This is a genomic window from Pseudomonas sp. 18.1.10 (assembly GCF_024655625.1).
GTDB lineage: Bacteria > Pseudomonadota > Gammaproteobacteria > Pseudomonadales > Pseudomonadaceae > Aquipseudomonas.
The window spans coordinates 1-57,671 of record NZ_JANLGL010000008.1 but is presented as its reverse complement, the minus strand read 5'-3'; the positions used below and the strand labels follow the sequence as shown (position 1 = coordinate 57,671).

The window sequence follows — 57,671 nt, the reverse complement described above, 5'->3', positions numbered from 1 at the left end:
TTTCTTCATGTCGTACAACGTATGCGTACTATCCTGTGCCGCCAGCAGATTCATCTGCCCGCCGGTGTACAAATACGCTTCATTCCCCGCACTGATCTTGCTCGCCACCAGCGTCGTATCCCGCCCGGCCCGGCTCACAAAATTCGCACCGGCGGTCAACACGCTGGCCACTTGGGTGGTTTGATCGTCTTCGGTCTTGATGCGCTTCTTGCCGTGTTTCTCCCTGCCCTCAACGTTATGCACATCGCTGACCGAGCCGATGTTGATGTCGCGCCCAGCCTCAACATTCAGCTCTTTGCCGGCGGTCGCGTGGCTGCCGATGATGTTGACGTCTTGCCCGGCCTGCATCGTCAGGTTGCCCCCCGCCGTGACGCTGGCGGCGCGGTTCTTGACGTCGGTGGTGATGCTGGATTTGTGCCCGCCGTCGCTGAAGGCGTGTTTCACGCTCGTGTCGCTGACCGGCAGCAGGCTGAGGTCGCGGCCGGCGGTGAGGGTGACGTCTTTACCGCCTTCGAGAGTGCTGCGGTTGATAAGGTCGCGGCCGGCGTTCAGGGCGAGGTTGCCGGTGGCGGTGATGCTGCTCGCGCTCTTGTCAGTGAGGGTGCGCATGCCGGCGCCGTCGCGGACCTGGATCGCGGTGGCGTCGTTGGTGATGTCGCCGTTGACCGCGCGGAGGCTGACTTCGCTGGCGCGGATTTCACCGGCCATAGCGTTGCGGATGCTGTCTTGGGCCAACATGCTGAGGTTGTTGCCGGCCTCCATCAAGCCGCCGTTGTAGACGCTGGCGCTGCTGATGGCTGTGAGGTCGTTACTGGCGCGCAGGGTGCCGATGTTGAGCAGGTCGCCACCGGTGACGAGGTTGAGGTCGCGGCCCTGGATCAGGCTGCTGCCGCGCACGTTGCGTGATTCGGCCTGGGCCAGGTAGAGCACCGGGACGAGGACGCTCTGGCCGTCAACCACGCGGTTTTCCATCCACACGATGTCGTGGGTCAGCGCGCCGACTTGCTGGCGGGTCAGGGTCACGCCGACGCTCAGGCTCAGGGCGTCCTTGCTGGCAAGAGCGTTGTCCATCAGGTAGCGGAATTGGTCGGCGTCGCTGGTCAGGTTGCTGGCGAGAAAACGTTGCCCGGTTTGCGCGAGCACCGCGTCGCGGATCAGGCGGGTTTCGTATTGGCCATCGCCGAGACGGCGCCAGGCGTTGTCGGCGTTGAAGCCGAGTTTGCCGAGCATGTAATCGGAGCTGAAGAAGCCCGACAGACTGGCGAACGCGGGGTTGGTCTCGATCAGGTAATGGCTGGTCGGGTCGGGGTTCTTGACGAACAAGCCATAGTCGCCCTTGGGCACTTGGAAGTACGGCGAGGTGGTGGGATCGACCGGGGTGAAGGACGTGCCGCTATCGTCGGCGTGCCCGCTGAGGCTGATATTGATGCCGCCGACGGGGATGCCGGTCTGGTCGTTGTCGAGGGTGCCGGTCAGTTGCGCTTTCTGGTTTTCCAGCAGCGTGCCGTTCTGCACGTTGTTGGCGACCCTGGACAGGTCGACGGTGCCGCCGGCTTGCAGGGTGGCGTTGTAGGCCTGGGCATCGGTGACGGTCCAGGTGGTGACGTTGCTCGCTTCCCTGAAACGGCTATCGCTGGAGCGCGACTTGAGTACTTCAAACTGCGCCAGGTCGAAATGACCGGCGGCAACGGCTGCGTTGAATGTCGGGACTTCTATGTACTCAATACGGTCCCAATAGTGCTTATCCACTCGCCCTGGCGTGCCGACGACGATGGTGTTCTGCCCGGTGCGCGTGCCCGAACCCTGGTTGAGCAGGTTGTTCGCGGCAATGGCGAGGTTGCCGTTGGCAGCCATCAGGCTGTTGCGGTTCTCGACGCTGTCGCCCTGGATCAGCAGGTCGTTGCCGGCGACCAGGCGAGCGGGGGCCGAATCCTTGATCGCGGACTCCACCAACGTCTGGTAAATGTCGATCTCGCCGCGTTTGTATGAGTAGTCCCCATCGCAGTGCTGGCCGCAGATCCACTGCACACTGCCGGTGGTCACGGTCGACCCCAACTCGAACACGGCCTTGGCATTCTCTACAAACGCGGCGTTGATGCCGATGTTGCCTTCAGCCTCCACCGTACCGGACAGGTTGCTGAACACCGCCGCCTGCTCGCCATCACGGGCGGCAAAGGTCAGGTTGCCCTGGGTGTACACATCGCCATACAGGTTGCTGAAGCCGTTGCCACGCAGGGTCAGGTTGCCGCCGCTGAACAGCAGCGAATCCGCGCCATTGCTGATGCCGTTGACCGCCGTGAGGTTCACCGCGCCTTGGGCGCCGAGGGTGCCACGGTTGTTGATCTGCGCCGCCGCGATGTCCAGCTGCTGACGCGCCGTGAGAGCGCCCAGGCTGTCGAGGGTGCCGCGCAGGTTGAGCTGGGTGTTGGTGCCAGCCAGGCGCCCGCCGTTCTGGCTGAGGTTGTTCGCCACTACGCTGAGTTTTTGCAAGGCCGAGACGCGGCCGCTGTTGCTCATGTCGCCGCTCAGGGTGATGTTCAGGTCGCCGTCGCTGAGCAGGTCGCCGCCGTTGTCCAGGCTGGCCACATCGAGCACCAGGCCTTTGCTGCTGGCCATGCGATCACCGGCCTTGAGGGTCAGGTTGCGGGTGCTTTTGTAGGTGAGGATCTCGTTGAGTTGCAGACGACCCAGGCCGTCCACATCACCGAAGTTCCAGTCGGCGCTACCCAAGCCATTGATGTCGCCTGTGCTACCGCTGAGGCTGGCGGTGTTGATACGGAACACGCCACTGCCGGCGTGCTGCACCAGCCCGCCCCGGTTGCTCAGGTGGCCGGCGTCGAGGCTGAAGGCCTGGCTGGCGAACTCCAGCGCGCCGTCGTCGTTATTCACTTGGCCGCTGAGGTTGAGGCTAGTGGCCGCGCCGCCCAAGGCGCGCACTTGCCCGCCGGCGCTGTTGTCGAGGTTGCCACCGCCCAGGCTCAGGCCCTGCTTGGCCTCGATCAGGCCGCCACGGTTGGTCAGTGTGTTGCGTGTGGTCAGCGTCAGTTGATCGCCGACAATCTGGCCTTTGCCGCTGTTGTCGACATCATCGGCATTCACCTTAACGGCATTGGCCACGATCACGCCGTTCTGGTTCTTGAGGTTGCCCGCGTTGACGGTCAGGGCGCTGGCGACGATTTGCCCGCCGCTGTTGTTCAGCGCCGCACTGTTCAACACCAGGCTGCCACCGAGCATTTCGATACGCCCCTGGCGGTTGTCCAGGGACGCGCTGTCGAGCGCGGCCGCCTGCCCTTCACCAAAGCGAATCAAGCCGCCGAGGTTGACGATGGCCGGTGCGCTGATCGCCAGGCGTTGCTCGCCGTACAGGCGCGCGGTCGTGCCTTGGTTGGTCAGCTTGGCGGTGGTGACGCTGACGGTTTTACCCTGGATGACCGCGTCGCGGTTGGTGAGCGTGCCCGCGTTGATTGCAAGGTGTTGGCCGGCACCGAGGCTCTTGCGGTTGAGCAGCGCTTCGGCGCTGCTCAGTTCGACATTGGCGTTGGCGTAGACCGCGTCGGTCAGTTCGATCTGCTTCGCGGTGGCCTTGATGTTGCCGGTGGCCGTCGCCTGCGCCAGGCTCAAGCGACCATTGGCATCCAACTGAATATCGCCACCGCTGGCGGCCAGCGTGCCGTCGAGCTTCACACCCACACCGGCTTCGGTGCCCACCAGCTTGATCGCGCCAGCGTACATGCCGCCCAGGGCGCTGGAGTCGATGGCCAGCTCCGGCTTGGCACTGCCGTCGTCGGCGCGGGCGGTGGTGTTCAGGCTTTGCGCGTCGACGTCGTTGCGCCCGGCAACGACGGTCAATTCGCGTGCGTTGATCTGTGCGTTGATCTTGGCCGAGCGGGTGATGATCTCGAAGCGATCGACCGTGCTCGCGTTCAAGCCCTGGCCGTCGATGGTCACGGCGCCGCCATCGACCTGGTAGTGATCCAGACGGCCCACGGTGTCGATCACCGGTTTGCCGGTGGTCAGGGTCACGTTGGGCGTGTTGATAAACCCGCAGCCACTGCACGTGATACCGTAGGGGTTGGCAACGATGACCTTGGCCGACTGCCCCGCCACTTCGGTGTAGCCGCGCAACTGGCTGGGGCTACCGCCATTGACCTCGTTGAGGATGACACTGGCCGCGCCGCCCTTGAGGTTGGGGTTGCCGACGATGTAGCCGCCCAGCTGGGTATTGGTCACCGCCGTGTTGGCGTTGTTGAGGATGACGCCGTTGGGGCCGACGTTGTAGTCCTTGAACTGGTTGTGCGAGAGGCCATTGCCATTGGGCGTGGCGATATTCACCACCGGCACGCCATTGCCGGCCTGGCCGACGGTGGTGCCTGGCGCGCTCACCACGATGCCTTCGGCCTGGGCCAACAGCGGCTGCCAGAACAGCGCGTGGGCCAGGATGAGCGCCAGGCCACGCTTGGGCAGGCCGAGGAACCGCTCACGGTTGTTCAGCGCAGCAGACGGTTGACGGGCCAGGAAGGCCAAGTGGCGAAAGTCCATTTTCAAGTTCTCGATGCAGCGGGGCGTTGAATTAGAGGAAGAAATCCATGCGGAAATAGACCGGCGCTTCGCGCTCGCTCATCACCGCCGGGCGCTCCAAAGAGTGGGCAAAGGTCACGCTGGTACTGACGTGTTTGCCACGGGCAAACAGCTCCAGGGAATTGCTCGACACCCGGCCGTGCACTTCACTGTTGTAGCGACCATGGCTGATCACGCCCTGGTCATAACCGACGCTGGCGCCGTATTCGGCAAAGGCCGGACGCAGCCAGTCCAACGTCACCGGGCGCGCCCAGCGCACGTCGTTGCGCCAGTAGCCGCCGCTGTCGCCGCTCAGTTGCTGGTCCTTGAACCCGCGCACCGACGCCGAACCGCCGAGACTCATACGCTGCGGGCTGAACAGGATGTCTTCACTGCGTTGACCGGTGGCCAGGCTGGAGAAGCTGAACGATTCGCCCCACAGGCTGAACGGTTGCAGGTAACTCACAGTGGCCGTGTACTTGCGGTAGCGCGCACTCGGCTGGCGATTGCCGTACGCGTCGCGCTCTTCGTTGGCTTGGGCATCGAACAGGCCGATCCCGTTCTGCATGCCCACATCGAGGTTGACGAACGAGGTGCCGATACGACGGCCGTGGTTGAAGCCGACTTGCAGCTCGCTGAGACGGTTGCTGCTGGGTTTGGTGCGGGTATCGAGGATGTAGTTGTTGGTGCGCAGGTGCGCCATGCCAACGTTCACCGATGTCTTGCTCACGTCATCGCGGTGGATCACCCGCTCGGCGCGCAGTTGGTGGTTCTGGCTGTCGCCGTTCTGCTTGTACTTGTAGTCGTCGGTGAAGCCGTAGGTGCGGTAGTCGCTGTCGTTGTAGGTGTAACTGAAGTTCCACCAGCCCCACGGCACGTTGTAATAGAGCATGCTGTTTTTCGAGGTTTTCTGGTGATCGCTGATCGCATCATGGCCGCCACGCAGCACCAGTTGGTCGGCCAGGCCCAGGGGGCTGTCCCACTCCAGGCCTGCGCCCCATTGCTGTTCGCCCGTGCTTTTCTGCCCGTCGTTGTGGCGCGAAAGGCTGGCACGCCAGGGCTTTTGCGGTGGGTTCTTGACCAGCACCACACTGCCGCCAATCTGGCTGCCGGGGGTCAATTCCATCTGCGCCTGCTTGGATGGCAAGCGGCTCAGTTGATCCACCAGTTGCTCGACTTCCCGCAGGTTCAACGCCTCGCCGACCTTGCCGGGAAACGCCATCGCCAACTCGCGGTCGGTGATGTTGCTGCCCTGGGCGCCCTTCAAGCCTTCAAGCTTGCCTTCCACCACCAGCACTTGGAGATGGCCGCTGGACAGATCCTGTTGCGGCAAGTAGGCGCGACTGGTCACGCGGCCTTTGTCGATGTAGTGATCGGTGATGTCCTTGAGCAATTCGTTGAGCTGCGCAACACCCAGGCACTGGCCGACGTACGGCTTGAGCAGGCGCGTGCGGTCGGTGGCAGACAGGCTGTCGGCGCCTTTGAGCTCGATGTCCTTGATCGGGAAGCAACGGCTGTCCGCGGGCAGCGCAGGCGCCTGGGGTTTCGTGGCCTTGCCGGGCAGGTCCTGGAGTTCATCCAAGCGCCGCCGCTGCTCTTCGAGCAGGCGGTTTTGCCGATCGCGGATCAAGTCTTGATCCCCAGGCGTGGGGGCGGCTGTGGCGCTATTCAGGCAAAAATAAGCGAGCAGGCAAGTACACAGGAAATACCGAGTCCGTGGTAATAACAAAGACATGTTCGATCCGTCGAAAATCAAGGGGCGGCAAACTAACATCGAACTAGTGTTAACCCAAGAAACTGAGTTAGTTGCACTACCGTGCCAGCTACCAACTTAAGCACTTGATTAATAACAACAAAAAACAATCAAAATGATGAGACCCCTGTCACTGGAAATATTATTCCGACAGGCGGCAGCACTTTTGATGGCGGTTCTTCGGCAACCTTTAAATTTGCCATTATTTGGCCATCAAGTTTGTGCCGAGATAAGTTAGTACCGCGAAAGATAGAAAAGTTCGCGCACTTTTTGTGAACTAGCTCGCACTAATGGGACTGTAATCCCACACACCGCCAGCCAAAAACCGAATGAAGATCCAATGTAGGAGGGGCAAACCCCCTCCCACATTGCCTGCATTCCAAATGATCTACAGGGCGTAGATCAACTCACGCCTTTGTCGCGATCCTGCCCCGGCACCAGGGTCAATGTCGGCTTTTCCACATCACGGGAGACATGGGATTTCACTTCCTCCACCCCGCCCTCCTCGTCGTTGTGGATCACCAGCACACCCGGTCTGCGCAGTTGCTCCAGGTCACCCTCGCCAAGCTTGAAGCTTTCGCTGAGGTTCTTGTCGCTGAGGGCGTTGGCCTCGGCGCGGCGCTGGGCGAATTTGCGACCCTTGCGTTGCTGGTAGCGCGCCCACGAGACCAGGATCAGCGCGTTGAACAACGCGATCCACATATAGATCTGCAGGGTATTGAGTGCGGCGAAGATCGGCGCCTCGATGCGCGGGCCGCCGTGGGTTTCCAGCATCGCGTTGATCCCGCGTGCCAGCAGCCAGATCAACCCGGCCCAGGCCAACAGGGTCAGCACCACGTCGATGATCCACATCACCGAATTTTGGCGAGTTCTGATCAGTTTCATGATCACACGTCCTCATTGGCTGGTTTGATCCCGCGGTCCGGGCTGACCCAGCGCGCGCGCTTCTGATGCTGGTTGAACAGCACCTTGGGAAAACTGACCAGGGTGGTGAACAAGCTGACCAGCCAGAACACCATCGGGTACCACACCGTCCAGAACAGGGTTTTCCACAGGTCTTTTTCGTAGCGCCGGTCAATCAGGATGCTCACGGCAAACTGCACCAGGCACACCATCGCCAGCACCAGGCCGGTAAATGCCGGCGGCACCAGGGAATCCACGGCGATGGCTTGCGGCAACACCATGAATTTGCCCAGGCCCCAGAAGATCACCGAGAGCAGGAAGGTGAAGGCCCAACCGGTGGACAGACAGTATTCGAACAGCAGCGGCCACAGGTAGCGATGGCGCCATTGCCAGATGCCACGGATATTCTTGAACAGCACTTCGGCACCGCCCTGGGCCCAGCGCAGGCGCTGTTTCCACAGGCCGCCGACGGTTTCTGGCATGAGAATCCAGCACAGTGCACGCGGCTCGTAGAAGATCGCCCAGTGATCGAGTTGCAGCTTCCAGCTGACGTCGATGTCCTCGGTAATCATGTCGGTGCTCCAGTAGTCGATGCGGTCCAGCGCCTTTTTACGGAACGCCACCACCACACCGGACACCGTGAAGATCCGCCCGAATACCCGCTGCGTACGCTTTATCAAACCGATGATCGAGGAGAACTCGCCCACCTGCACCCGGCCGATCAAGGTCGACCGCGTGCGGATGCGCGGGTTGCCGGTCACCGCGCCGAGGCGCGGGTTGTCGAGCATCGGCGCGACCATATAGGCCGCCGCGTTACGGTCGAGCAACGCATCGCCGTCGATGCACACCAGGTACTCGCTGCGCGCGGCCACGGCGCCCATGCGCAAGGCCACGGCCTTGCCCTGGTTCTGCGCCAGGTGCAACACGCGCAGGCGCGGGTGTTCCAGGGCCAGGGCATCGAGGACCGCCGCAGTGTTGTCCTTGGAGCCGTCGTTGACGGCGATCACTTCGATGTTCGGGTACACCTGGTCCAGCGCCGCATGAATGGTCTCGGCCGCGTTATCGCCCTCGTTGTAGCAAGGGATGATGATCGAGATCAGCGGGTTGCCGGCCAGGGTTGGCGCCGGTGTGTCCTCTTCCCACGGCCAGTGGCGTTCCCAGTGCAGCCAGAAGTACAGGCCGCCGGCAATCCACAGCGCCGACATGAACAGCGGGTAGAAAAACACGAAGTCCATCAGGAACTGCCCGGTGACCAGGAAGATCAGGCCAAGAGGCACACCCAACACCAATGCCAGCACGAATAAAGCCAGGATTCTGTCGAACATGGTCAAGGGTTCCATTGGTTGGAAATGGCCGGACGTATGGTCTTCAGGTCCGGGGAGTTTTCCAGGAAGTTGTCCGGGTAGTAGCCAAAACTGGTGACACCCTGGCGCTTGAGCACGCCCATCCATTCAGCCAACTGCTCGGCGCTGATGTCCGGCGCTTCCTTGGTCCGCCAGTCTTTGGCTTGCAGTTCGAACACGGTGCGGTCGAGCGCGCCGGGACGAGCCTTGACGGTAGCCACCAGTTTTTCCAGCCAGGCGTTGGAGTTTTTCAGCGTCTGGCCTTCCATCAGCGGCATGGCCATCGGCGCGGTCCAGTCGTAGTTCTGGAGGAAGTCGTCGAGGTTCTGCGCAAACCAGGTTTCGCTCTGCGGGTTCAGCATCGGCTCGGCGAAGATATTGCGCGCGGTCATGATCTGCGGGCCACGGATCGCACGGACTTTGGCGGTCAGCTCGTTGGTAAAGTCGATCAGGTAACGGCTCTTGAAACGGGTCCAGCGCTGCATCACAGCCGGGTCGGCGCGCAAGGCTTCGATGGTGTTCGGCAGACCGTTGGCGGCATAGGCCTTGAGCGCCGCAGGGCTGGCGTCTTCAAAGTCGTTGAACGCCGCATCATCGTGATACAGCACGCCATCGAGACCACTGTTGCTGATACTCGCCAAGTCTTCGTAAATTTCGCCGATGATCTTGCGCACCTCTGGATCGAACGGCGACAGGCGCTGGTATTGATCGGGGTCGAGGCCGATCTGGCCGGTTTTCGGGTCCCAGCGGGTGACGCGTGGCAGCTTGGGATCCAGGGCAAAGCTCAGCACCGGCATCCAGGCATAGACGCTGGCATGGGCACGGGTGTGCAGCTGCCAGGCGACACGGTTGAACAGGTCGGCACGCATCGGCAGGTGACGGTTGGGGAAGTACAGCGAGTGCACCAGGCCGTCGCCCTTTGGATCGGCATAGGCTTGCAGGAACACCGTCACCGCGCCCATGTCCACCACGCGTTGAATCAGTTGGTCGAGGTTGCGCGCCTGCTGGGCCGGGTCCGGGTCGTAGACATGGTCCAGGTCTACGTGCAGCACCCGCATCGGCGCCTTGGTCTGCACGGCCACGATGCTGTTGGCGTAATGTTCGCCGTCCGGGTCGGAGGCCACCAGGAAACGCGGGCTGTTCATCAGCTTGGTGGAGTCGTCGAGGCCATCGTCCAGGGTCAGCGCCATCTTGTAGCCGTGTTCATCGACCACTGCCAGCGACGTGCCGTCGGCCGCACCGTATGGCCATACCCACACCCGTGGGGCCTTGCCGGTCACTGCACGGATCTTGTCGGAAATCGCCTTCACGTCAGCACGCATGCGCGCCTGGAACTGCGCTTCGGTTTCATAGCGCTTGGTCGCCGGGTCATAACGCCGCGTGGTGGCTGCCGGCTCCAGGTTGCCCTGGGGGTTGCCCAGGATGCCTTTGTGGTTGTTGTCGGTGTGCGCGGCAATTTCCACCAGGCCCGACTGGGACACTTCGCGGATCTGCTGCCAGGTCAGGAACTCGCCGCGTGGCCGTGGTTGGCCGGCGAAGTCCACCGGTTGGTTCATCGGCGTGTCGATCCAGTAGCCCACCGGCGCCAGCAGGGCCGGCCAGCGGTAGGCACGCAGGATCGGCATCACCCGCGTGTAGAAGCTCGAATAGCCATCGTCAAAGCTAAGCATGACGGCCTTGGGTGGCAGTTCAGGCCCACCGCTGCGGGCCGCGAGGATCTGATCGACGCTGACCGCCTGATAGCCGTTCTCCCGCAGCCAGGCCAGCTGCTCGATCAAACGCTCGGTACGCACCGCCACCACCGCCTGATCGGGGTCGCGATCCTCGACGTCGTGGTAGGCGATGCCGAGGAAATGGTTTTTCGGCCACGCCACTTCGTTGGGCGCAATCGGCCGCTCGGCGGGTGGAGTGAAAGGTGCGGGTTGCTGGGCGCAGGCGCTGGCCAGCATTACGCCCAGAATCAACAGGCAACGGCTGAGGACGGTCATGGTCAGGCTCTTCTAGAAACGGTAAGTGAGGTCGACGAGCAGGCGCAGATCGCGTTCGCGATTGCCGTCGTAAGGTCGGCTAACCAGGCTCAGGTTCGCGCCGGCTTCCAGTACGTCATTCCAGCGGTAGCGTTGGCCGTAACCCACCAAGCCGATGCCTCCGGTGGAATAATCCTGCTGGCTATAGGTACCCGCACCGACCTGGAACTGCTGACTCCACTGAGTCTCGTAGCGGTGATAGAGCACATGGTTGATGTTGATGACCGGCAACACGGTGAAGTCCGACTTCGGGTTGAAGTAGATCGTGTCTTCCTTGCTGTTGCGGCTGGCGCCGACTTCCAGGCCCAGGTCCACTTGCACTTTCGGCGAGCTGTAGAGGCCTTCGCGGCCGCTGAGCAAGGCTTCGAAGCGGTCGTTGCCGTCACTGAAATGGGACGGGCTGAGGGTCAGTTTCCACTCGCGGCTTTCGTTGGCGCGCCAGCGGATGAAACCGCTGCCGCCGTTGGCCGTGATCCCTTCATTCAACGCCCGCAGGGGGGTGGTGGACAGCAGGTAGCCGAGGCTGCCGCCGTATTGCCAGTTGTCGTTGATGTCCCGCGCAATCGACACCGCCGCGCCTTGTTTGGAGCCATCACCGTAGGAGTGGTTGGACACCTCGGCCTCAATGGTCATGTCGCGGGTGCGCCGCTCGACGCCGACCACCTGCCAGCGGTGGTGGCCGGTGCCTTCTTCAAAGTCGGCGGTGGCATAACCGGCACCGGCGAACAGGCGCCAGTCTTCGTCGATGGGCGGCGTGTAGATCCGGCTTTCAATGCCCCAGTCACGGCTGCCCGAGACGGCACCGGCGTCGCCGTTGTTGCCGCCGCCGAAGCTTTTGCCGGTGTAGGCCTCGACCTTCAGTTCGGCCATGTCATGCACATCGCGCAGGCGTTGCAGGCGCTGGACCTGGCGGTTGTCCGGGTTACGGGCGACCACATCGTCGGTGAGGATGTCGAGTTGCCGCCACTCCTGCAGGTCCAGGGCCGTGAAGCCTTGGGACATTTCCAGGCCGATGTCACGCGGGCTTTGCGCCTCCGTTTCCTTGAGGACACGCTCGGCGCGCCGTGGCCAATCGCGGGCGCGGTACATTTCCGCCTGCGCCAGGCGCAGCCCGATGCTGCCAGGGGCCTTGCCCACCAGCTCTTCCAGGGATTTCTCGCTGGACGGCAGATCAGCACCATAGGTGCCGGCCTGTGCGGCCAATTGTTGGGCGTCCATCCACTCATCGTTAGGGTTGCCGATGGGCAGGCCCTTGAGTTCAACCCGGGGTTTCTGGCTGTCGGCCAGGTTCTTGGCGACGGTGCGCGCCTCGTCCACCTGGTCGTTTTCGAGCAAGGCGTAGAACAAGGCGGTGCTGTCTTCGACACGGTCGCCGACGTCGGCATCGGGCGCCTCAATGGCCTGGCGATACAGCGGCGCGGCCTTTTCCGGCAGGCGCTGGTCGAGGTAGGACGCCGCCACCCAGCGCACGGCATAGGTGGGCAACTTCACGCCTTCGGCCTGCAGCGTTTCGTACTCGCGGATCACCTCGGCGGTACGCGCGCGGGCCTTGAGTGCGCCGAGGCGGTCGATACGCCACACCACTACGTCGTCCTTGGCGGTGGGGTCCGGGGTCCAGCGGGCGAGGAGTTTGTCGTAATCCTGCAGGGCGCGGTCGGCAATGACGTAGCGTTCCTTTTCGCTGCGCGTGGCGAACTCGGCCATGCGCACGCGTTCGGCGGCCAAGTCACCTTCCAGGCGGCGCTGGGTTACTGGGTCGATAAGGCCCGCGCGCTTGGCCGCCAGGCGCAACGCCGGCTCCGGCAAGCGCGCCTTTTGCAGGGCGACGATGTATTCGCGGGCGACTTCCGGTTTATCTCCGGCACGGATAAACGCCTGGTCGAATTCAAACAACGCGTCGTAGTTGAAGCCGGCGCGGGTCAGCGCGTAGCCCAGGGCCATGCGCCGGTTGGGGTCATTCGGGTTGGCCGCCACCAGCGCGCGGGCGCGTTGCACGGCTTCGGTGGTTTTGCCGCCGTCGGCCTGGGTCAGGGCCAGGCCCAGTTGCAGGTCGACATTGTTCGGCTCGCGCAACAGCGCCTGGCGATACACCGCTTCGGCTTGCGCCCACTGCTTCTGGTTGCGATAGGTACGCGCGACGGTGGCGAGCGCCTGGGGCGTCAGGCTGCGATTTTTGCCCTGGGTCTCGTACACCTTGAGCACTTCGGCGTCCTGCCCGGCCCAGCCGGCAATCACCAGGTGATCGCTGACCTGGCCCGGTGTCTGGCGCTCGGCAGGGAGTTGGCGCAACTGGCTCAGGGCCGGCGTGAAATTGCCGTTGCGCGCCTGAATAATCAGGGCATCGTAGGCAGGGTCGGCCACGGCGAAAGCGGGCATCAGCAACTGGCTGCACAAGGCTGCCCCGATCAGCAGTCGTAACCGGCCTGTGGCACTGAGTGGGAGGTTTCGCAGCATATCGTGAGCTTCCTTACACACGGAAAGCTGTAACGATAGGTGGTCCTGAGCAATTTGCATCAGGGTGTCGGCGTCTCGTGACCCGACCTAGCTTTCCTGTAGGAACTATCCCTTAAGAAAGTAGGGGAAAGCCTAATTCAGAACAATTGTTCAGAATTGGCAGGGAATCTGAAATACGAATGGGGGAGCGGACTTGCCCGCGATAACAGGGCCTCAATAGACCTGAGCGTCGATTGTTTGACCCTGAACACTGGCACTTCCACTCCCCCATTATTTATTTCTGGGTGAAGGCAAAATCTTTACTGCGCGCCGCTCATCGCACCGGCTTTGGCCAAGACGAAGCCAATGAATTGTTCGACGGTCATCTTCTGGCCGTTGAAGGTCACTTCATTGTTGGCGTAGTGCAGCTTGGAAACGACGTCGTTGCCCACCAGGGTCGCCAGTTGGGTGCCGACCGCCATGCCACTGACCATCTCGGCCGCCATCTGCGATTGCTGCTCGATGGCTTTCGGATCGGTCACGCCACCGGCCTGGGCTTGCAGGGCGGCAATGTCGCCGATCATGGGCTTGGACAAGGTCAGGTTGGCATCCAGCAGCGCGATGATCTGCTTGCCCAGTTCAACCGGTGGCAGCTCCATGGACGACGGTTTGGTCAGGTCCAGGACCAGGTTGAACTTGCTTTCGCCGTGGGTGGTTTTCAGCGACAGGTTTTCCAGGGCCACTTGCGGCTTGGCCGCCAGCAACTGGTTGACGTTGGCTTCGGCCAGGGTTTGCTCGGCTTCGGTCAGTTGCAGCTCCGGCACGGGTTGGCCCGCAGCGGCAGCGGCTTGCACCGGCTGCATCTTGTCCTGGTACAGCTTGGTCAGCAGCAGACCTGACGGCACGTCGATGTTCTTCACGCTCACGGCCATGGCGGCGGAGCCGACCGGTTTGCCCTGGTAGCCGATCTCGTCGATCTTGTAGTCGACGCGGCCGTCCATGGTGTTGTCTTTGACGGCGCTGGTGTCTTTCTGCTCGAAGCCCTTGAGGGTCAGCACGGTTTGTTGCGGGCCGACGGTCAGCTTGGTGTCGGTCAGCTCAACGGTGTTCTGCCCGGTGTAGAAGCCGAAGGTGGATTTTTCCAGGTTGCTGGCCACGGTCAGGCCAGCCAGGTCGGCCGCGAAGGGCGTGCCGTCGCCATCGACGGCGGTCAGCTTGAGGCTGTTCATGTAGCCGTTGACCTTGACCTTCTTGCCTTCGGCGCTGCTGTCGAAGTCCAGGTTGAGGCCGGAGAAGCTGGCCGAGGACTTGTCGTCCTTGAACTCCAGCGGCAGCAGCTCGAAATTGCCGCTGACCGAACGGTTGTAGCCGATATTGGCCACGCCTTTGAGCGGCGACACGTCTTTGGCGGCGGCGAACCATTTTTCGGTGGTCGGGTTCTTTTCCAGCGAGTAGTGACTGGTGGCCATGACCGGCAGCCACTTCAGCGACACCAGGCGCGAGAACGGCAGCGGGCCGTGCTCGATATGATCGACGAAAAGCAGTTCCGGGTTCGGGTTCTGCTCACCAAAGAACGAACCCTGGGCCTTGAGGCGATAGTGCGCGGTGCTGCTGAACAGGCCACGGTCCAGGGACACCAGCTCCAGGTCCAGGCGCCCATCGACGCCGGCCATGGAACGTTGCAGTTCCTTGTTGGCGTCCTGCACCGCCGTTTGCAGCACCGGCTCCAGTTGCTTGCCGGTGTACCAGGCACCGCCTGCACTGGCAGCGCCAACGGCGACTACAAAACCCAAAAGAACTACGGCTGGCTTATTCATGAAGTGACCTGATCAAATCCTGTGAGAAGTGGGCTGTCTTCCTTGAACCCCGAAAGGGTTGGCTCAAGCCCGCCAAAAGCGGGGGAAGATTAGCACTGGCGGCCGCGAACGGCCCAGCTTTTCAGAGGGGTCAGGTCAGCAGATGGTTCACGAGTATTCCGATTCAATCTCATCGAGCTGGTGATCGAAACTCTTCAACCGCGCCGTCCAGGTGTACACCAGCACCTCAAACTCGCGGTGGATCACCGCATTACCCGGGGTGTCGGCCTTGGGGTCGCAGAAGTCCAGTTGGTAGCGCTCGCGGGCCATTTGCGTGGCGACGTCGGACAATTCACGCGCGTTATTCAGCCAATGCCTACCGTCGGCGACTTGCTGATCCAACGCCACGCACTGTTTTTTCAAGGCTTCGAGGCTTTTTTCCAGGGGCGTGCCGGTGAGTTCGCCCATGACTTCCTGGAAGGTGCGCCCCGGCTGCCAGTAGCTGCCCCAGAAATAGCGGTCGAACACGGTTTCGACGCGGCGCAGCGCAACCTTGGTGTCCCAGATCGCCACGCGGGTCTTGCCTTGTTCGAGCAGTTTTCGCTTCACCCGTTGGTTCTGGTAGGACGCCCAGGCCACCACGCCGATGGACAAGGTGCCGATCACCAGGCAGGCGCTGTCGAGAAACACCATGGCCTTGTCGATTTGGTGAGCGAGCATGACGCCGTAGAAGTAGGCAGCCGATAACAACACCAGTGCGAAGAACACGCACCAGAAAGCGGGAGCATAAGGGTTTTTCATTATTGGAATCCCCATGAGCAAACGCGAGCAGTGTCAGGTGAATCGTCACGGCGACTCACCTGACAAAGCATAGCTATAAGCTCAGGGTTTGCTGGCCGACGCCGCTTGCGTTCGTCCGCTTTCCCAACCGCCGCCCAAGGCCAGGAACAAGTCGATCTGGCTCATGGCAACCTGGGTGTTCGCCGCCGCCAGCTGTGCGCGCACATCGGTGTAGGTGCGCGTGGCTTGCAGGTCGGCGAGGAACGACGCGCGGCCGGCCTGGAAGAAGCGGTGGGTCTGGTCCGCCGCTTCCTTGGCCGACTCGCCGGCATCGTTCAACGCATCACGCCGTTGCAGTTGCGCGGTGTATTGCGCCAGGCCGGTCTGGGTTTCGCGGATGGCGTTGAGCACCACGCCGTCAAAATGCGCCAGGGCGCCCTGGGTCGCGGCTTCGGCTTCGTGGATGCGCGCGCGTGCGCCGTTGGTCGGCACGGTCCAACTGATGAGCGGGCCAAAGCCCCAGCGGTTGGTGGGCGCGGTGCCGAGGTTGTCGAGGATACCGACGGTGCCCACCGTGGCGCCGATGCTGATGTCCGGGTACAGCGCGCCGGTGGCCACGCCGATGCGTGCGGTGGCAGCGGCCAGTTGGCGCTCGGCCTGGCGCACATCGGGGCGGCGCTTGAGCAGCGCGGCGCCGTCGCCCACCGGCAGCAACTGGGCGATATGCGGCAGCTCGGCGCAGGTGCCGGTGCCCGCAGGCAATTGGTCCAGCGGTTTGGCCAGCAGCATCGACAGGCGGAACAAGCCCGCCTGGCGCGCGGCTTCGTAGCGCGGCATGTCGGCGCGCAAGGATTTGTATTGGGTTTGCGAGCGGGTCACCTGGGTTTCATCGCCACGCCCGGCGTCACGCAGGCGTTGGGTGAGCTGGGTGCTCTGCGCTTGCAGGTCGAGGGATTCATTGGCAATCGCCAATTCTTCGTTGGCCGCGCACACCTGGGTGTAGGAGCGCACCACATCCGCCACCAGGGTGATGCGTGCAATATCGGCGGCAGCCTGGGCGGCGTCGGCGCTGGCCTGGGCGCTTTCGATGCCGCGTTGCAAGGTGCCCCACAAGTCGAACTGATACGAGGTGCTGATGCCGACGCTGCCGATGTTGGCAACCGGGACTTTATCCGCGAGCAAAAACGCCTCGCCGGATTCCTGCAAACGTTGGGCCTCGGCCTTCACGCCGGCATTCCAACCGCCAGCGGATTCGGCCTGTTGCACCTGATAACGCGAGCGTTGCAGGTTGGCGGCGGCCACGCGCAGATCGGTGTTGGAGGCCATGGCCTGGCGCACCAGTTCATCCAGGCGCGGGTCGTTGTACAGCTTCCACCAATCTGCCGGCACGGGCGCCGACACCACGTTACTGCCCTCGCCCGCGATTGGCCCTTGCAGGTCGCCGCGTTTGACCGCGGCCTCATCCGGCAGCGTGTAATCCGGGCCCACCGCCTGGCAGGCCGACAGCATCAGCCCCAACGCGGCAATGGCCAGCCGTTGCTTCATGGCTTGTCTCCAATGATCGACACGGTGGCGGTGCGCCCGGCGATCATGCGGAAGTCTGCCGGTACATCTTCAAACGCGATGCGCACGGGGATGCGCTGGGCCAGGCGTACCCAGCTGAACGCCGGGTTGACGTTGGGCAGCAGGTTGGCGCCGCTGCTGCGGTCACGGTCTTCGATACCGGCGACGATACTTTGCACACGCCCACGCAGGCGGGCGTTGTCGCCGATCACGCGGATATCCACCGCCATACCGACGTGGATGCCGTCGAGCTTGGTCTCTTCGAAGTAGCCGTCAATGTGGAAGGAATTGCTGTCCACCACCGACAACACCGGGCGCCCGGCGGTGACGAATTCCTGGCTGCGCGGCGCCCGGTCGTTGACGTAGCCGTCCACCGGGCTGCGGATCACCGAGCGGTCGAGGTTGAGCTGGGCCGAATCCACTGTCACCTGGGCTTCGGCCAGGGCCGATTGCGCACGGGCCACGCGGGACTGGCTTTCTTCCAGCTGCTCGCTCGGCACCAGGTTGCCCAGGCCACGGTTGCGTTTGTATTCGCGGCTGGCCTGGGCCAGGGTTTCCTGGCGGTCGGCCACGGCGGCCTGGGCTTGGCGCAGGGCCAGCTTGAAGCGGTCCTGGTCAACGGCAAACAGCACCTGGCCTTTGCTCACCAATTGGTTGTCGCGCACGTCCACTTGCTGGATCAGCCCGGACACGTCGGGGGCGATCTGCACGATGTCGGCACGGATGTGCCCGTCTCGGGTCCAGGGCGCAAACATGTAGTACATGACCATGCGCCACACCACCACGACCGCAAAGGTCACGATCAACAACGTGAGGACTACACGGCCGATGGTCAAAAAGGGTTTTTTCATGTCATCAGGTATCGACTGAGTGAGTCCACCGCGCCCAGCAACAGCGCGTAGAGCCCCACGTTGAACAATGCCCGGTGCCAGACCAGGCGGTAGAAGTGGAGCCGGGTCAACAACCCGTGCACCACCAGAAACAACACGTACGTAATGCCCATCAGCACCAGCAGCGTGGGCAGGAACACCCCACTGATATCCAGATCACCGATCATAAAGGCGCTCCATCGGGTAGCGGCGCTTCCTGCTCGGTGCCGCCAATGAATTCCACGCCAGGCAACAGCGCCAGGCGCAGGCCGGCCAGCGCGTGCAGCAGGTGCACGCGGGTGTCGTCTTCGTCTTGCAGGCCCTGGCCGTTGAGGGCGCGGCGCGTGCGGTCGAGGGTCATCAGCAGACCGCTCGGCGCGGGCAAGCGTTCACCGGCCTTGAGGCAGGCCTTGAAGTAACCGCCGACGCCTTCGACCACCTGGTTGAGCAGCACCCGTGGCACGCCGAGGATGCGCGGCGAGTAGGCCAGCAGGTCGAGCAGGTTCAGTGCCACCCGCAAGTCGCGCAGGGCGATGCCGGTGTCGTGGCCGATGATCGCCAGGCGCGGCAGGTGCTGCATCAGGCGGTCGAGCATTTGCGCGGCGAGGTGGCGGTGTTCGTTGAGGGTCGCCGGTTCGGTCATGCCGACGATGTCGTGCCAGCTGAAACGGGTCAGGCGCTTGGCCGCCAGTTCGGCGCCGAAGGGCCGCGCGATCAGCGTCCACACAAAGGCAAACAGCAGGCCCACGGGCCCGGCCAGGTTGACGTTGGCGAAGTTGAGGAAGTCCGCGTCGTAGGCACCCTGGATGCTGATGAATGACGAGGTGTTCACCAGCGTCAACAACATGCCCAGGTAGAAGCGCGGCTGCACGGTGAGCGTGCCGATGCAGATAAACGGCACGGCGAACGCCAGCACCAGCATCGGGAAATCGTGCAGGTTGGGCAGCACCAGAAACAGATAAAGGCTGGCGAACAGCACCGACATCGCGGTCCAGAAAAAGAACCGGTAGATCTGCGGCGCGGGGTCGTCCATCGAGGCGAAAAAACTGCAGGCCACGGCGGCGAGGATCACGGCGCTGCCGCCGTCGGTCCAACCCAGCAAAATCCACAGCACCGAGGCGACGATGATCGCGGTAACGGTGGAAAATGCCGAGTAGAACATCAGGCCACGGTCGAGGAACGGGGTCAGGCGACCGAGGCGCCAGTGGCGATAGACGGCGCGCCAAGTGACCTGGCTTTCGCAGGCGATGGCGGCTTGCAGGCTGCGGCAGTCTTGCCACAGGTCGATCCATTCGCCGAGGCGGTAGAGGGCGTTGGAGAACAGCAGCGTATGGCGTTCGTCCAGCGCTTCGCCTTGGGGTTGCAGGGCTTCGACCTGATCGCGCAGGGCGCGCCAACTGTCCATCGAGGGGTTTTCTGCGCTGCTTTGCAGCCACTGGTTGGTGGCTTCCAACAAAGGCGTGAGTTGATCGAGATACTGCGGCGCGCGCTGCTCGACGGCATACAGCGCATCGTCGAGTTCCTCCACCACCGGCAACAGGTGGATCATGCGCCCGCGCAGTTCCTTGGTGTTGCGCACCGTCTGCGGCCGCGCGCCTTCGTGGGGCAACTGGCCGATCATCAACTCCAAGGTATTGAAGGTGGCGACCATGCCGCCGCGCAAGCTGCTGACTTCTTCCGGCGTGACGTTGCGCGTCAAAAAGCGCTGGCTGTAGACCTGGGCGTCGGCAAACCACTTGCTCACCGAGCCATCGAACACCGGCATCAGGCGCCGAGGCCAGAACATCGCGCCGACCACCGCCGCCACGGCGATGCCGAGGAAGATTTCTTCGGTACGCGCTTCGGCCACGTCCCATACGGCCAGCGGGTTATCCACCACCGGCAAGGCGATCAGCGGCAAGGTGTAGCCGGCCAGCATCAGCGCGTAGTTATTCGCGGTGCGCAGGTGCATGGAGAGGAACAGCAAAATGCCCGTCCACAAGGCAATCACCACCACCAGCACATAGGGCGACTGCACAAACATCGGCACAAAAAACACCGCCGCCGCCGCGCCCATCAAGGTGCCGATGGCGCGGTACAGCGCCTTGGAACTGGTGGGGCCGACAAACGGGCTGGAGACGATGTACACGGTGGCCATCGCCCAATACGGACGCGGCATTTGCATGAGCATGGCGATGTACAGCGCGATCATCGAGGCGGCGAAGGTGCGCACGCCGTAGAACCAGTCGCGGGCCGGCGGGAAGCCGCTGAAAAAACCGTTCAAAGGCTTGCCGCCTCAAAGGCGCGCAGCACGCGCAAGGCGGCGGCCATGTCGTCGGGCGCGATGTCGGCGAGGACTTCCTTGCGCAGGCGCACCAGTTGCACTTCCACCGCTTGCACCAGCTCACGGCCACGCTCGGTGAGGCTCAACGCCTTGGCGCGGCGGTCGTGGATATCTTCGGTGCGGCACACGTAGCCGCCGTTGCACAGTTGGTCGAGCAGGCGCACCAACGACGGGCTTTCCATCCCCGACGCCTGGGCGACTTTTACCTGATGCACACCGTCGCCCAGGCGGCCGATCATCAACAACGGCACGGCGCAGGCTTCGGAAATACCGTAGCTCACCAGCGTGGTCTGGCAGATTTTGCGCCAGTTACGGGCGCCCACCACCATGCTGCTGCTGAGGTTCATCTGGAGTTGTTCGAGGGATTGAGGCACTGGATAGTTCGCATACAGTTAGTTTGCTAACTATCAATATGGTGGATGAATGGGGGGCCGTCAAGTTTTGAAACAATTTCGCGGATGAATGGAAAAATTGTGGGAGGGAGCACGTCTCCTCCCACATTTTGGATCAGTACTGGCTGTCAGGATTGTGGCTCAGGCTGGCCGGTTTTGCTCCAGCGCCGAACGCTCCAGACCTTCAGTGCCTCGGAGGTAATCACCAAAGCGACCAGCAACACCGGGTTGTAGTTGAGAACGAACTGGGCACCCACCAGCAATAACGAAACAGAAGGGACTATAAAAGCCAGTCGCAAAGGGGTTTGAACATAGACAACCCACTTCACCGTTTCACGACCGAAAAAGAACAACAGGCAAGAAATCACTAAGGAAACTTGCAACAACATGGCGAGGCCGAATAGGTAAAGCTGCACAACACTATGTTCACGCAGCAGCCATAAAGCACTCTCAATATCGCTTAAAAAGGGGACCCTTCCCCCCAAGGCACTGTTCACGGCATATCGGGCTAGAAAAATGGCATCCATGGCCCCCCAAAACCAAAAGACCTGCTTGCGTGTCATTGCCCTGCATCCTTGTATTCGTAGGCCACATCCGGCGTCACTGGCTGCCAGTGCCACGACTTACCGCCTACCTGCCAGTTGTCATCACCCTCCAGATAACGCTGTTTTATATGCCGCAGCTCCCCATACCGGCGCTCGACTGACCGGTGGATAAGTTGCTCGTCGCGACCATCAAGCCTTACCCATCGTTGGGTCATGACCCTGGTGGTGTTCGCAAAGTCTTTCCCATCCGATAAAAACAACCGCCCCTCATCGCCAGCGGAAACCAACCGATTGGCGGCAAGAATCGCAGTGTTTTTCACGCCGTCATAATCGATGCTGACCTTCTCCCATTTACCTGGCCCGACATAGAGTCGGCGGCCCATAAGATGGCCGTACTTGACGCGACACTCTCGGCTTAATGAGAGAAAAGGGCGATCCATCACAAACAACCAATCACCCTCTGCCAATTTTTCCAGAACGCGCCGCTGATCTTTTTCTGCGACAACGCACACTGGAGAAATATTGCATTCCCTCAACAGCTCGCACAGCCCAGGCAACGTATAGGGGGCACGGAAGAACGCCCTCACTTCTATTCTGGAAAAATAAGGACTTTCGATTTTTGTAAGGTCATATTTTTCAATGTCGGCACGTGGGATCAGACGCTTCATGGTGTGTCCAGAAAAGGAAGTCAGCGCCTGTTAATAGCGGGCTCCTCACTCCGACCACCATCGTCCACTTCCCCTTAGTCGATAGGAGATTTCCCAACTTCACGCAGAACCCGTCCCGCCTCCTCCTCGATAAACTCAAACACCTCCTCCGCCACGCTGTACTGAAACTGCTTCCTGCGGTGCCTGGAAACCTTGCCTTCGTTATCCAGGCACATCATCACCAGCTTCGACAAATCACTGCCACGTACGTCAAAACGCTGATTGACCGCCTTGATCACGCGGTCATAACGGTCGAGAAATTCGGTTTCTTCACGCAACTCCACTTCGAGGGCGCGGTGGGCCATTTTCAGGGTGAATTCGACGCAGCGGGTGGCGTCCCAATAGCGGTAGATCGAGGGGTGGCCGATGAAGTCGAAGGCCATTTGTTCGCCGTCCAGCCAGGTGACGTTCCAGAAGTCTCGTGTCGACAGGGAGAAGGCTTTTAGCGCCTCCAGGTAGGCTGGCTCTTCGTGTTTCATCGCCACGGAAACCGGCAACAACAAGCCATTCTCCAAGGCGCCGTAGTGGCACAGCATTTGGTGGATCAGGAAGCGCGACAGTCGCCCGTTGCCATCCATGAAGGGATGCAAAAATACAAAACCAAACGCGGTAACCGCCGCAGCGACGAGAGGATCAACCTCCCGCACAGGCTGATTGGCAAAGGCCATCAACTCTTCCATCAGCTCGTGACACAACTCAGGCGCCGGTGGTACGTAGCTGACACCCGCCGCACCGCGCAGGCCATTGTGCAGATGGTTTTGTTCGTGGCGAAACGCGAAGGCTTTGTCGAAAGGATTGGAGACGGCGCTGTTTTGCAGCTCGACCAGATAATCCTCAGTCAGCAAGCGACCTTCGTGAGCCTGGCGTAGCAACTGAACGAAGCGACGGGATTTTTCTTCGCTGGGCTGCTCTTTTTCGATGGCGAACGAGTCGCGGGTCTCGTGGAGGTAAGCCCACTGGGTCGCGCGGTCCATCATTTCGGGTGGCAGGGTGGCCATGAAGGCTTTGGCGCGGCGCAACACGTCAAGCGCCAGCAACGCATCCAGCTCGGGTGTTCGCTCCACGGTCGCGCAGTAGTGCAAGGAGCCCAGGCCATTGAAATCGATTCGCCAACGGCTGTTGCGGATGCTTGGGCCGGTCACATACCGGGCAGGATCGAATAAGGCTACGACGCGCCCCCGAACAGGCGCCGCGTAATCGAGCGTCTGCCCCGTTAAGGCTTCCCATAAAAAACAGGCTTTTCGGATAAACGCGCCATTTGGAGCGTTTGCCAGCCCCGCCAGAAGTGGCTCTGGGCCAAGTTTTTCAAACACTTGGGCGAGCACGGCAAGGTTGACGCCTTCATGCTTGAGCGCGAACAGCACATGTTCAAACAAGGCGTGTTGCGCAGGCGCAACAGCAGGAGGGACAGCAAGGCAATTGCCGATCAAGGTGATTCTGGTCACGGGTTTGATCATCGCAACCCGATTGGGTGCGATGACTTTTAAATCCAGTGCCTCACAGAGATGGGCATATCCGACTGTGGCCAAAGTGAGCGTCCCAGGAAAAAATGCACTGAACCGATTAAAGCTCAGATTTTTTTCCGCTCACCATTTTTTTTTACATTAACGCGTTTTGTCGGATATTTTTTTACACCCCGCGCCCCTTACGCAACAACACATTCAACTCATCCACCACCTCGGCCCAATCCGCATCTTCCAGAATGCCCTCACGCAAAAACTGTCGCTGACTGTCAGTCCAGAAGAACGCATCCGCCAGCTTTAAATCGGCCTTGAGCGGCGAGTGGACCGCGACAAACTGGTCAATGCTGACCGGGTCATCCGGCAGGCCAAGTTGCTTGAACAATGCAGGCAGGTCGTGCACAGGCAGTTCCATGGTGAGTTCCTAATCAATGAAAGTCAGACCGAGTCTAGCGGCAACCCTCAGGTTGCGCTGGCGCGACGTTGCACAACACAAACAAGCGCGCCCGGGCCCCGCCGCCGTCCTGGCGACTGAGTTCGCGCCAGCCCTCGGGCAGCGGGGCGAAGTCGTCCGGCGCTTCGTTGCTGCTGATAAGCCACACGCGGCGGGTCTCGGCAGGCAATGCCGACAGGCGGTCTAGGTAGATGCGTCCGCCGTCCTGGTCCACCAAGGTGCCGAAGCCATAGGCATTGGGCCGAGTGGGCGTGCCGTCAGGCTTGGGCGGCGTGTAGAGCTGTAGTTGCGCGTCGGTCTGGTCGTAATACACGTAGCTCAGGTACCACATCATGTCGCTGAGGACGATGCGGTCGTCCTCCTGGTAATTGCGATTGACGAATTCCACGGGCACGTTGAACTGGTCATGCTCATCCACGGTGAAGTTGTTCTTCAGCCCCACCAGTTCCACCCCGACAAACAGCACGAACAATGCCGCCCCCAGCCAGGCCAGGCGCGAGGGCAAGCGGTCGATGGCCAACGCGACGAGGATCGGCAAGCCCAAGGCATACACCGTGAGGTAACGCTCGATAAACACCGGGGAAACAAACGACACGCCGTACACCAGCAGCAGCGGCAGCAGCAAAAACAGCGCCAGCAGACTGGCCGGCCGATAGCGCTCGCGGTCGCGCCAGACGGTGACGCCGACGATGCCCGCCAACAGCAACGGGAAGGCCCAGAACAGTGGCGCCCAGAAGCCAGTGCCCTCATCCTGCAGCACGAACTGCCAGAGCATCGACGGCAGGGACAGCAGGCTGACCGGGTCTTCCCAGCCAATGTCGCCGCCCACCTTGAGTTGCTCGACGTGTTGCACCAGGTCCAGCAGGTTGGGCAGCCAAGGCAGGTACAACAATACGATCACGCCGTTGGTCAGCCACCAGGCTGGACGCGCCAGCAGGCGTTCGCCACGCGGCTGGGTACGCCATAGCACGCCCAGGTAGGCCCAATGCACCAGCACACACAGCGCGGTGAAGTAGTGGGTATAGAAACCGGCGCTCATCAACAGCCCATACACCGCCAGGTAACGCGTGCGCTCGGGCTGTCGCACCCAGTACACCAACGCCAGCGTCGCACCCAGCAGCCACACGCCAAGCAGCGAGTACATGCGCACTTCCTGGCTGTAGCGCACCGCCGTCGGCAGCAGCGCCAACAACACCCCGGCCAGCACCGCAGCACGCCGGGTGGACAGTTGCCGCGTCAGCCAGATGCCCAGGCCCACGGCAACCACGCCGGGGATCGCACTCATGCTGCGAATGGAGCCGATGCTGTCGCCAAACAGCTCGATCCAGCCGCGCAGGATCAAGAAATACAGGGGCGGATGCACATCGTGGGCCGCGTGAAACCACAGGTCGCCTATCGCGTACTCACTGAGCAACAGGCTGGAACCTTCGTCGCCCCAGATCGCTGCCGCCGTCAGTTGATAAAACCGCACGGCCATGGCCAACGCCACGATCGGCACCCACCACAGGCGACTGATCCAGCCGGCGCCCTCCCACGCGAGGCGGCTGTAGGCGGGCAACGCCCCGACCTTTTCGTTTTGCTCTACCACAGACCGACGCACCTCGATTCCCCTGCCACTGCGCAAACACCGCCACTCTAGGACAAAAGCCTGCAACCTGCTGCTGGTATCGGACAAATCGGTGATTTGCGTAGGCCTTCACCGAAGCTTTTGTGAGATCAGGCTATGATTGCCTCCCTCCAAGGACTCAGGATCAAGGACACGTCATGCGCATCGGTTTTCTGTCACCCCTGGCACTGGCCCTGTTGGCCAGCACTTCCCTGCCGGCACTGGCCAGCTCCGACGACTCGTGCTACCCCGACTGGCGGGTCTCCCGTGACAGCCTCGACACGTGCAACAACCTGCCCTTCCTGAGCCCGGGCAACGACAGCCGCGTCAACCTGCGCCTGTTGCTGGCCGACAAGAAAACCATGGCGCTGACGCCCAACGCCTTGAACGACGATGACCTGGCCCAGGGTTTTGGCCCGGTGCCGTTTGCGGTGTATCGCCTGACCCCGGTCGGCAGCGGCGAGACGCAACCCGACTCCGACGACTCCCCCACCGCCGAACTCGACACCCTGCTGGAACCCCTGGGCATCAAGCGCGAGGAGTACAAAACCGCCGGCGAAGCCTTCCTCAACGGCGAAGGCAGCCGCTGCCGCAGCAACGACGATGACAGCGCCACCGCGTTTATCCGCCAAGTGGTCAAGGCCGACATGCCGGCGGCCGAGCGTACGCTGCTGGCCACCTCGCGCCTGCAACTGCTGGGCACCTGCGATTGGAATGGCCCGGTCATCGCCGACCCGCAGCAGATCCAGTCCAGCGACGGCCAACTGTTTCGCACGTACCTGCAAGCCGCCGCCGACTTCTACAGCGGCCGCTTTACCGAGGCCGAGCGTGGCTTCTCGGCACTCGCCAGTGCCAACTCGCCATGGCTGAAGGAAACCGCGCTGTACATGACCGCCCGCACCGCGCTGAACCAGGCCCAGGCCAACACCTACGATGAATACGGCGTGCCCAACCTTGAGCGTGTGGATAAGTCGGCGCTGGCCGCTGCCGAGCAGGGTTTCGGCAACTACGTGAACACTTATCCACAAGGCGCCTACACCGCTTCTGCCCGTGGCCTGCTGCGTCGCGTGTATTGGCTGGCGGACGACAACGTCAAACTCGCCGACGCCTACGCCTGGGGGCTGACCCAAGCCACCGAGGCGCAGCGCAATGTGTCGGTGGATGAACTGGTGGAAGAAGCCGACGTGAAGCTGCTGTCGGTGAGCGGCGGGCCGATCGACACGCCGATGATTCAACTGGTCAGCGACCTGATGAGGATGCGTGCCCACACCCCGCCGACATTGACCCGCGACGACCTCGCCCAGCGCAAAGCCGTGTTTGCCAAGGAGCCGGCGCTGTACGACTACCTGCTCGCGGCCTATGCGCTGTACGTCGAACATCAACCCGACAGCGCCTTGCAGCACTTGCCCAAGGAGGTGCCGTCGAGCCTGGATTACTTCGCCTTCAGCCAGCAAACCCTGCGCGCACTGGCGCTGGAAGATAAAAAGGACTGGAAAGCCGCCGAGGCCCTATGGCTGCAACTGCTGCCGCTGGCCAAACAGCCGCTGCAACGCGACCAGTTGGAGCTGGCCCTGGCCCTGCATTACGAGCGCAGTGGCCAGTTGGCCAAGGTGTTTGCCGCCGACTCGCCGATCAGCGCCAGGCAGGTGCGCTATATCTTGCTGCGCAACGTCGCCGGGCCTGACTTGCTGCGTCAACAACTTGCCCAGGCCAGCGACCCGCTGGAGCGTGAGACGGCGCAATTCGTGCTGCTCTACAAAAACCTGCTGCGCGGCCAGTTCGCCAGCTTCGCCGAAGACCTCAAGCAACTGCCGACGCCGGCTCCCGAGGACAAGCTCGGCACCAGCCTGGGCTACGTCTACAGCGCCAGCCAGACCTTGCGCCTGTTCCAGTGGAATGGCGACAAAGCCGAATCCGGCTATGCCTGCCCGAGCATCGCGCAAACTGCCGCAACCCTGCAGGCCGACGCCAAGAACCCACAAGGCCTGAACTGCCTCGGTGAATTCATCCTGCGCAACAACCTCGACGGCATGCCGCTGGAACAGGCCCGCGCCGCCGGCAGCCTGGGCAGCAGCGCGTCGGACTTCAAGGGTGAAACCTTCTCGCGCCTGGACGGCTACAAACAGGTAATCGGCGACGCCAAGGCACCGAAGAACGACAAAGCCTACGCGCTGTTCCGCGCGGTCAACTGCTACGCACCGGCCGGCTACAACAGCTGCGGCGGCCAGGACGTGACGCCGGCGGTGCGCAAAGCCTGGTTCCGCCAGCTCAAGAGCGGTTTCGCCGACACCCAGTGGGGCAAATCGGCGCAGTATTACTGGTGAAGCACCTGTGGCTCGGCTTGCTGCTCCTGGCAAGCCCGGTGTTCGGCGCGGTGGATGCCCGCGACTACGACGCCTTCTGGCTGTGGAGCGGCGTCGCCCCCCAGCCGGTACTCAAACAGGCCAGCACCCTGTACATCCTCCAGGGCCAGATCAACTCCACCCGCCGCGCACCCCAGCGCGGTGTGCAACTCATCGCCCAGGGCATCGGCGTGCCGCGCCTGAGCCACGGCGAGATCTGGGTGGTCTACCGCGCCCACACCCTGCACTGGCCCGAGCCGGTCTACGCCCAAGTGCTCGGCCAAGTGCAACGCTGGCGTGATGCCGGCAACCCCGTGGCCGGCATCCAGATCGACTTCGATGCGCGCACCCAATACCTGCACGAATACGCCGATTTCCTGCGCGACCTGCGCCAACGCCTGCCGGCCGACCTGCGCCTGAGCATCACCGGCCTGATGGACTGGAGCAGCAACGCCGACCCGGCCGCCATCGCCCAGCTCAAGGGCGTGGTGGATGAGGTGGTGGTGCAGACCTATCAAGGGCGGCACAGCATTGCGGATTACGCGGCGTATTTGCCGCGGATGAACCGCATGGGGCTGCCGTTCAAGGTGGGATTGATTCAGGGTGGGGTGTGGGAGGAACCGGGGTATTTGAAGGAGAGTGAGTGGTTTCGGGGGTATGTGGTGTTTTTGCAGAATCGTTGACAGCGATGCCAACTCTATGCAAGAAAGTGTCCACGGTCCATGGACAGTGGACACCAGGATTCTTTACAGCATGAAAAGTCAAGACATCGTAGTGCTCTTCAAATTGATCAGCCTGGACCTGTTGGCCAAAGGCGAGCGCGTGCAAAAGCGTGAGTTCACTGTCATGCGTGACCTCGATGACGCCAGCCCTCTCATGCTAAGTGGCCGCTCGATTTCATTGGAGTCCCTTATCCAATCTCGCGACATCTTTGAGAGGATCCAACTTTCCACTGCCCAGGAATGGGAAGGATGGGACGATATCGAGGATGTCGAGACCGCGCCGAACATCGAAAGCTACTCCGTCCGCGCCCTTTCGGCGTCCCTCGCGTTGAGCAAAAGCGAAGTGTCGAACTCGATGAATCGATGCCGCGAAATTGGCCTTATCTACACCGACCTACTGAGCGGCAAACCCAACGTAAGAAGCGAGGCTCTGCTGGACTTCATAAAATACGCAATTCGATACGTATTCCCAGCCAAACCCGGCCCGATTGTTCGCGGCATTCCAACCGCTTTTGCCGCGCCAATAATGGCGGGCAAAGTCATGAGCGGCGGCGATTTCATCCCCGTCTGGCCCGACGCTTACGGAAAAAACAAAGGCCAGGCAGTCACACCTCTATACAAAACCGTCCCTGGCGCGGTGAAAAAGGATGAGCTTCTCTATCATTTCCTGGCCCTCGTTGACGCCATCCGCATCGGCGGGCCGCGTGAAGCCAAAGTCGCCGACGCAATGCTGAGGGAGTGGATCTTGTGACATCCAACAGAACCATGATGCTGCAAATGCTTGAGGCGGTTGCCGAGGCGCTGGGTGACGAGTTGCGCGAACAAGTGGCCTTTGTCGGCGGATGCACCACGGTTTTGCTTATCACTGACGAATACACGCTGGAGTCGATTCGCGGTACCGATGACGTGGACCTGGTGATTCATCTATCAGGCACCCTGGATTGGTATCGATTGGAAGAAAAGCTGAAACCCCGAGGTTTCAAAAATACCGGCCAGGATTCTGTCACCTGTCGCCTGCGACTGGGCGCTCTTAAGGTCGACTTCATGCCCACCGATGAACAGGTACTGGGGTTCTCCAACACGTGGTTCGTCGGTGGCCTGGAAAATGCCATCGACTACACCCTCCCCAACGGCACCGCAATCAAGGCATTCGCTGCGCCGTGGTTTCTCGCCGCAAAGCTGCAGGCCTATCATGGCCGAGGGCATGGCGATGTGCTGATGTCCAACGACATCGAGGACATCATCGCGTTGCTGGACGGCCGCGAAGAACTTATCGAAGAAGTGAAGCTGGCGCCTGTCGAACTACGGCGCTACGTCAGCGAACAATTTGCCGCATTGCTGAGCCTGTCGGCGTTCCAGGACGTCATCCAAAGCACCGCCCAGGACTCTGATCGTGAGGCCTTGATTCACCAGCGACTGCAAGCATTGATCGGACTCGGAGCATCCGCTTGATCTTGCACTTGAGCCTCAGCCAGCAAGGGACCGACCGAGCAGAAAACCGCGATGTCTGCGGTTCGGCACACAATGCGGGCGCTCATCTCTACGTGATCGCCGACGGCACTTCAAAACCGGGCAGTGGCGAACTGGCGCAAGCCCTGCGCGATCATCTGCTGGGTTGTTTTTCCAACGCTGCGCCTTCTATTGCAACGTGCCCTGACAGCGCGCTGGAACTGGCACTCGCTTCGCTTGGGCAGGTGCATTCAAACCTTTGCCCTGATTTCCCCTTTGCCTCGACGAGCTACCTGGCACTGCTGGTACTTGGTCAGACTGCCATCTCGATTCACGCAGGTGACTGTTGCCTGGGTTATCTGGACAACGATCAGCGCATGACCTGGCTGAACTCGCCCCACTGTGGACCCAACTGGCAAGGCGACTTGAGCCACACATTCATCGCCAGCAGCCCGGCCCGTAAACGACTGTTCAACTGCATGAGCTACCGACGGCCTCATGAACCAGCCATCCAATTCATTCAGGTCACTCCAGACACGACTTGGATTTTGGCAACCGACGGGTTCTGGGCCGAACTCACAGTCGAGAACCAACTCCAGGCCATCGCTGGGCGATCACTTGAGGGCTGCTCAACCGAAGACGACGCCACCTTCATGCTATTGCAGAGGTAGAAACCTCCCTCACCACCCACGCCAAAATCACTCCCCATCCCAACAACCCTAAACCTATGCCAACCCAATTGGCCATCGTCAAAACCGCATTCCCCTGCCCCTGTGGATCACGCTCCAGACAATTGATCGCACCTTGCAGCTGCAACGCCAGCGCCAGTTGCAGCGCCACGATCACTGCCCCCACCGCCAGCGCCACCAGCGGCGACAACAGCCACAACAACGTGAACGGCAAACACCCGCACACGAAGATCACCACCGCCAAACCGCGCGGCCACCAGCGATAGGGCGACTCGCCTTGCTCCAATTCCCGGGCGACGCTGAGGATCAGCGTGCAGAAGTAGCACACCGAAAACAGCGTGCGCACCCACGGCCAGACGCTGGCACCGGTGGCTCGCCGATAATGCGCCCACTGGCGGTACAACCAATAAAAGAAATACCCGCCAAGCGTCAGCAGCATCAGGCTCAGGAATTTACGCGGTGCGACGACGAAAAAAACGGGTTGGCGAACGGGCATCCAGCAAAGCGCTGAACGCGGTGTGGCGTAGGGGTTTTCAGCGATGGACATGGGCAAGGTCTCGGGAGGTTAGCCGGCAAAAAGGCTAACGCTCACGAGGCTTGTCTAGTTCACGCCCAGGTAAATCAGGACCTCTCCTACAAGCGATGATCTACCAGTCGTAGGTCAGGCTCGACACCGCCGTACGCCCTTCGCCGTAGTAGCAATCCAGGTCACTGGTGCACTGCGACACGTAGGTTTTGTTGGTGAGGTTCTGCACGTTCAGCGCCAGTTTCACGCCCTTGAGTTTCAGCGGCGAGCGGCTCAGGTCGTAGCTCAGGCTGGCGTCGTAGACGCTGTACGACGGCACACTGAAGGCGCCTTCGTAGTAGTCGCCCAGGCTTTGCCGCGCGTAGCGCACGCCCAGGCCTGCGCCGAGGCCGGCCAGCGGGGTGTCGCCGACCACGGTGTAATTGACCCACATCGACGCGGTGAGCGGCGAGATGCCGGCCGGGTGGCGACCTTGGCGGCCCTCTTCGTCCTTGGTGTACTTGATGTCGTTGCGCGCAGCCGAGGCGATGATGTCCCAGGCATCGCTGAGGACGGCCTTGGCTTCCAGCTCCACGCCCCGTGAGCGCATGGCGCCGCTCTGGGTGCTGAACGTGTCGTTGGGGTTGGTGGTGATCACATTTTCCTGGTCGAGCTGATAGACCGAGGCTTGCACAAAACTCTTCTGGCCCGGTGGCTGGTACTTCACGCCGACTTCATACTGCTTGCCGGTGGAGGGATCGAATGGCTTGCGATCCACATTGGTGCCCGTCAGCGGCAGGAACGACTCGGAGTAGCTGACAAACGGCGCCAAGCCGTTATCAAACAGGTACACCAAGCCCGCGCGGCCGGTGAAGGCTTCGTCCTTGCTGGCGAAGCGGGTGCCCTGCATCGGCTCCTTGTTGACCACACTGGCCCAGTCATAACGACCGCCGAGCACCAGCGCCCATTTGTCCCATTTGATCTGGTCCTGCACGTACAGGCCGGTCTGGCTCAGGGTGCGGTCCCAGCGGTATGGCTGGCGATAGTCGATACGCTGGCCGTAGACCGGCTTGAACAGGTCGATCACTGGCGCGGGGCGGTCGTACAGGCCGTGGAACAATGAGCCGGAGTGGTAGTAATCCAGGCCGAAAATCATCGTATGGGACAGCGCGCCGGTGTCGAATTCGGCCTGGGCGATGCTGTCCACGCCAAACACTTTGTTGTTCTGCGCCCAGTCCACTGCGTAGCGTTGCAGGTAGCGTTGGTCCTGCACGCCGGTGGCCGGGTTGGCGACGAAGGCGTAGCCGTGCAACGGCGCGGTGTAGCGGTCGTCGACCTCGGCGTAGCGCGCGTTTTGCTTGAGGGTCCAGGTGTCGTTGAGACGATGGGAAACCTCGTAGCCCAGCACGTACTGCTCGCGGTTGTACTGGTTGGAGTCTGGCTCGCCGATAAACAGGTCGCGCTTGATCTTGCCGTTGGGGTTGGCCCACAACGTGCCGGACGCCGGCAAGCCTTGGGCTTCGGGCACGCCTTTGTCTTTCTGGTACTGGGCGAACAAGGTCACGCTGGTGTCGTCGTTGGGCCGCCAGGTGAAGCTGGGGGCGATGAACTGGCGCTTGTTTTCGACGTAGTTGATCTCGTCCTGGCCGTCGTTGGCCAGGGCGGTCAGGCGATAGAGAAACTGCCCTTGCTCATCCAGCGGCCCACTGAGGTCGATGGCCGCGCTTTTGTGCTCGTAGGTGCCGGCTTCCAGCACCACCTGATGCACCGGGGTTTCGCTGGGGCGCTTGCTGACCATATTGACGATGCCGCCCGGCTGGTTCTGCCCGTACAGCACCGAGGCCGGGCCTTTGAGCACTTCGATGCGCTCCAGCGAGTAGGGCTCGATCTGCAGCGCGCCGCCCGTGCTGCCGCCGCCGTAGGGCAGGTGCAAACCATCGAGGTACAGCGGCGTCGGCGAGAAGCCGCGCGAGGTCGGTTCATCGAACAATTTGACCCGGTCGGCAAAGCCGCCCGCCGCCATGCCAGGCGTGTAGAGCAACGCCTGGGTCACGCTCTGCGCACCGCGCGCCTTGATCTCGGCGGCGGTGATCACGTTGATGGTCTGGGGGATTTCCACCAGCGCCGAGTCGGTCTTGCTCCCCGAGGCGCTGCGGGTGGCGACGATGCCATCCACCGGGCCCCAGGCGTTTTCCTGCGCTTGCTCGCCGCTGATCTGCGTCGCGCCCAATTGCAACGGGCCGCCACCGGAAATCGCCTGCAATGACCAGCCGCCCTGGGACTGCATCGCCACCAACCCGCTGCCCGCCAGCAAGCGTTCCAACCCGACGCCCACCGCGTAACGCCCTTGCAGGCCGGCGCTGCGCTTGCCCTCCGTGAGCGACGCGTCCACCGAGAGCAAAATCCCCGAGGCGCTGGCGAAGCGGTTCAACGCCTGGTCGAGGTTGCCCGCCGGGATGTTGTAGGCGCGCTGCGTTTCGGCGCTTTCGGCGGCGTGCACCAGGCTCGGCGCCAGGGGCACCGTCGCCAGCAGGCCGACAAACACGCCACGGCGCAGGGCGCGGGCCAAGGGTTGGATCTGGTGGTGCGGCATTGCAGGACTCCCCGTGAGATCGCTTCTTGATTGGCTTTCAAGAGGTATCCCGAGCGGGCCGCAGAAACCGACAAGTGCTTTGCAAAAAATTTTTTTCAGACCCGCGCCTTGATCGTCACCCAGTAACGCGTGACCGCCTGGACCTGCACCGGCAACGAGCGCTCCAGCGCGGCGAGGATGGCGTCCGTGTCGTCCAGCGGAAACACGCCGGTCAGCAACAGCCCGGCCACCGCCCGGTCGCAGCGCAGCAACCCGGGACGATAGCGGCTCAGTTGCGCGACGAACTCACCCAGCGGCTGGCGCTCGGCGATCAGGCGGTGCTCGGTCCAACTGCTGCGGTTGGCGTCCACCGCCGTCAGCGCCGAACTTTGGCTCGCGTTGAACCACAGGCTGTCGCCGGCCTTCATCTGCACCGCCGCGCCGTGCAGCGGGGTCACGCGCAGGCGGCCTTCGTACAGGTCGACGCGGCTGCCGTCGGCCAATTCGCGCACGGCAAAACGGGTGCCCAGCGCCTGCACATCACCGGCCGGGGTTTCGACGATCAACGGGCGTGATGGATCGTGGCCGCTGGTCAGCAAGACCTCGCCGCGGATCAGGCGGATGCGCCGCTCGCTGGCGCTGAAACGCAGGTCCACCGCGCTGTCGCTGTTGAGGTCCAGGCGCGTGCCGTCGCTGAGGGTGACGTGGCGGATTTCGCCGGTGGCAGTGCGATGCTCGGCGAACGCCGCTTGCCAGGGTTCGCTGCGCTGCACCAGGTAGCCGCTGCCACCGGCCACCAGCAGCAGGCCGAGCAGCTTGAGGGCGGCGCGGCGCTGCGTGTCCGGGGTGTCGCGCAACACCGCACGGGCGCTGTCGGCGGGCACGCCGCCGAGGGTTTGTTGCAGGTGCTGCAAGCGTTGCCAGGCGCGGCGGTGTTCCGGGTCGGCGGCTTGCCACTGGGCAAAGGCCTGGCGTTGCTCAACCCGCAGGTCGCCGCCCCATTGCAGCATCAGCCATTCGCTGGCTTGCTCGACCACGGCCGGGGCGATGGGCGCGTCGTGTCTCATTCGGCGTAGGCCACTTGGTAGCAGGCGACGATGGCGCGGGTCATGTACTTCTGCACCGAGCTGAGGCTGACGCCCAGGCGCTCGGCGATCTGCGCGTAGCTCAGGCCTTCGAATTGCGACAGCAGGAAGGCACGGCGCACGTTGTCGGGCATGCGGTCGAGCATGGCGTCGATCTGCATCAGGGTTTCGAGGATCAGCGCGCGGGTTTCCAGGGACGGCGACTCCGGTTCTGGCAGGTGCGCGATGCTGTCCAGGTAGGCGCGCTCGATGCGCAGGCGCCGCCATTGGTCGATCACCAGGTTGCGGGCGATCTGCACCAGGTAGCTGCGGCTTTCCTTGTCACCGGGAAAACGCCCCGACACCAGCAGGCGCAGGAAGGTGTCCTGGGCCACATCGGCGGCGTGCTCACGGTCGCCCAGGCGCTGGCGCAGCCAGCCTTGCAGCCAGCCGTGATGGTCGCGGTACAGGAGGTGAAGCTGTTGCTGGCCGTCAGTCGCGCTGTCCATGAAAAAGCTCAGATACACTATTGAGAGCAATTATCATTACAGCTTATTTCGCGACTGACAAAAACTCTTTGTACTTAACCCCCGGCGGTGTGCAGCGGATACACCGATTCCCAGCCGCCGCCCAACGCTTTGTAAAGGCCAACCATGGCCAGGGACACGCCGGTGGAGCTTTCCACCCACTGCTCTTGCGTGGCCAGCAGCGCGCCTTGCACGGTGAGGACGTTGACGAAGTCCACCACGCCTTCGACGTACTGGTGTTGCGCCGTGACCAGGGCGATCTGGTTCTGGCGCACCGCTTCGGCGAGGCTGTCGCGGCGCAGTTGGCTGGCGTTGTAGCGGGTGAGTTGGTCGTCGATCTCATGCCAGGCGCGCAGCACGGTCTGCTGGTACGCCAGCGCCGCTTCCTGTTGCTGGGCTTCGCGCAGGTTGAGCATGCCTTCGAGGCGCCCGCCATTGAACAACGGCAGGCTGAACTGCGGGCCAAAGGCCAGGGCGCGGGAGCCCCACGAGCCGAAATCCGCCAATTGCAGGGCCTGGGAACCCAGGCTGCCGGACAAGGTGATGCGCGGGTAGAAATCGCCCTTGGCCACGCCGATAGTCGCCGTGGCTGCGTGCAAGCGCGCTTCGGCCTGACGGATATCCGGGCGCCGTTCGGCCAGCTCCGACGGCAGGCCAATGGCGACCTGGCGCTGGGTTTGCGGCACGGCGGCGTCCTTGGACAGTTGCGCGTGCAGCGCCTGCGGCGGCTCGCCCATCAGCAGGCTCAGGGCGTTGATCAACTGATCCTGGCGCTGCTGCAAATCCGGCAGGCGCGCTTCGATGGTGGCGACTTGGGCGGCGGCTTCGGCCACGTCCAGGTCGGTCGCCACGCCGTCCGCCAAACGCAGTTGCGAGAGCTTGAGGCTGTGGCGCGCCACGTCGAGGTTTTGCTCGGTGACCGCGCGGGTGTTTTGTACGCCGCGCAGTTGGATGTAGTCCTGGGCGGTTTCGGCGAGTACCGCGAGCAGCACCGCGCGACGGTCGTTTTCGGCGACTTGCAGGGTGGCGTCGGCGGCTTCGGTTTCGCGTTTGACGCGGCCCCACAAATCCAGCTCCCAGGACGCCGAGAACCCCGCATCCCATTGGTTGAACGCCGCGCGACCGTTCTCGCCGGACGGGTCGCTCAAGCCTTTGCCGCTGTTGCGTTTGCGCTGGTAAGCGCCGCTGGCGTCGACGTTGGGATAGCGCTCGGCGGTGGTCACCTGGCGCACCGCGCGGCTTTGTTGCAGGCGGCTGCTGGCGAGTTTCAGGTCGAGGTTGTCGGTGAGCGCGCGGCGGGTCAGGGCCGACAGTTGCGCGTCGTGGAACACGTCCCACCAACGCTCCTGCAACGGATCGCTGACGGCGCGGCTGGCGGCTTGACGGCCTTGGGGTTGGTGCCATTGCGTCACTGCCGCGCTTTGCGGTGTGTGGAAATCCGGGCCGACGGTGCAGGCGCTCAGGCTGATAAGGCTCAAGGTGAGCCAGGCGACTCGTTTCATTGCTGGGCCACCTCACGCTGCTGCGCCACTGGTTGCGTATCGACGCTGGCTTCCACCGACATGCCGACGCGCAGGCGTTCGGTCAGCGCCTGGCCCGGCTCCAGCACGATCTTCACCGGAATGCGTTGCACCACCTTGGTGAAGTTGCCGGTGGCGTTGTCCGGCTTGACCGCCGCGAACGTCACCCCGGTCGCCGGCGCGAGGCTTTGCAGATGGCCGTTGAGCAGCTCGCCGTCGAGGCTATCGACACGCACCTGCACGGCTTGGCCGGCGTGCATATGGGAGAGCTGGGTTTCCTGGAAGTTGGCCACCACGTAGGCCTCGGCCAACGGCACTACGGCGAGGATCTTGCTGCCCGGCGTCACATAGGCGCCGACGCGCACCGCACGCTCGCCGACCATGCCGTCCACCGGCGCGACGATGCGCGTGTACGACAGTTGATAGCTGGCCATTTCCAGCGCGGCCTGGGCGCGTTTGAGCCCGCCTTCGGCGGCGTCGCGCTGGGCGCTGAGGATTTCCACTTGCTTGCGTTCGGCCGCGAGCACCGCCGTGGCGTTGGCCAGGCGCGCAGTGGCCTGGTCGATGCGGGTCTTGGCCTGCTGGGCGTTCTGCACGGTGCCCGCGCCGACACCGGCGAGGTGGTTGTAGCGATTCAGTTCGTGTTCGGCGAAGGCCATTTCGGCGCGGTCGGCGGCGACGGTGGCCTGGGCCTGGGCGATTACCGAGCTCTGGCGCTCCAGCGTGGCAGTAGCGTTTTTCAGTTGGGCGCGGGCGACCAGGGTGTCGGCGTCGGCGGCTTGGGCGGCGGCGCGAAAGTCGCGGTCGTCGATCAGCGCCAGCAGTTGCCCGGCCTTGACGCGCTGGTTGTCTTCCACCAGTACTTCCTTGATAAAACCGGCCACACGCGGCGCTACCAGGGTGAAGTCGGCGGCGACGAAGGCGTCGTTGGTGGTCTGGCGTTTACTGCCGAGCACACCCGGAGCGACCAGATAAACCAGCACGCCGACGGCAAATACGGCGATAACGGTGACGGCGATTTTGTCTTTGCGTTTCATGAACAGTCCTTTAATCAAGTCGGTGCGCGGGGCGGAAAGATCCGCGTGGGCATCCAGAAAATCAGCAGGATCAACGCCACCGCGACCGCGGCCATGACGTAATACAGATCCGAAGAAGTCAGCACCACGGCCTGCTCGTGCAGGCGGTGCGCCAGGCCCGGCGCGTCGCCGTCGGCCAGGGGCGAGTTGCCCAGGCGGTCCACCAACATGGTCGAGTGGAAGTGCAGGCGCTGGGTGGTCAGCGTGTCGATCACGCCGGTGGCGATCACGGCGGCGAGGCCTTTGACGGTGTTGAACCACGCCGAGGCGAACGGCCCGTCCATGGGTTGGATGCTGCCGGTGGAGAGCATCAGCAACGGCAGCACGGCCATCGGTTGCCCGAAGATTTGCAGCAGGTAGAGGCCGTAGAAATCGTCGCGAATCCACTCAGACGTGAGATGGGCGCTGCCCACGCAGCACAGCACCAACATGCCCAGGCCGATGCCCAGCACCCAGCGGCAATCGACCCAGCGCAGGTTGCACAGCGCCGCCACCAGCGGCAGCGCGATCAATTGCGGCAGGGCCATCAGCAACATCACCGGCGCGGTTTGCAGCGGGCGATAGCCTTGCACCTGGGCAAGAAAACTCGACGGGATGATGATGACCGAGGTCAGCACCATCAACACCCCGGCCAGCACGATCAGGGCAAACGCCAGGTTGCGCAGGCCGAGCATTTGCAGCTTGAAGAACGGCATCGGGTGCGACCATTCATTCATCATGAACAACACCAGCAACAGCGTGCCGCCGCTCAACAGGAAGGTAATCAGGCCCGACTCGAACCAGTCCAGGCGATTGCCTTGGAGGATGCCGATCACCAGCATGCAGATCGCCGGGAACCCCAACAGCAGGCCGCGCCAGTTGAACTGCTTGAAGCGCTCCAGGCGCAGGGGGTCTTGCGGCAGGCCGTAGGCCACGGCGGCCATCGCCAACAGACACGGCGCGACGATCTGCCAGAACGCCCATTGCCAGCCGACGTATTCGGTCCACAGCGCCGCCAACGGCGTGCCGAGGCTCGGGCCGAAGGTGGCGGTGAGCGCGTAGCCGGCCAGGCCGTACAGCTTGACGCTGGCCGGCAGGAACCGCAGCGCCACGGTCATCAGCATCGGCGGCAACGCGCCACCGGCCAGGCCTTGCACGGTGCGCAGCAGCAACAGGCTTTCGTAGTTCGGCGCGAACGGACACAGGATGCCCAGCACGGTGAACAGGCCGATCGCACACAGGGTGAAACGGCGCAGGGAAAACGTCACCGAACACCAGGGTGCAAACGCCATGGCCGCGACGGAGGTGGCGGTGTAGGCGGCGACCAGCCAGGTGCCTTCGTCAAAACCGATGTACAGCGCGCCACGGATGTCGGCAAGGGCGACCTTGGTGACCATCTCGTTGAGGCCGGACACCAGCACCGCCAGCAACACGCCGACCAGGCCGATGATGATGCGCGGGCCGAATACGGGCGGGGTGATGGCGACGGGTTTGGCTGCGGCCTGGAGTGCGGGGGCAGCGAGGGAAGTCATGGACGGGTAACTCGGAATGGGAAATACCCGAGCAGTTTAATCAGGCTAACCCATGACAAAAAGTTACATGTCGGCAGCTTATAAGTGCGCCAAACGCAAACCTCAACCCCAGATACAAAATCCTGTGGGAGCGGGCTTGTGTGGGAGCGGGCTTGCTCGCGAAAGCGGAGTGTCAGTCAGCACATGTATGACTGATCCACCGCCTTCGCGAGCAAGCCCGCTCCCACATTTAGGTGGGTTGGGCTTCTAGCCAGGTGGCGTGGCAACTTTCGCGCATGGTCTCGCGCAGCCACTTATGTGCCGGGTCTTTGTCGAAGCGCGGGTGCCAGGATTGCGCCAACACCAGCGTCGGCAGGGAGATCGGCAAGGCAAATGCGCGCAGCGGCAACTTGAGGCGGTTGGCGCTGTAGAGCGCTTCCTTGGGCACCGGCAGGATCAGGTCGGAGTCGGGCAGCATGAACATCGCACCGTGGAACCCCGGCGCGATCATCGCCACGCGGCGCTCCAGGCCTTGGGCGTTCAGCGCGGTATCAATCGGCCCACGGGCAATGCCGCGCCGCGAGATGCTGATGTGGGAGTAACTGGCAAAACGCGCGGCGGTGATGTCTTCGTCGAACAGCGGGTGGTCTTCCCGCGCCAGGCCGACAAAGGTCGTGGAAAACAGGTTCTGCACCTTCACCTCGGGGCTCGCGGGCTGGGTGTTGCTCACCCGCAGGTCCAGGCGCCCTTCGCGCAGCGCTTCGTCGTCGGTGTCGCCTTCGGGCACGAAGCACAGCTCGCACAGCGGTGCCATGCGTTCCATGGTGTCGAACAGGCGGCCGCCGTACACGCCGATAAAAAAGTCATTGGCACGCACGCTGAAACGACGGCGCAAGGTGCGCAGGTCCACCTGGTCCGCCGAACGAAACACCAGCGCCGCCTGCTCCACCACGTTGCGCACCTGGGCTTGCAGCTGCAACGCCTTGGGCGTCGGCACCAGGCCGCGACCGGCGCGCACCAGGATCGGGTCGCCCACCGCTTCGCGAATGCGCGTGAGGGTGCGGCTCATGGCCGCCGGGCTGAGGTTCATGCGGCGCGCGGCGCCGACGACGCTGCCCTCGTCGAGCAAGGCGTCGAGGGCGACCAGCAGGTTCATGTCCGGTAATTGCATGCCAAGCACTCGTGATCTGTAGGGAGTGAACTCGGCGCAATCGTAACAGGTGATTAGCGCTGCATGCCCCAACGCTTCACGGTCAGGCGCTCGAAGGTGTCAAACACCAGGTTCTCCACCAGCAGGCCGATCAGGATCACCACGGCCAGCCCGGCAAACACCTTGTCGGTGTACAGCTCATTGCGGTTCTGGAAAATGTACCAACCCAGCCCACCCTTGCCGCTCGTTGCACCAAACACCAACTCGGCGGCGATCAGCGTGCGCCAGGCAAACGCCCAGCCAATCTTCAGGCCGGCGAGGATCGACGGCAGCGCGGCCGGGATCAGGATGAACAGCACAAAGCGCATGCCCTTGAGGCCGTAATTGCGACCGGCCATGCGCAGGGTTTCGGACACGCCGAGAAACCCCGAATAGGTGTTCAGCGCCAGCGCCCACAACACCGAATGCACCAGCACGAAGATCAGGCTGTTCTGCCCCAGGCCAAACCACAGCAGGGCCAGCGGCAGCAGTGCGATTGCCGGCAGTGGGTTGAGCATCGACGTGAGGGTGCTGAGCAGGTCGCGGCCCACTTGGGTCGAGACCGCCAGGGTGGTCAGGGCAAACGCCAGCACGATGCCGATCAGGTAGCCCTTGAGCAGCACCACCAGCGAGATGCTCACCTTGCTCAGCAACTCGCCGCTGAGCAGGCCGTCGTAGAGCGCAGCAGAGGTTTGCAAGAAACTCGGCAGCAGCAGGTCGTTGTTCTGGTAGCGCGCGACGGCTTCCCAGAGGATCGCCAGCACGATCAGGATCAAGCCCTTGCGCAGCCAGCCTTGTTGCCACAGGCGTTGGCGCAGGGGCAGCTCGCGTTCCACGGGGACGCTGAGCAGGGGTTCCAAGGTGATTTCATATTCCTGGCGCATAGGTTTCCCCTTCAATACGCGATGCGGATATCGGCAAAACCCAGCTCAGGTTCCACGTCGTTGGCTTCATCGAACAGCAAGCGATGAATCCGCCGCGCCGAGTGCTGGAATTCCACACCGCCAAGGCTGTGCAGGTCGTATTGATGGCTGTGGATTTCTGCGCGCACACGCCCCGGATGGGGCGACAGCAACAGGATGCGATTGCCCACCACCAGCGCTTCTTCGATGGAGTGGGTGACGAACAGCAGGGTGAAGCGCACTTCTTCCCAGAGCAGCAGCAACTCTTCCTGCATCTTGCGTCGGGTCAGGGCGTCGAGGGCGGCGAAGGGCTCGTCCATCAGCAGGATTTTCGGCTGCATGGCCAGCGCGCGGGCAATCGCCACGCGGGCTTTCATGCCGCCGGAAAGGGTGTGCGGATAAGCATCGGCAAAGGCGCTGAGGCCGACTTTATCAAGGTAGTGCAGCGCGCGTTCTTCGGCTTCGCGACGTTTCAAGGTTTTGGACGCCAGCAGCGGGAACATCACGTTCTGCTTGACGGTTTTCCACGGCGGCAACTGGTCGAATTCCTGGAATACGACGATGCGGTCCGGGCCCGGTTGCTCGACCTTTTGCCCGAGCAGGCGGATCTCGCCTTCGCAGGGTTTGATAAACCCGGCGATGGCCTTGAGCAAGGTGGATTTGCCGCAACCCGAGGGGCCGAGCAGCACGTAGCGGTCGGCCGGGTCGATCTCGAAACTGACCTGGTGGGTGGCCCGCACCACGCGCTCGGGGGTGCGGTATTCCAGGCTGACGTTATCCACCGCCAGCAACGGGGCGGCGGTGTGCAGGTTGCTGGCCGCGTGGCCTTGCAAGGGCGCGTTCATCTCAACTTCCTTGCAGCGGCTTGGCGTCCTGGAAGAAGTAGTCCTTCCACGATTCAGGCTTGTGCTTGATGGCGCCGACGCGGTAGAGGAATTCCGCCAGCGGGTAGGTGTTTTTCGGCGTGATGCTGAATTCGAACTGCGGGTTGTCGATGATTTTCAGCAGCTCGGCGCGGTCGATCTTGGCCTTGGTCACGCGGATGTAGGTGTCGGCGGCGGCGCCTTTGTCGTTCTGCGCGAACTGCGCGGCTTCGGTGAGGGCGTCGATGAAGGCCTTGTAGGTTTTCGGGTTGTCGTTGCGGAATTTCTCGGTGGCGAACAGCACGGTCGGCGAGTTCGGGCCGAACAGGTCGTAGGTGTTCAGCACCACATGCACGTTCGGGTTGGCCAGCGCCTGGTCCTGGAACGGCGGGTTGGAGAAGTGCCCGGTCAACTCGGTGCCGCCGGCGATCAATGCCGCCGTGGCGTCGGGGTGTGGGACGGCGACGGTGTACTTGTCGAGGCGGTTGAATTCCTTGTCGCCCCACTGCTTGGCGGCGGCGTATTGCAGGAAGCGCGACTGTACGGAAACGCCTACCGCCGGCACCGCGATGCGGTCTTTTTCGGTGAAGTCGGCGATGGTCTTGACCTTGGGATTGTTGCTCACCAGGTAGTAGGGGAAGTTGCCCAAGGACGCGACCGCCTTGACGTTCTGCTTGCCGTGGGTGCGGTCCCAGATGGTCAGCAGCGGGCCGGTGCCGGCGCCGGCAATGTCGATGGAGCCGGACAGCAACGCGTCGTTGACCGCTGCGCCACCGGACAGCTGGGTCCAGTCGACCTTGATGTCGATGCCTTCCTGCTTGCCGTATTTCTCGATGAGGTGCTGGTCGCGCACCACGTTCAGCAACAGGTAGACGATGCCGAACTGCTCGGCGATGCGGATCTCGCCTTCGGCCTGCGCGGCCGCCGGTGCAACAAGGCTGCCGGCCAACAGGCTGACACCCAGGCCGACGGTCGCGGCCAGCCGTGCGAATGGAATGCTCTTGGACATGGTCATGCTCCGAATCAGAAAGGCGCGTCGCCCTGGATGGTGGTGCGAAAGAGTTTGCGGCGCAGGTGGCTGGGGCAACCGGCGGCCAGGTGGATCAGTGAACGGTTGTCCCAGAACACCAGGTCGTGGGGCTGCCACGAGTGGCGGTAGATGTTGTGCGGCAACACGCTGTGGGCGTAGAGCTGGGCCAGCAGGTCGCGGCTTTCGTCTTCCGGCAGGCCGACAATGCGGGTGGTGAAGCCTTCGCTGACGAACAGTGCCTGGCGGCCGTTTTCCGGATGGGTGCGCACGATGGGGTGCACCACTTCGGCGACCTGGGCCAGTTGCTCGGGGGTCAGCGTGGGGCGCCAGTTGCCTTCGAATTTGGTCTCGCTGTAACGCGCCGTATAGGAATGCGCGGCGCTGCGACCTTCGACGGCCTGGCGCAGGTGCTCGGGGAGTTGGTCCCAGGCTTTGTGCATGTCGGCGAACAGGGTGTCGCCGCCTTCGGACGGCAACTCCTGGGCGTGCAGCATCGAGCCCAGGCTGGGCAGTTCTTTATAGGACAGGTCCGAATGCCAGAACTTGCCCGCGTCCCCCAGGCCGATGGATTGACCGTTTTCGATGATGTTGGAGACGATCAGGATTTCCGGGTGGTTGGCCAGCAGGAACTGCTTGAGTACGTGGATCTGCAACACACCGAAACGGCGGCTGAAGGCGATCTGTTGCTCGGGGGTGATGCGTTGGTCGCGGAACACCACCACATGGTGATCCAGGTGCGCGCGGTGGATGCGCGCGAAATCCTCGTCGTTGACCGGTCGAGACAAGTCCAGGCCGATGATCTCGGCGCCGACACTGCCGGGCAGCGGGCGAATCTCAAAGCGTTGGGCGGTGGAGGTCGCTGTTGGAGCAGTAGAGGTGGCAGACATGAGGTCACTCCCGGTCAGACAGGGAACTGACTTTATAGATATAAGAACTCCATTTTAAATACCGTTAGCGAATATACATATACGGGAATGCACCGAAGCAACCCGTGCCGTACGGCGGTTAAGGAATAAACAAGGGCGACGAAGCGTTCAGTTCATAGCAATATGACGCAGCCGTGTAAGACGCTGCAAAAGCATGCTGTGGGCGCCTGAAGCCCAATGTTTAGCCGCTTACAAGCCGCAAATCTTGCCCGTTTGACAAGCCGTAGGGCAGCCTCTAGTGTTCTTTGGATCCAATTGACGCCACCCATTCTAATAAGGAGGACTGTGTAGTCGTGACGCAGAAGCCGAACCCCTTGAGCAGCATCAGAATCAGCGGGCCCATTCCCGCCCACCTTGCACGCTCCGTGATCGAAGAGACCTTGCGCAATGCGATCCTCGATGGTCGATTGCCCTGTGGCACTGCCATGCGCCAGCAAGAGCTGGCCAGCCTGTTCGGGGTCAGCCGCATGCCCGTGCGCGAGGCCTTGCGTCAGCTCGAGGCGCAATCGTTGCTGCACGTGGTGACCCATAAAGGCGCCGTCGTTGCCCCCTTGATCGAAGACAATTCGGCGGAGACCTACGCCCTGCGCATGCTGCTGGAATCCGAGGCGCTGCGCCTGTCGATTCCGTTGCTCACCGAAGCCGACATCGCCGAGGCAGATGCCTGCATCAGTGCCCTTGAGCGAGAAAAGGACTATTCCGAGATGGGCCGCCTCAACCGCCTGTTCCACATGGCGCTGTATGGCAAGGCTCCCAACCAGCGGTTGCTGACCCTGGTTGAGCACGGTTTGAACGAGGAAGAACGCTTCCTGCGTTTCAACCTTGAAGCCATGGGCCTGGGCGAGACGTCACAGGAAGATCACCGTGAATTGCTGAGCCTGGTGACGCAGAAGAAAATCGATGAAAGCGTGCTGACGCTGCGCAATCACCTGACGCGCGACATGGAGGTAATCACCACCTACCTGAACAGTCTGGATGCTGCCGACAGGAAAGATGCACGCTAGTGCACGTCGGGCATTGCGGGGTAACCGTCCAATCCAGGAAACCCCGCGCGATTATAAAACCCCTCGATTAAATAAACCTGCACACATCAGGGAAACTTCTCACTTACAACTCTACAAGTTACGCACACAGTAACTTTTCGAAAAAACATCTAATACATTCATAAGCTGATCCAAACGTTTAATCAGCTTATTATCTTTTCAATAAATCCAATACTTAAACCGACTGCGCAAGCCCGTGCATTTGCCGGCGCTGCGTGCATTCTGTTCAAGCATTATCGATCCCACTTCATCTGTAAAAGCCATCACGGCTGTCAGAGCAGTCGCCGCAACTCATAGGCATCAACCATGTATCAACTTTTGTTAGAACAAAAAAAACTACTGATGTGCACTCATCCGTTATTTACCGAAATCAATTCACTGGGCAAGTTACAAGTGTTTATGCAAAGCCATGTGTTTGCCGTCTGGGACTTCATGACCCTCACCAAACGCCTGCAACAAGACCTGACATGCACACAGCTGCCCTGGCTCCCGCCGACCAACGCCGAGGCCGCACGGCTAATCAATGAAATCGTGCTCAGCGAAGAGTCGGACGCGCACCTGGAGCGCGGTCATTACAGTCATTTCGAGCTGTACCGGGACGCCATGGCAGAAGTAGGCGCCAGCACCGTCGCAATCGATAGCTTCGTCGCACTGCAACGCCAAGGTGTGACAGCCACTGCTGCGCTGCAACAAGTCGACGTCCTGCCGGGCGTGGTGCGCTTTGTCGCCAAGACCCTGGATATCGCGCTGCACGCGCCGACGCACTGCGTGGCAGCGGCCTTCCTGCATGGTCGTGAGAGTGTTATTCCAGCCATGTTCAAGCGCTTGCTCGAGGGCTGTGAAATCATCCAGCGCCGCGCCCCCACCCTGAGCCACTACCTCAATCGCCATATCGAACTGGACAGCCAGGACCACGGGCCAGGCGCCCAACGATTGCTGCAAAACCTCACCGGCACAGACCCCGAGCGCCAACAGCAAACCGCCGACACCGCCCTCGCGGCCGTGGACAGTCGCATCGCGCTTTGGGACGACGTGCGCGCCTCTTTGCAGGAGGTGCGCCCATGAATGCCAGTGACTACCACGGCGTGGCCGAAGACTGGGAGCGCCGCGCCACCGTGCGCACACGGCCGCGCCGCTTGCTGGAAGACGACGACAAGTTGATCTACCCCCTGTCGCGCCAACCGCTGGCGCTCAGCGCGACGTTTCTCGAACAGTGCCCGCAATGGCGCGACTATGTGTTGTTGCAGAGCTTCTACAAATTCATCAACGACGTGGTGATCTTCGAGACCGAGATCGTCGACAAGACCGCGCGCAGCATTGCCAAGAACCGCTTCTCCCTGCCCTTCCCTGCCACCGTTCGTTACGCCGCGATGACGGTGGTGGTGGATGAGGACTATCACGCCCTGGTCGCGCTGGACTTCCTGCAACAGACCGTGGGCATGACTGGCATCCCGCCGCTCGACCTGCCGCATCAGATCGAACTGAGCCGCGCCCTGCCGCTCGCGCTGGCACAGGCACCAGTGCACCTGCGCGACGCCGTGGAGCTGATCGGCGTGGCCATTGCGGAAAATACCGTCACCCACGATGTGGCGGCGTTCGCCAAGGACCCCAGTGTCAAGGCATCCGTGCGCGGGTTGATGGCGGATCACCTGTGTGACGAAGGCCGCCACGCGCAGTTCTGGACACGCCTGGTGCAGCACTACTGGCAAGCGGCAAGCCCGGATGACCGCGACGCCATCGCCCATGTCCTGCCCACGTTCCTGGCGCACTACCTGACCAATGACCTGCAAAAGGACTTTGACCTGCAATTGATCGAACACCTGGACGTCGACACGGCTGTGCGTCATGCATTGAGAGATGAAATCGAGGCGCTGGTGTTCCCTATCACGCGCCAGCACCCGCTGGTCGGCAACATCATGGGCTTCCTGAACCGCAGCGGGTTGCTCCAGACACCCAGCGTGGCACAGGCGCTGGGGGATTTGCTGCCCGTCACCGGGAGTGGGTCATGAGGCGCCTGCACATTGGCTGGGTCGGTACCAGCAAAGCCCTGCAGGCCGTGCGGCAGTGGGTCGAGCAATACGGTCATGGGGCTGCGCATGAGTTGGCCGATCTGCTTATCGAAGATGCCAGCCTGCCGCTACCGGCCCACCTGGCCCAAGTCCCCAGGCTCAGCCTGCGCCTCGGGGTTGGCCCGCTGACCGAACACGGCTTGCCCGCCTTGCAACTGCGCGCTTATGACCACCAACAACGGCTGCTGGCCACCCTTGAGGCTCCTGAGGAACCGAGCGGCAACGGCCAGCGCTTGCGTCAGCAGGCGACTGACAGACTGGCGCAATGGGTGGCCCTGCACGTCAGCGGCTTCGCCCGCGACCCAGGCTATCTACCCAATAAGGCCCATCCCAACACATGGCCTGAACAGGGCTTGCTGGGCCTGGACGCCGTGGCGTTCCTGCATCGGTTCAATCGCACGGCAGACCCGCAACTGCTGCAAGCCGCCCAAGTGCCCATGATCGAACGCTTGCAGGCCAGCCTTCAAACCTTCGCCGAGCGGCCGGCGTTGAACATCGCGGGCGAGGTGCTGACTTATCGGCAATTGCACACTCGAGCATTGGCGATCCAGCAACAGCTGCGACCGCTGCTGGGCAATCTTGCGGCACCCGTCGTGGTGGGTGTGTGCCTGGAGAAGTCCGCCGCGCTGTACGCCAGCCTGCTTGCCCTGCTGGGCTGCGGCGCGGTGTACCTGCCGTTGGCGCCGGAGCATCCACCACAACGCCAGCAGGCCCAGCTGGAAAGCGCCGGGGCGCGCGTGTTGCTCGACAATGGTCGGCACCCGTTGCGCGAGCATTTTGTGGCGTTGGATGTCAGTACCCTCGATCAACCGGCCACCACGCCAGTGTTGCTGCAACATCGACCCAGCCTGGAGGCACCGTGCATGGTGCTGTTCACCTCAGGCACCACCGGCCGGCCCAAAGGCATCACGCTCAGCCAAGGCAACCTCGCGCATTTCACCGCGTGGTTCGCCCGCCACATGGCGCTGAGCGAGGACAGTCGCGTGCTGCAATTTGCCTCGCTGGGGTTCGATGCTTCGCTGATGGATATTTTCCCCAGCCTGATCGCCGGCGCGCAGTTGATCGTGCCCAGCGAGGCGCAGCGGCGCGACCCGCAGCAATTGGTCGAACTGATCCGCCAGCAGCGCGTCACCCATGGGTTTCTGCCGCCGGCGCTGCTCAGTATCCTGCCGCCGGGCCCGCCCTTGGGCCTGCAGCATTTGCTGACGGGCGGCGAAGTCTGCGAGCCCCATGTCATCGAGCGGCTGGCGGGCCAGTGCCAGCTGCACAACCTCTACGGCCCCACCGAAGCCACCGTGCTGGTCACCCATCGCCGCCTGCAACCGGGCGACAGCAATTGCAGCCTGGGCTATCCCATCGCCAACAGCCAGGTGCTGATTCTCGACGACGACCTGCAACCGGTGGACGAACAGGTGATGGGGGAGCTGTATATCGTCGGCCCAGGGGTGAGCCTGGGGTATGTGGACACCGTGCAATCGCAGGACAACCCGTTCGTGACCTTGTCACTGCCCGACGGCCAGACCTTGCAGGCGTATCGCAGTGGGGACATGGCGCAGTGGACAGGCGACGGTATCGTGTTGGGTGGCCGCCGCGACGGGCAGGTGAAGATTCGCGGATTTCGGGTTGAGCCGCAGGAAGTGGAGCAGTGCCTGCGCGACAGCCGGTTGTACTGCCAGGTGGCCGTGGTGGTGGGGCCCGAGCACAGAATCCATGCCGTGGTCGCCCAGCCGCAACCCGGCGCCACGCTGACTGCGCTCAAGCTGTATGCACGGCAGCGGCTGCCGGACTACATGCAGCCTGGCGTGTGGGCCGAGTTGCCGAGCCTGCCCTACACAAGCAGCGGCAAGGTCGATCGTCAGGCGCTGCTGGATTTGTCGGCTCGACCGACATCGAGTGCCAGCGACCAGCCGGCGCAAACACCGCTTCAAGCGCAGTTGGCAGACCTGTGGAGCGAGTTGCTGCAAGTGCCCGTGACCGAATTGTCTATCGACGACAGTTTCTTCAACCTCGGCGGGCACTCCATCCTGCTCTCGACGCTGTTGCTGCGGATCCGCGAGCGGTTTGGCCGCAGCCTTGCGTTGAACCGGTTCTTCGAAGCCCCGACGATTCGTACCCTCGCGTCACTGATGGCAGACAGCGTGCCCTCTACCGCGCCGTGCTCCCAGGCGATTCGCGATGCCGAGCGAGCGCTGCCGGTGCAGATACTGGCCGCGGACCGCGCGGGCGACCCGGGTAAGATCATCGTGACGGGCGCCAATAGTTTTATCGGTGTGCATATCGTCGAGGCGTTGCTGGCCGGTGGCGCCACGCAGGTCGCGTGCCTGGTGCGCGAATCACCCGGCCATTCGTCGCAGGAGCGCTTTGCCCAGGCATTGTGCGAGTTCCACCTGGAACACCTGGATCTGAGCAGGGTGCAGGTGTACGCCGCCGATATCAGCCAGCCCCGCTTGGGCCTGACCGACGATGTGTATGAGCACCTCGCGGAGGACTTCGGCGTGCTGGTGCACAACGCGGCGCGGGTCAACCATGTGCTGGACTATGCCACGCTGGCCAGGGACAACGTCGATCCGGTGCTGGAATGCCTGCGCCTGTGTGAAACCCGCTGCAAGAAGGTCTTCACCTTTATCTCGACGCTGTCGGCATGCAGCAGCATCGACGCCGAAGGGCACGTCCTTGAAGCACCTGCCGCAAGCAGCCTGCCGCTCTACATCAAGAACGGTTACAACCTGTCCAAATGGGTCGCTGAGCGGCTGGTCGGGCGCGCGGTGGAACAAGGCGCCTGGGTGAATATCGTGCGTCCGGGCAATATCAGCTTCAACAGCCGCAGCGGGGTCTGCCAGCCGCAGAAGAACCGCCTGATGCTGATGCTCAAGGGCTCGTTGCAATTGGGTTTGGTGCCAAACCTGGAGCTGAACCACGACCTGATGCCAGTGGATTTTTTCGCACATTTTATCGCGTTCCATGCCGGCCAGTTTGAAACCGGGCGAAACGTATTCAACCTGCACAACCCGCAGCCTTTGAGTTGGAGCGACTACCTCGATGCGTTCAGCCGGGCGGGCTACCGCTTCGAGCGAGTCAGCGTGGCCCGCTGGCAGCGCGCGCTGCAAACGGTAGGCCGCGACAACGCGTTGTTTGGCGTGCTGGGCTTTTACCTGGAAGGCCTGGGTGAAGACATCGGCGATACCGCCATGATCCATCACGACAACGCACGCCGGGGCGTGGGAAAAATGCACATGCACTACCCCGAAAAAAGTCCGGCGTTGTTACGCCAAGGCTGCGATTACCTACAGGCCATCGGCTTTATCTGAACCGCGTCAGGACATTTCCATGAAACCGCTGCAACCCGATACATTGATCCGCAACCCCGTCGCCGCGCCCGTGGTGGCTTCGGTGCTGGTCGCCTGCGACGCTGCTCGACTCTGGGACCTGGTCGGGCAGTTCGCCGGCTTTGCCGCATTCATTCCGGCCCTGTCGCATATCGAGATGACAGGCGATGGCGTAGGCGCGTTGCGTACGAAGTTTTTCCGCGATGGCCATTGCGTCGTCGAACAACTCAACAGCCGGGACGAGAGCGCCATGTGCATGACCTGGACGACCCTCTACAACACCTTGGGAATCGCCAGGCTATGGGCGTCGATGCAGGTGCAAGCCCAGGGCGGGAAATACGCCAGGGCCACCTGGACCATTGTTGCCGAGCCGGTAGAAGCGGCACAGGCGGGGTTTGAACAGTTCATGCAGGCGTTTGCCGACAGTGCCCTGGACAACGTGCAGCGGATGCTCGACTGAGCGGCAGGAGCGAGAGCACTCGCTCCTGCACACGTCGTCAGATCTTGAAGCTGTCGACCAGTTGCTTCAGGCGACTGGCCTGCTGGGACAACGCGTCGCAATCCTTCAACGTTTCGTTGAGGTTGGTCACGCCTTGCTGGTTCAGCAGGTTGATCTGGTTGATATCCACGTTGAGGGTTTCCACCACGGCGGTCTGCTCCTCGGTGGCAGCAGCGACCGATTGGTTCATGCCGTCGATCTCGACGATCCGTTGGGTCACGCTAATCAAGCGCTCACCGGCCTGGTTCGCCACTTCGACGCTTTCTTCGCTGGAGACCTGGCTGGCGTTCATGGTGGTCACTGCCTCACGCGAACCCACTTGCAGCGACGTGATCATCTTGTGGATCTCTTCGGCCGACTCCTGGGTGCGGTGCGCGAGGTTGCGCACTTCGTCGGCAACGACGGCAAACCCACGCCCGGCTTCGCCGGCACGGGCCGCTTCGATCGCGGCGTTGAGCGCGAGCAAGTTGGTCTGCTGGGAGATGCCTTTGATCACATCAAGAATGTGACCGATGTTGTCGGTGCTGGCATTCAGGGTTTCGATCTGCGTGCAGGACAGGCTGATTTTTTGCGAGAGCTCAGACATCGCCAGGATGGTTTGCTCCACCACTTTGCGCCCGTCGTCAGCCTGTTCGCTGGCACCGCTGGCGTGCTGGGAAGCATCGGCGGCGTTGCGCGCGATTTCCTGGGTGGCAGCTCCCAGTTCGTTGATCGCCGCCGCCACGCTGTTGGTGCGCGCGCTTTGTTCGTCGGAACCGATGATCGAGGCGTTGGACGAGGCCATCACGCGCTGGGACAGGTCATGCACCTGGCGCGTGGCCGACGACACTTCAGAGATGGAGGCGTGGATGCGCTCGACGAATTGGTTGAACGCACTACCCACTTCGCCAAATTCATCTTTGCTGGTCACGGCCAAGCGACGGGTCAGGTCGCCCTCGCCCTGGGCGATGTCTTGCATGGCTACGCCCATGGTGGTCAGTGGGCGCAGCAGCACTTGAATCAGCAGGCTCAAGAGCACGGCGATCGCGACCACGGCAATCAGCATGGCAATCAACGCAGAGGTGCGGAATTTACCCAGCGGTGCGTAGGCTTTGTCTTTGTCGATCGACAGACCGATGTACCAATCTGCACCCGGCAAACCGCTGATCGGGGTAAACGAGAGGATGCGGTCCTGGCCGTTGAGGACCACGTCCTGGTTGAGCTTCTCGATGCGCAGTTGGGCGCCTGGGTAGATGTCCTTGAGGTTTTTCATCACCTGGTCCTGGTCCGGGCTGACGATCACTTGACCGTCACCGCTGACCAGGAACGCATGGCCGATGCCGCCGAAGTCCACCGAGTTGATGATCTTCACCAGGGTTTGCAGGCTCAGGTCACCGCCGACCACGCCGAGCAGTTCACCGTTTTTCTTCACCGGCATGGCGATGGTCACGATCTGCCCACCCACGGCGGCCATGTACGGCGGCGTCAACATGGGTTTGCCGGCAGCCACGGCCTGCTTGTACCAGGGACGCTGACGCGGGTCATAGTCGTCGGGCATCTTGGCGTCAGGGCGCTGGGTGAATACCCCGTTGGTTTGGCCAACATAGGTGAACTGGAAGTTCTCCGTGAACGCCGGCTGATCGACCAGCCCTGGCAGGTCCGCAGCGCTGCCTTGATGCGCGACGTTTTGTGCGAGGTTCTCGAGGACCAGGATGCGCCCGCTGAGCCAGTTCTGCACACTGCTGGCAGTGAGTTCACCGGATTGCTGGATGGAGGACTCCAGGTTCTGCTTGATGGTGCTGCGCTGTAGGTAGTCGTTGTAAAGCGTGAATAACGCGAAGGCTAGAACCACGACGCCTGACGCGGCCAACAGAATTTTATGACTGAACTTGAGATTCATTTCATCGACTTCTTTTGCCAAAGGGGGGTTAGCGTGCCGAGCAGAGCTTGGAACCGACCGCTCTATTTCGGTGCACGCATGGCTCGTCAGGCTTTCGGCCAAGCTTGGGCAAAACTTAAGAAATTGTGGGATCTATCCGATTTTTACGTAGGAAACCGACCAGCGGTTGTCGTACAAGGATCAGAGTTGCAAATTTTTACAGCCTCCCAAACAATGCGACTAATTATCATTTGTGACGTTTGGCCAGGTCTGTGTGAATGCCATCTTCTGAGTACATCCCGCATGAAAGCGTTGTACAGACGCTTTACCTCACCCATCACAACTGGCTGAACACATGGCTGCGCAGCCGTCTGGGCAACGCTTGCGATGCTGCGGACTTGGCGCAAGACACCTTTGTGCGCCTGCTACAGAAGACCGAACGCTTTGAGCTCAAGGCGCCTCGCGCGTTTTTGCGCACCATCGCCCGGGGCCTGGTGATTGACCACTGGCGCCGCGAGGAAATCGAACGGGCTTACCTGGAGTCCATCGCCCACCTACCCGAAGCATTGGCGCCCAGCGCTGAATCCCGTGCGCTGGTGCTGGAGTTGCTCGAAGAAATTACCCGACTGCTTGAGGGGCTGAAGCCCAAGGTGCGTAAGGCATTTCTTTTGGCTCAGTGCGACGGGCTGACGTACAAGCAGATCGCGCAGCAGATGGGTGTATCGCTGCGCTCGGTGGAGCGTTACGTCGCCGAGGCGCTCTACCACTGTTATGTCCTGCGTTATGAGACATGACGCCCATGGATAATGCGGTTCGCTTTGGCCCCAGCCCCGAGGTGGTCAAGCAGGCTATCCACTGGGCGCTGCGCTTGCGTAACAACCGCGCCAATCTGCGCCTGCGCGCGCAATGTGAACACTGGCGAGAAGCCCACGGCGACCACGAGTTGGCCTGGCAGCGGGTGCAGGCGTTGCAGCAGGAGTTGAACAGCCAGCTGGCGACGATTCCAGGGGCGCATAGGGCGCTGGAGAACAGTGCGCAGGGCCTGGGCCGCAGGCAAGCATTGAAGATGCTGTCTGGTGTGCTGGTGGTGGGCTCGGCGGCGTGGCTCAGCCGGGATGTCACCGGTTGGCAGCGCTGGACCGCGGACCTCGCTACCGCCACTGGCGAGCGCCGCAGCGTGCAGTTGCCGGATGGCACGCGTGTGCAAATCAATACCGACAGTGCGGTGGACCTGGACTTCAACGCAGAGCAGCGAATGATTACGCTGCTGCGTGGGGAAATTCTGGTGACGTGCGGCGCTGCTTCTTCGGCGCCCTTGTTGGTGCAGACACGCCATGGTTTGTTCGAAGGGATTGGCGGGCGTTTCGCTGTGCGCCAGGCCAGTGACTGCACGCGGTTGAGTGTGGTCAGCGGCAATGTGGCCATCCACTCACCGCATCAGGTGAATGGGCTTTCGACGCAGGTTCATGCAGGAGAAAGCTATCTGGTGCGTCAGACAGGAGCCGTCCTCGCCCCGCCGCTGGATATGGACATTGGCGCTTGGGCGGACGGGTTGATCGTGACGCGGGATATGCGCCTGGCCGACTTCCTTGCGGAGGTCGGGCGTTATCGTCATGGCTACCTGGGCTGCTCGGCCGATATCGCCGAGTTGCGGTTATCGGGGGTTTTTCGCCTGGAGGACACCGACAAGTTGCTGGCGATCCTGCCACAGACACTACCGGTTCAATTGCGTTATCGCAGCCGTTGGTGGGTGAGCCTGGAGCGATCGGCCTGAGATTTTTTGGCGGTTTTTTTCCGTGAGTCCGGCTTAGACAGTAAGCCTTTAATCTGCCTTCACGGACCCTGACCATGACTGTGTGTTTTCCCTGTAACTCGTCCTACCCATTATTGAGAAAAGCCGTACGTGCGGCGCTGCTGTCGACGGCGATGGGCATTGGCGCGGTCCCGCTGGCCGGCCTGGCCGCGCAAGCGGGTGCCGAGCAGGTCCATCAACGCTACGAGATTCCTGCCGGCCCGCTGAGCGCGGTGCTCAACCAGTTTGCGCGGCAGGCGGGGATCACGCTGTCCAGCACACCGGCGTACACCCAGGGTCGGCAATCGTCCGGACTACACGGCGAATATTCCATCGCGCAGGGTTTGAATCACTTGCTCAACGGCTCGGGGTTGCAGGCCGTTTCCGCAGATGGCGTGGGCTTTGTACTGCAGAAGGCGCCAGAAGATAGCGCGCTCACCTTACCGACCACCGATATCAAAGGCTTTGCCCTGGGTAATGCCTTGGGCAGCATGGAGGGCTATAACGCGACTCACAGCCAGATTGCGACCAAGACCAGCACCGCCTTGTTGGAAACTTCGCAAACCGTCTCGGTGGTCACCCGCGAGCAGATGGACGACCAAGGCTCCCAGACCGTTGCGCAAGCCATGCGTTACACACCGGGCGTGCTGACCAACCCCTATGGCGCGACGCATCGCTATGACTATGTGGCGATGCGCGGTTTCAACGATGGTTCTGTGGATAACATTTACCTGGATGGGCTTAAGTCCATGGGGGATAGCGGCACCTACAGCACGATGCAGGTTGATCCATATTTCCTGGAGCGGGTGGATATTCTCAAGGGGCCTTCTTCGGTGCTGTATGGCCGCAGTTCGCCCGGCGGGCTGGTGGCGTTGACCAGCAAGAAGCCCTTGTTCGAGCCTTATCATCAGGTTCAGGCGACGCTGGGCAGTAACGGGCAACGGGGCATGGGCTTTGACTTCAGCGGGCCTGTAGATGACGACAAGCCTATTGCCTATCGGCTGACTGGGCTGGCTGATAAGTCCGACACCCAATTTGACCATGCCAAGGAAAAACGCTTCGCAGTGGCGCCGACCGTCAGCATCGACTTTACCGAGGACACGTCGCTGACGCTGCAAGCCTATCTGCAACATGATCCTGATGGCGGCTATCACGGCGGCATGCCGGCAGATGGCGCGCTGCATCAGCGCAATGGCCAGCGAATCTCCAGCCATTTTTTCGAGGGCGAACCTGGGGTCGATGGTTACAAGCGTGACCAGCAGTCGTTTGGTTATCAGTTCGAACATCGCTTCAATGATGTCTTCACGGCGCGGCAGAACTTTCGCTATCTGGACTCCAAGGTGCGACTGGATCAGGTGTATGCCTACGGCTGGACCAGCCCGACCAGCAGCGAGCTGAATCGCTACTACTCCGGGGGTGATGAGAAGCTGCATGCCTTCATCATCGATAACATGCTGCAAGCTGAGTTTTTTACCGGGGCGACCAAACACACGGTGCTGATGGGGGCGGACTATCAGCGGCGCAAAACAGTGGTGGACTGGACCAGTGGGTCGTTACAGCCAATCAACGCGTTCAACCCGGTGTATGGCAACTCGGCGATCAGCTATTACAACCCGACCAGCTACTTGCGACGGTTGGAGCAGACCGGCGTTTATCTGCAAGACCTGATCGAAATGGATAAGTGGCGGTTTTCCCTCGGGCTGCGTCAGGACTGGGTCGAGACGTCCGATGAGAATCGGATTGCCGAGACGAGCCGGCCAGCAGGCACCGAGATCAGTGATAAGCGCACGAAGCTGACTGGGCGCGCAGGTGCGTTGTATCTGTTTGATAACGGCTTGGCGCCCTACGTCAGCTATTCCGAATCCTTCAACCCCAACTCCTATTCGGACAGCGCAGGTAACCCGCTGGCACCTACTGATGGGACGCAATGGGAGGTGGGGTTGAAGTATCAGCCACCAGGTACTGACAACCTGTTTACCGCATCCTGGTTTCGCATCGATCAGGAAAATCTGGCGACCAAACTGCCGCAGGAAAACTTCTATCGCGCTGTAGGTGCAGTTCGCTCCCAGGGGCTTGAGCTGGAGGCGCATATGCAACTGACGGATAACCTGAAGCTTTTGGGCAGCTATACGTTTACCGATATCGCGTATTCCAAGTCGATGGTGAGTACCTTGAGCACGGCCGACAATCTGATCGAGAACAAGGGCAACTCGCCAACGCAGGCGCCTCGCCATATGGCGTCGGTATGGGCGGACTACAAATTCAATAGCGGTGCATTGGACGGTTTGCGGCTTGGAGGCGGGGTTCGGTATGTGGGCTATAGCTGGGCGGATGCGGAGAATACGATGAAAGTCCCGGCCTATACGTTGCTTGATGCTTCGGTCGGATATGACTTGGGCAAGGTTGGGTTGAAGGGAATGGATGTGCGGGTAAATGCCAACAACCTGACCAATGAGACGTATGTTGCGTCCTGTGCCAGCCTGAACTTCTGCTACCTGGGGGAGGAACGCAGTGTGAGCGCAACGGTGAGTTACCAGTTCTGATTAGCTAGCGCTCGAACCAAGCCAGCGCCTGTGATTCGGCGCTGGCTTTTTTGTGCCTGTTAAACGACAAAACCCCTGTCTGCGTTAGCAGACAGGGGTTTCGGAATTCAATCTTGACGATGACCTACTCTCACATGGGGAAACCCCACACTACCATCGGCGAT

The 57,671-nt window shown here is 62.0% G+C and carries 44 protein-coding genes (1 of these 44 running past the window's edge); 13 read left to right on the top strand and 31 right to left on the bottom strand.

From position 1 onward, the window contains the following. The 18 genes from NUV89_RS02725 to NUV89_RS02640 form a co-directional block, all read right to left on the bottom strand. On the bottom strand, positions 1-4,539 hold the 5' portion of the coding sequence (locus NUV89_RS02725) for a DUF637 domain-containing protein (protein WP_257780189.1). Its footprint begins 2,301 nt before the window's first position; the window shows 4,539 of its 6,840 coding nt (coding positions 1-4,539); it begins with the start codon at positions 4,537-4,539; its stop codon lies beyond the left edge, outside the window. Between the two features lie 31 nt (positions 4,540-4,570). Further along, a complete protein-coding gene (locus NUV89_RS02720) occupies positions 4,571-6,292 on the bottom strand; it encodes a ShlB/FhaC/HecB family hemolysin secretion/activation protein (protein ID WP_257780188.1) in 1,722 nt (573 codons plus the stop codon). A 420-nt stretch (positions 6,293-6,712) separates the two neighbouring features. Beyond that, positions 6,713-7,195, bottom strand: a complete 483-nt coding sequence (gene pgaD / locus NUV89_RS02715) for a poly-beta-1,6-N-acetyl-D-glucosamine biosynthesis protein PgaD (RefSeq protein WP_257780187.1) — start codon at positions 7,193-7,195, stop codon at positions 6,713-6,715. A gap of 2 nt (positions 7,196-7,197) precedes the next feature. Continuing rightward, the gene (pgaC, locus tag NUV89_RS02710) at positions 7,198-8,538 is read right to left on the bottom strand and encodes a poly-beta-1,6-N-acetyl-D-glucosamine synthase (protein ID WP_017739205.1); all 1,341 of its coding nucleotides are present in this window, start codon (positions 8,536-8,538) and stop codon (positions 7,198-7,200) included. 2 nt (positions 8,539-8,540) lie between these two features. Next, positions 8,541-10,544 (bottom strand): poly-beta-1,6-N-acetyl-D-glucosamine N-deacetylase PgaB, encoded by a 2,004-nt coding sequence (gene pgaB / locus NUV89_RS02705; protein ID WP_257780186.1) that lies wholly within the window; start codon positions 10,542-10,544, stop codon positions 8,541-8,543. Between the two features lie 12 nt (positions 10,545-10,556). Further along, positions 10,557-13,037: a poly-beta-1,6 N-acetyl-D-glucosamine export porin PgaA gene (gene pgaA / locus NUV89_RS02700; RefSeq protein ID WP_257780185.1), complete on the bottom strand. Its 2,481-nt coding sequence runs from the start codon at positions 13,035-13,037 to the stop codon at positions 10,557-10,559. A 299-nt stretch (positions 13,038-13,336) separates the two neighbouring features. Continuing rightward, positions 13,337-14,833 carry a YdgA family protein gene (locus NUV89_RS02695; RefSeq protein WP_257780184.1) on the bottom strand — a complete coding sequence of 499 codons (1,497 nt, stop codon included), beginning with the start codon at positions 14,831-14,833 and terminating at the stop codon, positions 13,337-13,339. A 147-nt stretch (positions 14,834-14,980) separates the two neighbouring features. After that, entirely contained in the window at positions 14,981-15,613 is a 633-nt protein-coding gene (locus tag NUV89_RS02690) for a hypothetical protein (RefSeq protein WP_026137109.1), read from the bottom strand. Positions 15,614-15,694: 81 nt separating this feature from the next. Next, on the bottom strand, positions 15,695-17,137 hold the full coding sequence (locus NUV89_RS02685; RefSeq protein WP_257780183.1) for an efflux transporter outer membrane subunit: 1,443 nt from the start codon (positions 17,135-17,137) through the stop codon (positions 15,695-15,697). After that, entirely contained in the window at positions 17,134-18,006 is an 873-nt protein-coding gene (locus NUV89_RS02680) for an efflux RND transporter periplasmic adaptor subunit (RefSeq protein WP_257780182.1), read from the bottom strand. Before NUV89_RS02680 ends, NUV89_RS02685 begins: the two co-directional genes overlap by 4 nt. After that, positions 18,003-18,212 carry a DUF1656 domain-containing protein gene (locus NUV89_RS02675; protein WP_010214247.1) on the bottom strand — a complete coding sequence of 70 codons (210 nt, stop codon included), beginning with the start codon at positions 18,210-18,212 and terminating at the stop codon, positions 18,003-18,005. Before NUV89_RS02675 ends, NUV89_RS02680 begins: the two co-directional genes overlap by 4 nt. Continuing rightward, positions 18,209-20,287, bottom strand: a complete 2,079-nt coding sequence (locus NUV89_RS02670) for an FUSC family protein (RefSeq protein ID WP_257780181.1) — start codon at positions 20,285-20,287, stop codon at positions 18,209-18,211. Before NUV89_RS02670 ends, NUV89_RS02675 begins: the two co-directional genes overlap by 4 nt. Next, positions 20,284-20,694 (bottom strand): MarR family winged helix-turn-helix transcriptional regulator, encoded by a 411-nt coding sequence (locus tag NUV89_RS02665; protein WP_017739213.1) that lies wholly within the window; start codon positions 20,692-20,694, stop codon positions 20,284-20,286. The genes NUV89_RS02670 and NUV89_RS02665 overlap by 4 nt, the downstream gene beginning before the upstream one ends. A gap of 173 nt (positions 20,695-20,867) precedes the next feature. Then, the gene (locus tag NUV89_RS02660; RefSeq protein WP_257780180.1) at positions 20,868-21,302 is read right to left on the bottom strand and encodes a hypothetical protein; all 435 of its coding nucleotides are present in this window, start codon (positions 21,300-21,302) and stop codon (positions 20,868-20,870) included. Next, complete coding sequence (locus tag NUV89_RS02655) at positions 21,299-21,952, bottom strand: hypothetical protein (protein ID WP_257780179.1); 654 nt, start codon at positions 21,950-21,952, stop codon at positions 21,299-21,301. Before NUV89_RS02655 ends, NUV89_RS02660 begins: the two co-directional genes overlap by 4 nt. A gap of 74 nt (positions 21,953-22,026) precedes the next feature. Further along, positions 22,027-23,520 carry a Fic family protein gene (locus NUV89_RS02650; RefSeq protein WP_257780178.1) on the bottom strand — a complete coding sequence of 498 codons (1,494 nt, stop codon included), beginning with the start codon at positions 23,518-23,520 and terminating at the stop codon, positions 22,027-22,029. Positions 23,521-23,620: 100 nt separating this feature from the next. After that, positions 23,621-23,866: a DUF2789 domain-containing protein gene (locus tag NUV89_RS02645; RefSeq protein WP_257780177.1), complete on the bottom strand. Its 246-nt coding sequence runs from the start codon at positions 23,864-23,866 to the stop codon at positions 23,621-23,623. Positions 23,867-23,900: 34 nt separating this feature from the next. Then, positions 23,901-25,505 (bottom strand): glycosyltransferase family 39 protein, encoded by a 1,605-nt coding sequence (locus NUV89_RS02640; RefSeq protein ID WP_257780176.1) that lies wholly within the window; start codon positions 25,503-25,505, stop codon positions 23,901-23,903. Between the two features lie 164 nt (positions 25,506-25,669). Between NUV89_RS02640 and NUV89_RS02635 the strand changes: the two genes are divergently transcribed. The 5 genes from NUV89_RS02635 to NUV89_RS02615 all read left to right on the top strand — a co-directional run bounded on the left by NUV89_RS02635 (position 25,670) and on the right by NUV89_RS02615 (position 30,695). Further along, positions 25,670-27,835, top strand: a complete 2,166-nt coding sequence (locus tag NUV89_RS02635) for an outer membrane assembly lipoprotein YfiO (RefSeq protein WP_257780175.1) — start codon at positions 25,670-25,672, stop codon at positions 27,833-27,835. After that, entirely contained in the window at positions 27,832-28,536 is a 705-nt protein-coding gene (locus NUV89_RS02630) for a DUF3142 domain-containing protein (RefSeq protein WP_257780174.1), read from the top strand. The genes NUV89_RS02635 and NUV89_RS02630 overlap by 4 nt, the downstream gene beginning before the upstream one ends. A gap of 70 nt (positions 28,537-28,606) precedes the next feature. Continuing rightward, positions 28,607-29,326, top strand: a complete 720-nt coding sequence (locus tag NUV89_RS02625; RefSeq protein ID WP_257780173.1) for a hypothetical protein — start codon at positions 28,607-28,609, stop codon at positions 29,324-29,326. Positions 29,327-29,340: 14 nt separating this feature from the next. Then, positions 29,341-30,027: a hypothetical protein gene (locus NUV89_RS02620; RefSeq protein WP_257780194.1), complete on the top strand. Its 687-nt coding sequence runs from the start codon at positions 29,341-29,343 to the stop codon at positions 30,025-30,027. Beyond that, the gene (locus tag NUV89_RS02615; protein ID WP_257780172.1) at positions 30,024-30,695 is read left to right on the top strand and encodes a protein phosphatase 2C domain-containing protein; all 672 of its coding nucleotides are present in this window, start codon (positions 30,024-30,026) and stop codon (positions 30,693-30,695) included. Before NUV89_RS02620 ends, NUV89_RS02615 begins: the two co-directional genes overlap by 4 nt. On the opposite strand, the gene NUV89_RS02610 is transcribed toward NUV89_RS02615, so the two are convergent. From NUV89_RS02610 to NUV89_RS02555, 12 genes are all read right to left on the bottom strand, one after another. Beyond that, entirely contained in the window at positions 30,676-31,260 is a 585-nt protein-coding gene (locus NUV89_RS02610) for a hypothetical protein (protein WP_257780171.1), read from the bottom strand. The genes NUV89_RS02615 and NUV89_RS02610 overlap by 20 nt on opposite strands. A 100-nt stretch (positions 31,261-31,360) precedes the next feature. Further along, a complete protein-coding gene (locus NUV89_RS02605) occupies positions 31,361-33,811 on the bottom strand; it encodes a TonB-dependent siderophore receptor (RefSeq protein WP_257780170.1) in 2,451 nt (816 codons plus the stop codon). 95 nt (positions 33,812-33,906) lie between these two features. Then, positions 33,907-34,857 (bottom strand): FecR domain-containing protein, encoded by a 951-nt coding sequence (locus tag NUV89_RS02600; protein ID WP_257780169.1) that lies wholly within the window; start codon positions 34,855-34,857, stop codon positions 33,907-33,909. Beyond that, positions 34,854-35,363, bottom strand: coding sequence for a sigma-70 family RNA polymerase sigma factor (locus NUV89_RS02595; protein ID WP_257780168.1), 510 nt, complete (start codon positions 35,361-35,363; stop codon positions 34,854-34,856). Before NUV89_RS02595 ends, NUV89_RS02600 begins: the two co-directional genes overlap by 4 nt. A 74-nt stretch (positions 35,364-35,437) precedes the next feature. After that, the gene (locus NUV89_RS02590) at positions 35,438-36,883 is read right to left on the bottom strand and encodes an efflux transporter outer membrane subunit (protein ID WP_257780167.1); all 1,446 of its coding nucleotides are present in this window, start codon (positions 36,881-36,883) and stop codon (positions 35,438-35,440) included. Then, positions 36,880-37,938, bottom strand: a complete 1,059-nt coding sequence (locus tag NUV89_RS02585) for an HlyD family secretion protein (protein ID WP_257780166.1) — start codon at positions 37,936-37,938, stop codon at positions 36,880-36,882. The genes NUV89_RS02590 and NUV89_RS02585 overlap by 4 nt, the downstream gene beginning before the upstream one ends. Before the next feature lie 14 nt (positions 37,939-37,952). Next, a complete protein-coding gene (locus NUV89_RS02580) occupies positions 37,953-39,488 on the bottom strand; it encodes an MFS transporter (protein ID WP_257780165.1) in 1,536 nt (511 codons plus the stop codon). A gap of 229 nt (positions 39,489-39,717) precedes the next feature. Beyond that, positions 39,718-40,638 (bottom strand): LysR family transcriptional regulator, encoded by a 921-nt coding sequence (locus tag NUV89_RS02575; protein ID WP_257780164.1) that lies wholly within the window; start codon positions 40,636-40,638, stop codon positions 39,718-39,720. 53 nt (positions 40,639-40,691) lie between these two features. Continuing rightward, entirely contained in the window at positions 40,692-41,540 is an 849-nt protein-coding gene (locus NUV89_RS02570) for an ABC transporter permease (protein ID WP_257780163.1), read from the bottom strand. Positions 41,541-41,551: 11 nt separating this feature from the next. Next, a complete protein-coding gene (locus NUV89_RS02565) occupies positions 41,552-42,403 on the bottom strand; it encodes an ABC transporter ATP-binding protein (protein ID WP_257780162.1) in 852 nt (283 codons plus the stop codon). 1 nt (position 42,404) lies between these two features. Then, positions 42,405-43,430, bottom strand: a complete 1,026-nt coding sequence (locus tag NUV89_RS02560; protein ID WP_257780161.1) for an ABC transporter substrate-binding protein — start codon at positions 43,428-43,430, stop codon at positions 42,405-42,407. A 14-nt stretch (positions 43,431-43,444) separates the two neighbouring features. Continuing rightward, positions 43,445-44,338, bottom strand: coding sequence for a TauD/TfdA family dioxygenase (locus tag NUV89_RS02555; RefSeq protein WP_257780160.1), 894 nt, complete (start codon positions 44,336-44,338; stop codon positions 43,445-43,447). 332 nt (positions 44,339-44,670) lie between these two features. Between NUV89_RS02555 and NUV89_RS02550 the strand changes: the two genes are divergently transcribed. The 5 genes from NUV89_RS02550 (at position 44,671) to NUV89_RS02530 (ending at position 51,275) form a co-directional block, all read left to right on the top strand. Beyond that, positions 44,671-45,381 carry a GntR family transcriptional regulator gene (locus NUV89_RS02550; RefSeq protein WP_257780159.1) on the top strand — a complete coding sequence of 237 codons (711 nt, stop codon included), beginning with the start codon at positions 44,671-44,673 and terminating at the stop codon, positions 45,379-45,381. A 345-nt stretch (positions 45,382-45,726) separates the two neighbouring features. After that, positions 45,727-46,485: a DUF3050 domain-containing protein gene (locus tag NUV89_RS02545; protein ID WP_257780158.1), complete on the top strand. Its 759-nt coding sequence runs from the start codon at positions 45,727-45,729 to the stop codon at positions 46,483-46,485. Continuing rightward, a complete protein-coding gene (locus NUV89_RS02540; RefSeq protein WP_257780157.1) occupies positions 46,482-47,429 on the top strand; it encodes a diiron oxygenase in 948 nt (315 codons plus the stop codon). Before NUV89_RS02545 ends, NUV89_RS02540 begins: the two co-directional genes overlap by 4 nt. Further along, the gene (locus NUV89_RS02535; protein WP_257780156.1) at positions 47,426-50,797 is read left to right on the top strand and encodes an amino acid adenylation domain-containing protein; all 3,372 of its coding nucleotides are present in this window, start codon (positions 47,426-47,428) and stop codon (positions 50,795-50,797) included. Before NUV89_RS02540 ends, NUV89_RS02535 begins: the two co-directional genes overlap by 4 nt. 19 nt (positions 50,798-50,816) lie before the next feature. Then, positions 50,817-51,275, top strand: a complete 459-nt coding sequence (locus tag NUV89_RS02530) for an SRPBCC family protein (RefSeq protein WP_257780155.1) — start codon at positions 50,817-50,819, stop codon at positions 51,273-51,275. A gap of 37 nt (positions 51,276-51,312) precedes the next feature. Here the strand turns inward: NUV89_RS02530 and NUV89_RS02525 are convergent, their stop codons facing one another. Continuing rightward, on the bottom strand, positions 51,313-53,193 hold the full coding sequence (locus tag NUV89_RS02525; RefSeq protein WP_257780154.1) for a methyl-accepting chemotaxis protein: 1,881 nt from the start codon (positions 53,191-53,193) through the stop codon (positions 51,313-51,315). A 257-nt stretch (positions 53,194-53,450) separates the two neighbouring features. Between NUV89_RS02525 and NUV89_RS02520 the strand changes: the two genes are divergently transcribed. From NUV89_RS02520 to NUV89_RS02510, 3 genes are all read left to right on the top strand, one after another. Beyond that, a complete protein-coding gene (locus NUV89_RS02520) occupies positions 53,451-53,966 on the top strand; it encodes a sigma-70 family RNA polymerase sigma factor (RefSeq protein ID WP_257780153.1) in 516 nt (171 codons plus the stop codon). Next, on the top strand, positions 53,963-54,946 hold the full coding sequence (locus tag NUV89_RS02515) for a FecR domain-containing protein (protein ID WP_257780152.1): 984 nt from the start codon (positions 53,963-53,965) through the stop codon (positions 54,944-54,946). Before NUV89_RS02520 ends, NUV89_RS02515 begins: the two co-directional genes overlap by 4 nt. 74 nt (positions 54,947-55,020) lie before the next feature. Continuing rightward, positions 55,021-57,507, top strand: coding sequence for a TonB-dependent siderophore receptor (locus NUV89_RS02510; RefSeq protein WP_257780151.1), 2,487 nt, complete (start codon positions 55,021-55,023; stop codon positions 57,505-57,507). The last annotated feature ends 164 nt before the right edge of the window (positions 57,508-57,671 follow it).

Excerpts from the sequence above, each read along its gene's own strand:
- NUV89_RS02595 (WP_257780168.1), bottom strand. The coding sequence starts at position 35,363 with ATGGACAGCGCGACTGACGGCCAGCAACAGCTTCACCTCCTGTACCGC.
- NUV89_RS02520 (WP_257780153.1), top strand. The coding sequence starts at position 53,451 with ATGCCATCTTCTGAGTACATCCCGCATGAAAGCGTTGTACAGACGCTT.
- NUV89_RS02535 (WP_257780156.1), top strand. The coding sequence starts at position 47,426 with ATGAGGCGCCTGCACATTGGCTGGGTCGGTACCAGCAAAGCCCTGCAG.
- NUV89_RS02660 (WP_257780180.1), bottom strand. The coding sequence starts at position 21,302 with ATGACACGCAAGCAGGTCTTTTGGTTTTGGGGGGCCATGGATGCCATT.
- NUV89_RS02590 (WP_257780167.1), bottom strand. The coding sequence starts at position 36,883 with ATGAAACGAGTCGCCTGGCTCACCTTGAGCCTTATCAGCCTGAGCGCC.
- NUV89_RS02545 (WP_257780158.1), top strand. The coding sequence starts at position 45,727 with ATGTATCAACTTTTGTTAGAACAAAAAAAACTACTGATGTGCACTCAT.
- NUV89_RS02565 (WP_257780162.1), bottom strand. The coding sequence starts at position 42,403 with ATGAACGCGCCCTTGCAAGGCCACGCGGCCAGCAACCTGCACACCGCC.
- NUV89_RS02530 (WP_257780155.1), top strand. The coding sequence starts at position 50,817 with ATGAAACCGCTGCAACCCGATACATTGATCCGCAACCCCGTCGCCGCG.
- NUV89_RS02620 (WP_257780194.1), top strand. The coding sequence starts at position 29,341 with ATGATGCTGCAAATGCTTGAGGCGGTTGCCGAGGCGCTGGGTGACGAG.
- NUV89_RS02695 (WP_257780184.1), bottom strand. The coding sequence starts at position 14,833 with ATGAATAAGCCAGCCGTAGTTCTTTTGGGTTTTGTAGTCGCCGTTGGC.
- NUV89_RS02685 (WP_257780183.1), bottom strand. The coding sequence starts at position 17,137 with ATGAAGCAACGGCTGGCCATTGCCGCGTTGGGGCTGATGCTGTCGGCC.
- pgaB (WP_257780186.1), bottom strand. The coding sequence starts at position 10,544 with ATGACCGTCCTCAGCCGTTGCCTGTTGATTCTGGGCGTAATGCTGGCC.
- pgaC (WP_017739205.1), bottom strand. The coding sequence starts at position 8,538 with ATGTTCGACAGAATCCTGGCTTTATTCGTGCTGGCATTGGTGTTGGGT.
- NUV89_RS02540 (WP_257780157.1), top strand. The coding sequence starts at position 46,482 with ATGAATGCCAGTGACTACCACGGCGTGGCCGAAGACTGGGAGCGCCGC.
- NUV89_RS02610 (WP_257780171.1), bottom strand. The coding sequence starts at position 31,260 with ATGTCCATCGCTGAAAACCCCTACGCCACACCGCGTTCAGCGCTTTGC.
- NUV89_RS02585 (WP_257780166.1), bottom strand. The coding sequence starts at position 37,938 with ATGAAACGCAAAGACAAAATCGCCGTCACCGTTATCGCCGTATTTGCC.
- pgaD (WP_257780187.1), bottom strand. The coding sequence starts at position 7,195 with ATGAAACTGATCAGAACTCGCCAAAATTCGGTGATGTGGATCATCGAC.
- NUV89_RS02655 (WP_257780179.1), bottom strand. The coding sequence starts at position 21,952 with ATGAAGCGTCTGATCCCACGTGCCGACATTGAAAAATATGACCTTACA.
- NUV89_RS02605 (WP_257780170.1), bottom strand. The coding sequence starts at position 33,811 with ATGCCGCACCACCAGATCCAACCCTTGGCCCGCGCCCTGCGCCGTGGC.
- NUV89_RS02720 (WP_257780188.1), bottom strand. The coding sequence starts at position 6,292 with ATGTCTTTGTTATTACCACGGACTCGGTATTTCCTGTGTACTTGCCTG.
- NUV89_RS02680 (WP_257780182.1), bottom strand. The coding sequence starts at position 18,006 with ATGAAAAAACCCTTTTTGACCATCGGCCGTGTAGTCCTCACGTTGTTG.
- NUV89_RS02600 (WP_257780169.1), bottom strand. The coding sequence starts at position 34,857 with ATGAGACACGACGCGCCCATCGCCCCGGCCGTGGTCGAGCAAGCCAGC.
- pgaA (WP_257780185.1), bottom strand. The coding sequence starts at position 13,037 with ATGCTGCGAAACCTCCCACTCAGTGCCACAGGCCGGTTACGACTGCTG.
- NUV89_RS02575 (WP_257780164.1), bottom strand. The coding sequence starts at position 40,638 with ATGCAATTACCGGACATGAACCTGCTGGTCGCCCTCGACGCCTTGCTC.
- NUV89_RS02635 (WP_257780175.1), top strand. The coding sequence starts at position 25,670 with ATGCGCATCGGTTTTCTGTCACCCCTGGCACTGGCCCTGTTGGCCAGC.
- NUV89_RS02580 (WP_257780165.1), bottom strand. The coding sequence starts at position 39,488 with ATGACTTCCCTCGCTGCCCCCGCACTCCAGGCCGCAGCCAAACCCGTC.
- NUV89_RS02555 (WP_257780160.1), bottom strand. The coding sequence starts at position 44,338 with ATGTCTGCCACCTCTACTGCTCCAACAGCGACCTCCACCGCCCAACGC.
- NUV89_RS02625 (WP_257780173.1), top strand. The coding sequence starts at position 28,607 with ATGAAAAGTCAAGACATCGTAGTGCTCTTCAAATTGATCAGCCTGGAC.
- NUV89_RS02525 (WP_257780154.1), bottom strand. The coding sequence starts at position 53,193 with ATGAATCTCAAGTTCAGTCATAAAATTCTGTTGGCCGCGTCAGGCGTC.
- NUV89_RS02560 (WP_257780161.1), bottom strand. The coding sequence starts at position 43,430 with ATGTCCAAGAGCATTCCATTCGCACGGCTGGCCGCGACCGTCGGCCTG.
- NUV89_RS02570 (WP_257780163.1), bottom strand. The coding sequence starts at position 41,540 with ATGCGCCAGGAATATGAAATCACCTTGGAACCCCTGCTCAGCGTCCCC.
- NUV89_RS02665 (WP_017739213.1), bottom strand. The coding sequence starts at position 20,694 with ATGAACCTCAGCAGCAGCATGGTGGTGGGCGCCCGTAACTGGCGCAAA.
- NUV89_RS02510 (WP_257780151.1), top strand. The coding sequence starts at position 55,021 with ATGACTGTGTGTTTTCCCTGTAACTCGTCCTACCCATTATTGAGAAAA.
- NUV89_RS02645 (WP_257780177.1), bottom strand. The coding sequence starts at position 23,866 with ATGGAACTGCCTGTGCACGACCTGCCTGCATTGTTCAAGCAACTTGGC.
- NUV89_RS02515 (WP_257780152.1), top strand. The coding sequence starts at position 53,963 with ATGACGCCCATGGATAATGCGGTTCGCTTTGGCCCCAGCCCCGAGGTG.
- NUV89_RS02690 (WP_026137109.1), bottom strand. The coding sequence starts at position 15,613 with ATGAAAAACCCTTATGCTCCCGCTTTCTGGTGCGTGTTCTTCGCACTG.
- NUV89_RS02675 (WP_010214247.1), bottom strand. The coding sequence starts at position 18,212 with ATGATCGGTGATCTGGATATCAGTGGGGTGTTCCTGCCCACGCTGCTG.